Here is a 56,531-nt window from a genome sequence, read left to right as displayed (position 1 = left end):
TAGCCACCGGCTGCTGTGCATTTATGCACAGAATAAGCTATCTGCTCCCGTCCTCTGCTGATGAAATCGTGAGAGTCATTGCAGTCGTAGCCGGGCGGCTCAAACTTCCCGACCTCCTGGAGCGCCACGACCTGCGGAGCATTGGCCTCTCCCAGTAACCCCTGAATCCTCTCCCAATAGTTGGGCGAGTTCTGCATGTTGAACGTCGTGGTGCGCAGACCGGTCACCGCTGCCTGCGCAGCAGGGGCGCCGGCACCCACCACCCCGAGCAGTCCCGCCATCAGCGCGGCGACGAGGGCGGCGGACACCAGCCGCGCTCTCGGCCGTATTCGGGCCCTTCTTGTTTTCATCCACACCCCTAGACCGGCCACTACTTGACCCGCCTACCTCAGCGCATGCCAATCAACAGCCGATAATCACTTGCTCATCTCTCTCACGAGGTGTCGATCGGAAGGCTGTTCAGCACGTCCCAGGCATGTTCGACGAGTTGCTCCCCGTCTCGGTCAGCGGGCCCAGCTTCGTCGGTCGCGGCGGGCGAACCGCCTGGTAGGGCTCATGGTTGACCCTGGTCGCCTGGGGTGGGGCCTGCGAGTGGGGGTGAAAGATCGCCACCGTCGCCCTGTCGCAACAGGGCGGCGCAGCGGCGCACGGAGACCAGGGTGTGTGCTGAGCTCCTGGCGCACGTCCAGGCGGCGCAGCCGGACACCGGGCTGCCCGGGTCCCGTGTCGTACGGTCTGATGTCGCGGCCGCCCACCGTCCGCAACGGATCTCATCGAATCCGTCGGTGCCGCCGGTACGGCCGAAAGATCTGAACCAATACCGGGAATCAGGCCGCGACGAGCTCCTGCTCGCGGTCCGGCGTCTTGACCTTGGGCTTCTTGTTCGGCAGCGAGAGCCGGAAGACCTTGTGCCACGCGGAGAACACTTGCTTGGGCAGCGGCCCGGTGACGTACTCCAGCTCGTACTTCTCGAACAGCGCGCGCACCTTCACCGCGACCTCGGCGTACCGGTTGCTCGGCAGGTCCGGGAACAGGTGGTGCTCGATCTGGTGCGAGAGGTTGCCGGTCATGAAGTGCATGGCCTTGCTGCCGCTGATGTTCGCCGAGCCCATCATCTGGCGCAGGTACCACTGGCCGCGCGTTTCGCCCTTGATCGACCGGCGCTCGAAGACCTGCACGCCCTCGGGGAAGTGCCCGCACATGATCACCGAGTGGGACCAGATGTTGCGGACCAGGTTCGCGGTGAACGTGGCGGCGAGCGTGGGGAGGAACGACGGGCCCGACAGCAGCGGGTGGATCACGTAGTCCTTGAGCACCTGCTTGCGGATCTTGCGGCCCACGGCCTTGGCCCGGGCGCGGAACTCCGGGTTCTTGCGGCGGCGCTTGCTCAGGTTCCTGCCGAGCTCCAGGTCGTACGCTGCGATGCCGTATTCGAAGAAGCAGGCGTTGATGAAGTTCCACAGCGGCTGGCCGAGGTGGATCGGGTGCCACCGCTGGTCCTCGTCGACGCGCATGATGCCGTAGCCGAGGTCGTTGTCCTTGCCGATCACGTTGGTGTACGTGTGGTGCAGCTCGTTGTGCGAGTGCTTCCACTGCTCGGACGGCGAGACGTGATCCCACTCCCAGGTGGTGGAGTGGATCTTCGGGTCCCGCATCCAGTCCCACTGGCCGTGCAGGACGTTGTGGCCGATCTCCATGTTGTCCATGATCTTCGCCACGGACAGACCGGCGGTGCCGAGCAGCCACGCCGGCGGGAAGATCGAGAACAGCAGCACGCCCCTGCTGACCAGCTCGAGCTTGCGCTGCGCCGAGATGACCTTGCGGATGTAGGCAGCGTCCTTCTCGCCCCGGCTGGCGATCACCTCGTCGCGGATCGCGTCCAGCTCGCGGCCGAGCTCCTCGATCTGCTCCGCGGTCAGGTGGGCGGTGGGGTCGATGGCGGTCAAGGTGCTCCTACCGTTCGATGTCGCAGGGGCCCGCCGCGGCGGACACGCAGGTCTGGATGAGGACGCCCGGCTCGGCCTCGGTGATCTCGCCGGTGCGCAGGTCACGGACGGCGCCCGTCTTGAGCGGCGTGACGCAGCCGAAGCAGATGCCCATGCGGCACCCGGACGGCATGAGCACGCCGGCCTCCTCGCCGACGTCCAGCAACGGCGTGGCGCCGTCCGCGTCGACGGTCTTGCCGGTGGTGCTGAACGTGACCTCGCCGCCGTCACCGGCGACGACGATGCTTGGGCGGAAGCGTTCGGTGTGCAGCCGCTCTTGGACGCCGTGCTCGGTCCAGTGCTTTTCGGCGGCGTCGAGCAGGCCCGCGGGCCCGCAGGCCCAGGTCTCGCGCTCGGTCCAGTCGGGCACGAGCTCGTCGAGACTGGCGATGTCGAGGATGCCGTCAGTGTCCGTGTGCAGCTCGGTGAGACGCAGCTTCTTGTCCGCGACCAGGTCGTGCAGTTCGTTGCGGAAGATCACGTCCTGCGGCTGTGGCGCGGAGTGGACCATGACGACGTCGTCGAACTCGGTGTCGCGCAGCATGCCCATCACGGGTGTGATGCCGCTGCCGGCCGTCAGGTAGAGCACCTTGGCGGGCTTGGCCTGCGGCAGTACGAAGTCACCGGTCGCCTGGTCGAGCTGGATCAGCGTGCCGGGTTTCGTCCTGCGGACCAGGTGGTTGCTGACCTTGCCGTCCGGGATCGCCTTCACGGTGATTGTGACGCGGCCGTCCTGGCGGTCTGTCGGCGAGGTGACCGAGTAGGCACGCCACAGGCGCACCCCGTCGACGTCGACCCCGATCCGCACGTACTGACCGGCCGTGTGGCCGCGCCAGCCCCGTCCCGGCCTGATCACGATGGTCGCGGCGTCACCCGTCTCGGGGTGCACGGACTCGATGCGCCCACGCAGGTCAGCGCCCGCACGCAGCGGGCTGACCAGGTCGAGGTAGTCCGACGGCAGCAGCGGTGTCGTGACCATCTCCAGCAGTTTCCACGCCCTACTGCGGAGGGCTGCACTCGTCATGACTCCAGCTTGATGCGCCTCAAGGCGTAAAGTCCTGACCGCAGGACGTAAATCTGGTCGGCTGAATTGTTCGTAGGGAATAAAACGTGAGCCACCCAATCCGGAGAGTCACCGATCTGGCCCTGGACGAGACGACGGCCACCGCACTCCGGGCCGCGCTGAAGACCACCGCCGACGAGGTCGTCCAGGCGATCATCGACGAGGTCCCTCCCTACGCCAACGCCCTTTCGGGCCGCATGGGCGGCACCATCCGCCGAGCCGTCCGCACCGCCCTGGGGCACTACCTGGACCTCGCGAGCGGGAAGGCCACGGGCGGCGACGGCGGCGACGCAGCCTACGAGCTGGGCCGCGGCGAGGTCCGCGACGGCCGTTCGATGGACGCCCTGCTCAGCGCCTACCGCGTCGGCGCCCGCGTGGCCTGGCGATGCCTGGCAGCGGGTGCCGTACCCGCAGGTCTGCCCGCCGCCGAGGTCGCCAAGTTCGCGGAGCTGACCTTCGCCCACATCGACGAGCTCTCCGCCGCGAGCGCCGCGGGCCACGCCGACGAACTGGCCGCCCGGGGCAGGGCCCACGAGCTCCACCTGGAACACCTGGCCCGCGACCTCCTCGCCGGCGCGAGCCCGGACGTGCTGCTGGTCTCTGCTCAACGGGCCGGGTGGCAGCCTCCGGTTTCGCTCACCGCGGTCCTGCTGCCCGCTGCCCAGGCCCGGCCTGCCTACCGCGTGCTCGACCCGAGCACCCTCGTTCTCGACGATCTGCCGGACGCCACCGGTGTGCTGCTCGTCCCCGATGCCGACCGATCGCATCTCTTGCGGCAGCTGACCGACCGCACCGCCGTGGTCGGCCCGGCCCGGCCATGGACTCGTGCGTCCGCCTCGTACGCACGAGCCGCACGCGCGCGCTCCCTCTCCTCCGATATCCGCGACACCGAGGAACACCTGCCCGAGCTGGTGCTGAGCGCCGACGTGGACGCGTTCGCAGACCTGCGTGCCCGAGCCCTCGCACCGTTGCGGACCTTGCCTGTCGCGACCGCACGGCGGCTGGAGGAGACGTTGCGGGCGTGGCTGCTGCACCAGGGCAGGCGGGACGAGGTGGCGGCGACGTTGTTCGTCCATCCCCAGACCGTCCGGTACCGGATGTCGCAGCTGCGGGAGCTGTTTCCGGATCTCGCATCGCCACACCGGGTCCTTGAACTGACGCTGGCGGTCGGTCTTCGGGTCAGCTGACGCGTACTTCGACCGTCCACGGCGGCGTCCGCGAGCGGTCCAGGAATCGTGCCTCGTTCTTGGTGCCATCGGCTGGCGGCGGCCAGGCCGGGTCACCAGGGGCGGGGGGGGCGGGCCGCTCGCGCCGGGGACCACCGTGGTTCTGCGACGGCCCCGTGCCTGCCTTCCGACAGGCCAACCGGACGACCGACCGGGCCGGCCTGGCACACCGCGCGAGGGATGATGGGGAGGGAATGACGGAACGCGAGGTCAGGAGCTTGCATGGCAAACCGGGTTCACCGACCCCGTGAGGACGCGGAGTTCAATTTCATCCTCGGGATGAGCGGAGTTCCGGTCCTCGCATACTTCACCGGGACATGGCCCAAGGCCATCGAGCCCTGCCGGGTGATGGACCTCGCCGTGGGTGGCATCGCCGACGACTACACGGGCCGCCTGACGGCCGTCCGCGTCGACATCACGCGTTGTCCGGCCGCAACCGAGCGATACGGGATCACCGGAGCCCCGTCCTGCGTCCTGCTCAAGGAGGGAGAGGCGGTGGCGCACGGCACGGGGCCTATGACCATCGCCGAGGTACATAAGTTCCTGGACGGCCACCTCTGAGCGGCCGCTGCGGCACGTGGCCGCGACGCCCGTCAGGTCTCGTCTCGTCTATGGGAGCTGCACCGCCCGAGACGCCTTGGGCTGAGACACCCCCACAGGTCACATGACGCCGTCCAGCACCGGGCTGGGCGGCCACTGCTGCGCTGCGCGGCCATGTCATCCTCGATGCCGTCACCGTCGCCGCGCCGGTCATCTGAATCCGCTGACTCCGCTCATGATCGCCCAGACAGGCTCTCGTGACTGCTGATTGTGGGCATCGCCGTCGGGGACAGCGCGGGGTCGAAGGAGAAGCTCTGTCCTGGATCGGAGTCGGTGCAGGGAAGTTGGAGGATGGGGATCCACTCTCGCGTCGAGCGGCCGGGGACCGAGACACAGGCCCCGGTGTGGACAGGGATGATGCGGTATCCCTGGCGCGGCGCGGTGCTGGCCAGACGGAGGCGAAAGCGTTCTGCGGTGCCGCGGTGGCCGCAATAGTCGTCCATCAGCTGAGCGCCGCCGCGGGTGCTTCCGTTGGCGACGCCCAGACAGCCGTAGCCAAAGACGGGGTGGAGAGAACGAATCCGGTACGAGCCGCCTTCCGCCTGCTCCAGGGCATAGACGGGGATGCCGGTGGCGCACTCGGACTGGTAGACGTTGCCGCCGCTCTCTCCCTCCCGTTCGGACAGGCAGAGGGAGGAGACAGCCGAGCGGATGCGGTAGACGCCCGGCGTCGGGCTTGGCTGTGCGGGGGACGAATGCCGGGCGGTCGGCGCTGTGGCACGGACCGTGCCCGCGGGATCGTCCTCGCCGCTGTTTCGAGGGGTGAGGAGGTAGCTGCCGGCTACCAGGATGAACAGGGCCGGCACAGCCACAAGCAGGCCCAATAATCGGCGACGAGGGGCGGCACCCAGCCGCCCGTGGTTGCCCTCCACAGGACCGACCCGGTCGGGTCCCGGTGAGTCCTCCGCCATAGGATCGCCCGTCACGCCACCTTCTGAGGCAGGGACGTTCGTATGGCCGTCCGCTACGGCACGGAGGACACGAAGCCACTCCTCGACATCGGCGCGGCCGCCTCCGCATGCCCGCACGAATGCGGCCACGACCTCCGGACGAGGCAGTGACCGGCGGCCCAGGGTACTGGCCAAAGTGCTCGCGGGCAGGACATCGCCCCGCTCCTCGGCACGGGCAGCCAACTGACGGTAGGTGAAGCCGGACCAATCCTTCATGGCCTGCATATGGAGCACGAACTCAGTCGGCGTACCCGCTCCCCGCGGATCCGGCGCCCTCACATCAGCCATCCCTGCCGACCCTCCCCCCTGCCCGTACTGTTCGAAACACAGGACAAGCTGGCAACGCTGCGGAGGGCCGACAAGGAAGAATCCAGCTGTTCCGGACCCCTCTGCGCTGCTGCGCCGGACGGTTGACCGTCCAGCCGGTCGTTCCGAACTGTTCGGGACAACCAGAACCGGGTTGACCTGCGCAAACACTTCCCCGAAAACTCGAAGTCGGCCGAACGGCCCGCTTTCCGACACGAGGAAGTGAGCAGCGTGTGGCATCACGATTCGTTCCAGGAAGGCCGTCGCCGCGTCCGGTGCGCTTCTACGGGTTGCCTTGCGGCGGTTCCTGCGTTCGATGCCACAGACGCACCACCTCTCACACCCCGCACACCTCTCACCCCGGGCAAAGGAGCCCTTGATGAATCTTCGTCGCGCGACGGCAGTCCTCGCCTCAAGCATTGCTCTCGGACTCGGCATCGCCGTGCCCTCCGCAACGGCCTCGCCCACCCCGTATTCGGGCGACACAACGTGTGATGGCAGCTACGGCTCAGTCACGTACGACTACGGTCAGATCAGGAACACGGGCCTGTACTGGGTCAAGCTCACCAGCCCCTTCGCCAGGGACTACAACCTGGACGGCTCCCCGAACTACGGCACCGAGGTCTGGGCGATCTACACCGACTCCTACGGCCACGACCACGCCCAGTCACTGGTGAAGGTCGGCCCCGGCGGGTCCGGTTATGGCGACATCTGGTCTACCAGCTACGTCAAAGACCTGCATCTGTACGTCTCCGATACTGACGGCAGCCAGGATCTGTGCACCACACGGATGACCAAGCAGTGGTGAGAGTCAGCCCTGTGACGGTTTGACTCTGCCATCGGACACCCATCATGCGTGGACGCTTACGAGGGTCGTGACTCCAGGATCACGACCCTCTTCCGTACGTCACGGTCCCCGACGGTCGCAAGGGATTCCGGATCGCTGACGGCTCATGGGTCGTCGAGGCCGGAGGAGGCCCCCACACGAAGATCCTTTTCCGGATAGGCGTGGCCGAACTCGTGCATGAGCGGAAGTACGTGATGGCCCCGTGCGAGCCGAGCCGATGGATACCATCGCAAGCTCGGCCAAGAGGCGGCTGTGGCGCCGGAACTGACGGCCCAGCAGGACAGCCCGTCGGCGCCCACGGGGCAGGCAGAAGGAGCATGCGCTCCGGGCGGACCTCAACGGCTCGCATGAGCCCACCTGCTGAGCGGAGCCTGCCGCCCCGGGGGCCAACATCCCGGGTGTTTCCCTGGGGGCCCGGGCCCGGCTCCCTGTTGAACGGCGCTCGCGGGCCGTGCGGGCGCCGGATCGCACCACCGAGCGTCGTTGCGCACGCCTCATCTTTTCAGCCAAACCGTGCGCACACTTCAAGCGTCGGTGGTGGTGGCGCCCCGAGCGTGGACGGCGCCTTCCCCCGCTCTCACGCCATCCGGCGGACCCTCGCACTCGACTTGGTCCCGCGCGGTTGCCCCGTATATCGGTGACCGGGCGGAGAGGAGCCTCTGATGTATGCGATTCCCCTGCGTCGTGGCATGGCCTGGGTGGCCGCCGTGGCGTTCATGTCCATCGGGGTGGTCGGGCTTTCGGCCACGACCGCTTCCGCCCTGCCCGCGCAATGTACGGGTGCGGAGACCAACGGCAACGACACCATCAACTGCCTGTTCCTGCTGCCCGGCCAGACAATCAACAGTCTCGGCGGCAACGACACGATCACCATTGTGGCGAACGCCAGTGGCAACGTGAACTCCGGCGCCGGGAACGACTTCATCTCGGCGGGCAGCGCGGACGGCTCGGCGTTCGACACCGGGATCGGTGACGACACGGTCCAAGTCCTCGGCAACTCCTTCGGGACGATCAGTACTGGCGGCGGCGATGACCGCGTCACCGTGACAGGCAACGACTCCGGCAACATCGACACCGCGGGCGGCGTCGACCGTGTCACCGTTCTCGGCACGGTGCTCGCGGACGATATGCACCTCGGCTCCGGAGCGGACTTCGCCAACCTCAGCACCGTCACCCTCAGCGACGCCGCCAGCATCCACGGCGACGACGGTGACGACACCTTCACCGTCGGCGTCTGCACCCTCAGCACACTTGCGGGCGAGGGCGGCGGCGACACCATCGACGTCGTCGACTCCAACGACTGCACGGTCGCGGGCGGGGCGGGCAACGACAACCTCCACGTAGGCGCGGAGGCTACCGGCACCGTGGACGGCGGTGGCGGCACGGACACCTGCTCCGAGGACCTGCCCTTCTTCGGGACCGAGAGCAGCTGCGAGATCTGATCCCGAGCCCCGAGCCCGGTGGCCTCTCCCCCGCCCCGCGGGGTGACGGAGGGGCCCACCGGTCCCGGGTTTTTGCCGAGGTCGAGCTCAGGGTCAGGGCTGCGGGCTGCGGACGCCGAGCGCTCTCTGTAGGGGTTGGTTGGGTTGGTACAACCCAACCAACCCCTGTGCGTTTGCCACCAGCGGTCCGCCTCTGCGTACATACGGTCCGCGGCCGCCCTCACCGACCACGCCCTCGACCACATCCTCGCCATTGACCCACAGGAGGAGGCTGGGGCGGATCCTCTGTTCGGCTCACCCAGGGAGCGAACCAGACCTCCAGGGTGTCCAGTAATCCGCAGTGTCCCTACCAGGTCATCACAGCTCAGGAAGGTGTTGTCCGTGCATCTGCTTCCCCGTCACAGCCATCCGTTGTTGCCCCTGGTCCTCCTCGCGACAGCCGGATTGATCGCGGCGACGCCGGGCGCCGCTGCCGCCGCGCACACGGCCCCTACTGCTGTCGCAGTGGCCGCGCAGGACCCCCCACCGAGTACGAATCCCCTTTGCCAGAACACCCCGCTAGCTGGCACCCCGCTGTGCCCTGCCGCACCGCAGCCACCGGCAACCCCGACCACGACGCCACCGCCGACGACGCCCCTCCCCCCGAGCGCAAACCCCCTCTGCCAGAACACCCCACTAACCGGCACCCCGCTGTGCCCTGCCACGCCGCAGCCACCAGGAACCCCGGCGACGCCCCTTCCGCCGACGGCAGCCCTGCTGACGACGGGCCAGCCACTGGGTGGCTGATGCCGAACGTCCATCACAGCCGCGCCGGCAGGCTGCGACCCCGGCGAGCGCGTCCAGCTCGTCGACCGAGGGGTGCCTGTGGGCACCTGATCGGCGACCGTCTGGACATGACCGGCGCCCGCTGGGGCTTCGTCGGCGCCGAAGCGTCCCCGGACCGCGACGGGCCCGGTGCCGAGGAGGGCCCGAGGCATACCCGAGGCACACCTGAATCTCTTGGACTACGCCGCAGCTTGGGCTTTGATGGTGATACGCGAAGAATTCAGCGACGCCAGCAGGATCCGGGATATCCACCACCCATCCATTACCACCTGTCAACGAATTGGGCGGGCCACGGTATCCCCTTCCTCAAACCCCGTGGAGATGACACACCCCCACCCCTTTGCCGATTTCCTTTTTCCGGCCACCTTTTTTGTTCTCCAAGCGAGCGGTGGCAGGAATGTCCACACGGCGATTCCGGCACGTCAGGGCTGCCCGCTCCACCGGGCGGGTCGTGGGCCCAGCGGTGAGACGCCATGACAGGAGCAGGGCGGACACCGTCGGCAGCCGCGACCACTGTCACTCCCTCGCCACAGATGTCTTCCCGGAAAAGGAGACAGACCATGCGCTCGATCATTCGCCCCGTCTGTCGGCACATTCTGAGGTCCTCACCCATCCATTGCCTTCCCCTGGACCCCGGCTCCGCCGGTGCGGCCCGCAGATACGTGCACGCCTTCCTCGGCGCCGCACGACACGGCGCCCTCGAAGAAGACAGCCTCCTGATCGTTTCCGAACTGGTGACCAATGCCGTCCGCCACGGCGCTGGTCCGGTCTGGTTCTGTCTGCGGCACGTCACCCAGAGCGACGGCGTCGAAGCGCTTCATCTCCTCGTCGGCGACCACGGACCGGGCTGCGATCTCGACGCCGAGCCGACCGGTGAGGCAGCTGACTCCACCTCGGGACGAGGGCTGGGCATCGTCGATGCGCTGGCCAGTAGCTGGGGATCCACTCAGGCACGGGGCCACCACATCATGTGGGCCAGCCTGCAGATCATGCCCTCCTCAGACCCTGCCTCGCAGCACCCGCAGCCGAGCGCCCCGGTGCCCACAGCGCTCGCCGCCGCATGAGACGCTCCCCATGAACCCGCAGCGCCTCCGCGCGGAGCCAGCGTGCCGATGCCGCAAAAACCACCGCGGTCGCGGCGAGGCGACTGCCTCCGGCAGCACCCCACCAGCCCCCTCCCCCTCGCCCGTGCCGAAGATTCCGCCGCCCATCCGGGTGCACTCCGTGCCGTTCAGCTCCACGGCTCGTCCACGCACCCACCCGTACCGGCCATGGTGGTGGCTATACCCATGACAGGTGTGGTGGGGGACGAGGAGTGTCGTATGCGATCGGCAGCACGCACGTCGGGGCTTGGCGCAGCGGTGATGGTGATCGCTCTCGTTCTGGCCGCCTGCAGCGGTACCGGCGACGATTCCGGCAAAGACCGCATCGTGAGTGCCTCTTGGGGCGATCCGCAAAAGCCCCTGGAGCCGGCCAATACGTATGAGACACGAGGCGGCGCGGCTCTGGACATGATCTTCCGTGGGCTGAAGAAGTACGACCCGAAGACCGGTGAGGCACGCAACTGCCTCGCTGACTCGATCACCACCACCGACCAGCGGCGTTACACCATCCGGCTGCGCCAGGGCTGGACCTTCTCCAATGGCGAACCGGTAACGGCACACTCCTTCGTCGACGCCTGGAACTTCGGCGCGTTGGGGACGAATCAGCAGGTCGCCGCATCCTTCTTCTCCTACATCGACGGTTACGACAAGGTGCACCCCGCTACCGGGGCTCCCCTCGCCCGGACGATGTCAGGTCTGGCCGTGCAGGATGACCGCACTTTCACCGTGCGCCTCTCCCAGAAGTTCTCCCTGTGGCCCGACACACTCGGGTCCTGGGCCTACTTTCCGTTGCCCCGGCTCTTCTTCACCCAGCACGAGCAGTGGCTCAAGAAGCCCGTCGGCAACGGTCCCTACCAGGTCGCCTCGTACAGCCGGGGTGAACGGATGCGGCTGCGGGCCTGGGACGGCTACATGGGGCCCGACAAGGCCCGCAACGACGGCGTCGACCTGCGGGTCTACACCGATACCCACACCGCTTACACCGATCTGCTGGCCGGCAACGTGGACGTGGTCCATGACATCCCGGCGGTCGATCTGAAGAACGCCAAGCAGGACCTGGGGCCGCGGTTCGTCAACCAGCCTGCCGGAGTGCTGGTCACCCTGGGGTTCCCGATGTACGACCCGCAGTGGTCGGGGCCCGACGCCGTGGATCTTCGCCGTGGCCTCTCGATGGCCGTCAACCGCGCCATGATCACCGAGCGGATCTTCCATCAGACCCGCGTCCCGGCCTCCGACTGGACCACGCCCGTGCTCGGCAGCCACGGCGGCCATCAGCCGGGCTTGTGCGGCGCGGCCTGTACGTACGACCCGGCAGAAGCCCGCAAGCTGATCGCCGCCGGCGGAGGCCTGCCCGGCGGGCAGATGAAAATCACCTACAACGCCGACGTCAGCACCAACAGGGAGTGGGTGGACGCGGTGTGCCACAGCATCAACAACACACTCGGCGACAGCCACGCCTGCGTCGGCCAGCCGGTCCCCACCTTCGCGCAGTACCGCGACCGGATCACGAACAGGTCCGTGTCCCAGCCGTTCTCGTACGCCGGGCAGATGGACTACCCGCTGATCCAGGACTTCTTGCAGCCGAACTACTACACCGGCGGCGCTGCCAACGACACCGGATTCCACCGACCTCGATTCGATGAACTGATCGACCAGGCCAACGCAGCGGCCACCCCCGCCGAGGCGGTCAGCAGATTCCAGGAGGCGGAGCGGGACCTCTCGCAGCAGATGCCGTCCATGCCCCTGTGGTATCAGAACGGCACCGCGGGGTATTCCTCCCGCTTGTCAAACGTCTCTCTCACCCCGTTCGGCGTCCCTGACTACAGTCAGGTCAGCGTCAACTGACGACACGTGAGGCCACTGCCGGGGGTCGGCCTCGGGAGGTTGGCGAGCAGCGGGAGCTGGTCCTTGCCGGCCCGTGGACGGCCATTACGCCGCCGCAGGGCGTGGTATCCGGTGACGTTGGCTCTGGAGGAAGTCGCGGACCACCGGTGTCGGGCCGTCGGCGTCCAGTTTTGCCAGCAGGTGCTGGAAGTGGGACTCCACGCAGAACGAGGGAGACCGTTCCAGTGACTCCGGAATGTTCACGGCCCACTGGACAGCCGTGTCGCCGTCGCCGGCACTGGCGTGCGCCAAGGCGATGTGCACCTGTCCGAGGGCACCGTCCCGGTCCGGTATGGCTGTGGCCGCCGCCGCGTGGTCGCACAGGGGCAGCAGGTAGTCGAGCGCCAATTGCGTGCCGCCGAGGTAGGCATGGGCGAAGCCCGCCTGGAGCCGGATGGCCTCCGGAGTCACCCAGTCCGTGCAGTCAAGGTCGTCTTCGTGCCGCTCGGCGGCGTACACGTCGAATGTCGCGTCGAGGTGCCGTGCCACGGCGTCCGCGTCGCCCTCCATCGCCGCGACCAGCGCGTGCGTGCTGGCCAAGGAGGCCAGCATGCGGGGGCTCGGACGAGAGGACGCGCACAGGCGACGGGCCGCGTCCAACAGCGCGGACGTACCGGCGAGATCCCACAGGTCGATCTTCTGCTTGGCGGCCACCAGCATCGCGTACGCCCCGCGCCGGGTGTCGCCCGCGGCGGCGGCGCAGCGCATGCTGGTGAGGAAGGCCGACTGGGCTCGCGTCTGGTCACCCGACTCCACCGCCAGCCACCCCGCGAACGTCGCGGCGTCCGCTGCCAGGCCCAGCAGTCGGGCTCCGGTGGGCTGATCGCAGGAGGCGTTGCGTATCAGGTCCGAGACCATCCGCAGTTCCGAGTCCGCCAGGGGCTGGACCGGGCGCCCGCCGATGGCCGCGTAGAGGTGGTGCAACTGCTTCTGGCGGTCTTCCAGGACGGCTACGGTTGAGCCGGCGATGCGCTGGCCGCGTTCCGCCGGCAGCCACTCGGCCCCCGCGGCCCCGTCGAGCCAAGCGGCACACAGATCCGCGATGCCGTCCGCGCAGGACAGGACCCCGTAACGGTGTTCCGTCGCTCTGGGCGAAGCGTGGGCGATGCGGTTCATGGCTTCGACGGCGGAGCCGTAGGTCCACGGCGCGCTCAGCACCTCGGAGTGACCGGTGGCGGTGTAGAGCCAGTCCGGCCAGCCAAGTCGCTCCACCTCCGTACGCGGCACACCGTGCAGGTGAGCCATGGCGAGCTGCGCGCTGACCTCGGGGGTGATCCGACCGGATTCCCAGCGTGCGACCTTCTCCCGGCGGCCAGCCATCGATCCGAAGCCGAGTTCGGCGTGTGTCTGGGCGACGAGCAGCGCGTACGCGCCGTGGGTCATGCCCTTTTGCTCGCGCAGCAGGGCCAGCGGATGCCGGATTTTCTGCACGTTCATGAAGGGCCCCCTGCTGGAGGAGTGGGCACGCTTGGTGTTCCGGCGGTCGCACCACGGCCACCACGGTCTGTCGCAAACCCTGCCCCCGCGATGCGGCCTCTCGCTCAAGAAAGGACTTTCCGGCCTTTCACTGCTCTTTTCATGATATGCAGAACACAACTCGCACTCAACGCGTCATGGGTCATGACGTCGGTGCGGCCGCCTGCCTGCAGCAAGCACGCGCCCCAGAGCGCAGACGCGACATGGATGAGGGTGACGGCATGCGGGGCGACGTCCGCATGCCGCCGACCCTGCGGTCCGCAGGCTCTCGGAAGACCCTCACCCTCAGGCTGACCCTGCGTCAGCGCTCCTACGCGACGCCCCCAAGGCCTGTGCCGGAACTGAGCTGTCACAGCATGGCTACGGCCATGGTCGCGCTCACGTGCTGGTGTCGGCGTCGCCGTCGCCGAGCACGGTATGGACGGCGCCCAGCAGCCGTGCGCAGCGCCGGGTCATGGCCTCGGGCGACTCGTCGGGGTGGTTGATCCACCAGCGGACCAGTGCGGTGCACATGCCGCGCCATGCGTATGTGAGTGCGTCGGCGTCGAGCGGGTCGTCGGCTCCGGCGGTGTGCAGGAGGTCAGCGGTGCCGACCGCGGCGAGGTCGTCGATCGCGTCGCGGTAGGAGGCCGCACGGTGTGCGGCGTCGCTGTCGGGCGGCAGCGTCGGGTCGTAGAGGACGAACCATGCCTCGCGCTGTCCGTCCAGGGCCGTGAACAGGGCTCCCAGCACGCGAAGGGGCGTGGGCGGCGCACTGGTGCCGTGACGGGCCATCGCGGCCTGGATGGCGCTGAGCAAGCGATCGCCGACGGGGTTGAGGCAGGCGAGGTAGAGGTCCTGTTTGCCGCCGAAGTACTGGTGCAGGAGCGGCTTGGTGACGCCGACGCGGGTGGCGATGGCGGCCACGGTGGTGGCTTCGTAGCCGTGGCGGCCGAACTCCTCGGTGGCCGCGGCCAGGACCTGTCGTTCGCGCGTGGCCCTCGGCACGCCCTTGGTACCGGCCCTGGAGGAGAGCGTTGTCATGGAGCCAGATCTTACCCTAGGGTAATTTACCGAAGGGTAAATTCCTCGGAACCCGCTGGAGCGCATCCATGCCTGCCGCCGCGACCGACCCCCGTACCTCCCGCAGCCGCTCCTGGTGGGGCTGGGGATACGTCGACGCCCACCCCGACGAGGCCGAATGCGCCGCGCTCGGCGCCCTGTTGCCGGGCACCCTGGCCCGACCGCTGCCCATACCCCGCATCACCGACCTGCCCATCGGCCGCCCCACCGTGACTCCCCATGGCTCGACCGACCCGCCGCAGCGCCGTCGCCGCCCTCGCCGCGGCCGCCGCCTCCGCCGCCATCGCGCCCGCCGCCGGCGCGGCCGAGCGCCCCTGCGCCCGCCCCGCCGGGCCCAGACCGCTGCGCCGGACCCACGCGCACAACGACTTCGCGCACCCGCACCCGCTCTTCGACGCCCTCGGGCACGGGTTCACCAGTGTCGAGGCCGACATCTTCCTGGTCGACGGGCAGCTCCTGGTGGCCCACGACCCGTCCGACCTCGACCCGGCCTGCACGCTCGAAAAGCTCTACCTCGACCCGCTGATGGCCCGCGTCCGCGCCAACCACGGCTCGGTGTACCGGGGTTACCACCGCCCCGTACAGCTCCTCGTCGACATCAAGACCGACGGCGCCGCCGCCTACCTCGAACTCGACCGGCGGCTGCGGCCGTACCGCCGGATGCTGAGCAGCTACGCGCACGGCCGCGTCACGACCGGCGCCGTCACCCCCGTCATCTCCGGCGACCGCGCCGCCCGGGTGCCCATGGAGGCGCAGAAGGTGCGGCACGCCTTCTACGACGGCCGCCTGGAGGACCTCGGCACGGCCGCCACCGCCGCTTTCATCCCGCTGATCAGCAGCAACTGGACGCAGAGCTTCAGCTGGCTCGGCGCCGGGCCGTTCCCGGCCGCCGAGCGCCAGAAGCTGCGCGCGATCGTGGCCCAGGCCCACGCCCACCGCCAGCGCGTACGGTTCTGGGCCACCCCGGACCTGGCCGGGCCCGAGCGGGACGCCCTGTGGCGCGAACTGCTCGCCGCCGACGTCGACCACATCAACACCGACGACCTCGCGGGCCTGGAGAGCTTCCTGCGCGCACACGGGGAGTAGTCCGGGCGCACGCACCCACGCCGCACCCCTTCCGGGCCGTCACCCGCAGTCAACACCCGTACGGCGGACACGCCATACGCCCGACCGGCCCGCCTCCTCCGCCACACTGGCCGCCGAATGCCGCAAATCCGGCGCGGCGGAGGAGGTTGGCCATGGCCGTTTCCATCTCGGTGGTGCTGTTGCTGGTGGTGCTGGCGGTGATCTTCCTCCGGAGCGGCGGACTCAAGGCCTCGCACGCGATGGTCTGTGTGCTGCTCGGCTTCTTCCTCGCCGGCACCAGCATGGCCCCCACCATCCAGGACGGCCTGAACGCCACCGCGAGCGTGGTCGGTAGCCTCAGGCCATGACCCCGGCCCGCCCGAAGATCACCGCCGAGGCGCGGCGCGCCCGCCTCGGTCCCCGCCACCTCCTCACCCCGGGCGGCCGCGCGGCCACCCCCGAGGAGGTCGCCCGGGCGCTGGTGGCCCTGCACGCCACCGACCCCGCCACGGTGTATCTGGCCGTCGCCGCGCGCACGGGCGAGGCATCGGTGGCGGAGCTCGAACGCGCCCTGTACGAGGACCACTCGCTCGTCCGGATGCTCTGTATGCGCCGCACCATGTTCGTCCTGCCCACGGCGTTCGCCCCGGTGGCCGACGCGGCGGCCGCGCGGGCCGTCGCCATCCGTGAACGCGCGGGTCTGGCGAAAGTGATCCAGGAGCAACTCGGCCTCGACGGCACATGGTTCGCCGCCACCCAGGAGGCGGTCCTCGCGGCCCTCGCGGCGCGCGGCGAGGCGACGGCGGCCCAACTCGCCGACGACGTGCCGGACCTGAAGTCGCAGATCGTCCAGGCCGCGGGCAAGCCGTACGAGGCGCGGCCCCGCATCACCAGCCGCTTCCTCGGCGTCCTGGCCGCCGAGGGCCGGATCCGGCGCGGGCGCCCGCTCGGCAGCTGGGCGTCCAGCCAGTTCCGCTGGACGGTCGCCGAGCCGCACCCCGAACTCGCGGCCGACGAGGCCAGGGCCGAGCTCGCCGCCCGCTACCTCGACGCGTTCGGCCCGGCCACCACCGAGGACGTGAAGTGGTGGACGGGCTGGACCCTTACCGACACCCGCAAGGCCCTGGCCAGGACCGAAGCCGTCGATGTCGACCTGGACGAGGGGGCGGGACACGCCCTGCCCCACCAGCTGGACGACCCGCCCGCGCCCGGGCCCTGGGCCGCGCTGCTCCCGGCCCTGGACCCGACCCCGATGGGCTGGCGCCACCGCGACTGGTACCTGGACGCCGACCACAGGGCCGAACTCTTCGACAAGACCGGCAACATCGGGCCCTCGGTGTGGTGGAACGGCCGGATCGTGGGTGGCTGGGCGCAGCGCCCGGACGGGGAGATCGTCACGCAGGTCTTCGGGGACGTGGGCGCCGCCGCACGCCGGGCCGTCGAGGCCGAGGCGGCGCGGCTGGCGGAGTTCTTCGGGGACGTCCGCATCCGGCCGAGCTTCCGGACCCCGCTGGAGCGCCGGCTCTCGGCCTAGGCCCCCTGGGGGGCGCACGTCGCACGATCATTAAGTCCCCGTGAAGCGCTCTCGGATGCCATGGACACTTCAAGATCACGGCTCTAGCGTCGGCCGCCGGCGCGACAACCGACGTACGTACGCAGGCGCATGGGCGCAGGCACCTACGTACGCGGGCAACCCGAGGAGCCGTATGTCCCGCAGAGCGCTCGCCCGCGCACTGGCCCTGGTCCTGGCGCTGGCCGCCCCGGCCGCCACCGCGCGGGCCGCCGAGATACCCAAGGCGCCCGGCCACCGCCTGGTCAGCCAGTACGAGGGCGCCCCGGCCACCGCACAGCCGGTCCCGGGACCGGCCCCGGCCCGGCATCCGTTCATGGCACCCAACGGGCGCAGCGGGATGCACGGCGACGCCTGGGGCAGCGGCACCCACCCGTACGCGGGTCCGCTGGGCCGGGATCCGCAGGTGACCAGCGAGCAGATCGCGGCCCTCGGCGGTGAGTGCGCGACGGCGACCTTCGACGCGGCCGGGCGGCTGATCACCGTCTGCGGCACCTTCCAGGGCTTCAAGCTGAAGCTCCTGGAGCCGCGCACGCTCGCCACGCTCGCGGAGTACCAACTGCCCCAGCGCTCCTCCACCGTGGAGGCCGTCACCCGCCTCGACTTCTCGAAGCTCTTCAAGGACACCTCGGGCGGCGCCTACTTCTACCTCGACAACGAGGACCGCGTGGTCCTCGCGGACTCCCGCCACCACATCCTGCGCCTCGCCCACGAGCAGACGGCGGACGGCGCCTGGCGCTTCGCCGTCGTGGACGACTGGGACCTGGCCGGGGTGGTCCCGCACGACTGCGTCAGCTGGACCAACCTCTTCCCCAGCGGCGTCTGCGACCCGGTCACCTCCGTGATGCCGGACTGGCAGGGCCGCATCTGGTGGGTGACCCGGCTGGGCCGGGTGGGCACGGTCGACCCCGGCACCGGCCGGATCCGTTCGGTCGAGCTGGCGGGGGAGGAGATCCAGAACTCCTTCTCGGTGGCCGAGGACGGCGTCTCCATCGTCTCCGACCACGCCCTGTACAGCTTCGGCGCGAGCGCCGACGGCACACCGGTGGTGCGGTGGCGCCAGACGTACGACCGGGGCACGGGCACCAAGCCCGGCTCGGTGAACCAGGGGTCGGGCACCACCCCGGACCTCTTCGGCGACGGCTATGCGGCCATCACCGACAACGCGGACGACCGGATGAACGTGCTGGTGTACCGGCGCGGCGCGGACGTCCCCGACGACCGGCGGCTGGTCTGCCGGGTCCCGGTCTTCGGCGCCGGGCGCTCCACGACCGACAACTCCCTGATCACCTGGGGCAACAGCATCGTCGTCGAGAACAACTACGGCTACGAGAACGTGACCTCGCTGACCTTCGGCAGAAGCGTCACCGGCGGGGCGACCCGCATCGACGTCCGCCCGGACGGCAGCGGCTGCGACACGGTGTGGGAGAGCGCGGTCCGCTCCCCCTCGACCGTTCCGAAGCTCTCGACGGCGAACGGGCTGCTCTACTTCTACGAGAAGGAGCCCAACGCCCTGGGCATCGACGCCTGGTATCTGACCGCCGTCGACTTCCGCACGGGCGCGGTGCGCTGGAAGCGGCTCACAGGGACCGGCCCCGCGTACGACAACAACTGGGCGCCGGTGACGATCGGCCCGGACGGTACGGCGTACGTGGGCGTGTTCAACGGGATCGTGGCGGTGCGCGACCGGGACTGACCGTCGGCGAAGCCCTCAGATCAGCCGGGAGCGGATGAGGAAGCGCACCCCCTCCGGGGCCTCCAGTGAGAAGCCGCTGCCGCGTCCCTCGACGACGTCGACGATCAGCCGGGTGTGCCGCCACACCTCGTGCTGGCTGACCGACATCCAGAACGGTACGGGCTCCTCGACCCCGTCGACGGCGAGGCTTTCGAGCAGGACGTCGGAGCCTCCCGTACGGAACTCGCCGTCCGGGTAGCACATGGGCGCGCTGCCGTCGCAGCAGCCGCCCGACTGATGGAACATCAGGGGTCCGTGGGCCGCCCGCAGCCGCCGCAGCAATTCGGCGGCCGCGGGTGTCAGCTCCACGCGCGCGTGGCCGCCGCCCTCGGTGGCCGGTGCGGCGGCCCGGTGGGTCTCGCGCTCTGCCATGACGATCACGGCCCTTCGGTCTGCGTGTCGTGCCGACCCCGCCAACCAAGCACGGGCAAGGTTGCGGCCACGTTGCGGACCTCTACGGCCGCCGCGCCGACTCCGGGGCTTCGCGCGGGTGCGGGACCGGGGCCGACACCGGCGACGAGGCGGTCCGCTCGTCGCGGTGGAGCGAGACCGTCCGGGCGGGGGCCGGGATCGAGATGCCCTCGGCACGGTAGCGCTGGTGCAGGCGCTTGATGAACTCGTGCTTGATCCGGTACTGGTCGCTGAACTCGCCCACACCGAGGATCACGGTGAAGTTGATCCGGGAGTCGGCGAAGGTGTGGAACCGGACGGCCGCCTCGTGGTGGGGGAGCGCGCCCGTGATGTCGACCATCACGCTGTTGATGACGTCGAGGGTCACCCGCTCGACGTGTTCAAGGTCGCTGTCGTAACCGACCCCCACCTGCACGAGGATCGACAGTTCCTGCTCCGGGCGGCTGAAGTTGGTCATGTTCGTCCGCGCGAGACGGGCGTTGGGGATGATGACCAGGTTGTTCGACAGGTTGCGCACCACGGTGTTGCGCCAGTTGATGTCGACGACGTACCCCTCCTCGCCGCTGCTCAGCCGCATGTAGTCACCGGGCTGCACCGTCTTGGAGGCGAGGATGTGGACGCCCGCGAAGAGGTTGGCGAGGGTGTCCTGGAGCGCCAGCGCGACCGCGAGGCCGCCCACCCCGAGGGCCGTGAGCAGCGGGGCGATGGAGATGCCCAGGGTGTCCAGGGCGACCAGCGAGCCCATCGCCACCACCACGACCCGGGTGATGTTGACGAAGATGGTGGCGGATCCGGCCACACCGGTCCGCGACTGCGCCACGGACTGCACCAGACCGGCGATCACCCGGGCTGTGGTGAGCGTGGTGATCAGGATGAGCAGGGCGGTCAGCGAGTGGTTGACGATCGCCGCGATACGGGTGGTGAGCGGCAGCGCCGAGGCCGCCACCGCGGTGCCGGCGATGACCGCGGCCCAGGGTGCGACGGTGCGCAGCGCGTCGACGATGACGTCGTCCCCGCTCCACTTCGTCCGGAGCGCGTGCTTGCCCAGCCACCGCAGCAGTGCGCGCAGGAGCACCGCGGCGACGAGCCCGGCGGCCAGCGCGATACCGGCGACCACCCAGTCGTGCAGGACCAGGCCCCGGGTCAACGGACACCCTCCGAGCCGCGTCGGGCCGGGGCGGAAGCCGGGGCGGGGGCCGTCACCGGCCGCCATATGTGAAGTATCGCCATCTTGTCACCTGTCAGTTCGTTGTGCGCGAAGCCTCGTTCGGGGGTGCGGGGGACGCGCGCCGAACGGGCTGCCATCCTGCCCCATGGGCGCGGCGACGTCGCAGGTGGGCCGGGGTGACACCGGGCTCCTGCCGGTTCACCCGCGCGGGGTCTCGTCCCGGTCCGGGCCCTGTTCCCGGGCCACCGGCTCCTCGGGCGCGGTGAGTCCGGCGCGTTCGGCCAGTACACCGCCCTGGAAGCGGCTTTCGGCGCTCAGCTCCTCCAGCAGCTCCGCGATGTGGCGGCGGCAGGTGCGCAGGGACATGCCCATGCGCCGGGCGATCACCTCGTCCTTGGCGCCCTCGGCGAGCAGCCCCACCAGCGCCCGCCGCAGACTGGGCCCGACCTCCTTGTACGCGGCCTCGCTGGTGCCCAGGAACGGGGTGGCGCCGGACCAGTGCTGCTCGAACACCCGGCAGAGGTAGGCGACCACGTCGGGGTCCCGGACGAGCACCGCGCCCTCGCCCGAGCCGCCGTCCGCGCGCCGGGGAAGGAAGGCCACCGCCCGGTCGAACACCACGGCCCGGTCGGGCAGTTCGGCGGCGGTGCGGTATTCGGCACCGGCCTCGGCGAGCGTCTCCACATATCCCTGGGTGGAGAGGCTGGAGCGCGCCGAGTGCTGGTAGAGCGTACGCATCCGGATGCCGCGGCTGAGCATCGCCAGATCCCGGTCGATGGCGTCCCCGAGGCGGTGGGCCGCGCGGCCGCCGCCGGGCTGGATGCTGAACACCTCCTCCTGGCAGTCCGCCGCGGCCTCGGTGAGCATCGCGGACGCGGCCGACAGGTCGGGCAGCAGGTCGATGCCCTCCCGGTGGCCGCGCCGGCGCCGGGCGGCGCGGTAGTTCGGCATCAGGGAGTGCAGATCGTCGCGTACGGACTGGGCGTGCGCCGCGTCCCGGGCGAGCCGCGCCTCCAGCGGGCCCACCACTTCCGCCGCGGCGGCGTCGGGGCTGACGGGTATGAGCTCCTCGGGCCGGCCCGGAGCGGGGCGCAGCAGCCGGAGCAGCAGCAGGGTCCGGCAGGCCGCCTCCACCTCCTCCTGGGTCAGGCCGAGTTCCGGGGGCGCGTCGGGCGGCCACCGCTTGAGGCTGCCCCGCGACAGCACGTACTCGAAGACGGCGATGGCCCTCGCGTCCAGCTGCGGCAGCCCGTCCAAGTTTGCCCCGATAGTCATGACTTTCCCCCGCAATGCGGCCGTGCTACTTCCGTGCCATGCAGGGTATTGCCAGGTCAAAGCGCTGGACCAACAGGGCTCGCCGGGATGGACTTTGCGTGTCGGGCCGGGCAAACCCCGCCAGGCCGACATTCCGGACCTCATGCCTTTGTGAGCTCCCGGCCCCGTGACTCCACGGGGTCGCGGAGTCACCCGTTCATGACCTCCCGACCCAGGAGCCGTGCCATGCCCAGAGCACTCCGCTGTCTTCTCGTCCTCACGGCCCTCGTGGTCGGTGGCGCGTGCGTCACCTCGGCGGGCGGAGGACCGGGGCCGGCCGGAGTGCGCGGCGGTGCCACCGCGACGACCAGGACGGTCGCGGCGGAGATCCTCGACACCAGCTGGGGCGACGACTACGTCCGGCCCCAGCAGTAGGTCTGCCGCCTCCGGTCCCGGAACCAGGTCTGCCGCGGCCTGTCCCGCAAGAGGCCCGCGTCCGGTCCCGGAGGTGGCTCCGCTCCGGAGGATCCGTCCACCCCCCACCCGTGAACTGCGAGGTCGAACAGCGTGTCATCCCTGCCCGCGGCCCCGCCGCCCGCCGCTCATGTCACCGAGGGTAGCGGGACGTTTCGCCACTCCGCTGGCGAAAGCGGAAATTCTGTCAGAGGGCGGCGACGGGTGCGGAGTGCTCGAAGTCCGCGACGACGACGCCGCCCTCCTTGGTGTCGTCGTTGATGAAGACGATCGATTCGATGGGTACGTTCCGTTCGTCGCTCAGCGCCGCCACCAGCTCCTGCGTCACCACCGTCTCCAGGACGACCCGGGCGCCGGGCGCGGTGTCGGGCAGCCGGACGACGGCGAGGTTCTCGGACGCCTTGACCCGTGCGGTGGTCACCAGCAGGGTCAGATGGCCCGCGGCCGACAGGGAGCGGGCGAGCGCGATCTCGCGGCCGCAGCCGAAGACGAGGTGCAGGGTGTTGCCCGCCGACTCCATCTCGCCGTGCAGGTAGTTGCGGGTGACCGAGGCCGCGGCCGGCATCCGGGGCACCTCGCGCAGCAGCAGCGCCGCCTCCTCCGCGGTGACCCGGGAGGCGCCCGAGCCCACGCAGTCCACGGCGACGCACCGAGCGGCGCGGGCCCGCAGCGCGGCGATGGTGTGGGCCGCCCTCGTCCGTACGGCGTGGGCCTGGTCGGGGACGCCGTCCCAGGCGTCCCCCTCGCGGCCCGCGATCAGCCCCGCGATCAGGTCGAGGGCGATGACCGTACCGGTGAAGCCGACCGTCGAGGCACAGGAGTCGGGCTCGTTGCCGAGGTCGACGGTGAGTCCGGCGAGGGCGCCGAGGGAGGAGGGGGTGACGTTGAGGACCGCGAGGGTCGGCACACCGCGCGCCGCCCGGAACGCGGCGATCGTCTCCGAGCTGCGGCCGCTCTGCGACACGCCGATGAGCAGATCGGTGTCGAAGCCGCCGAGCCCCGCCTCGATCTCGCTGGCGAGCACCCGCTGGGCGGGCACGCCGTGCCGGCGCAGCACCTCGACCGGCAGCGCGAGCGCCGCGTACGAGGCGCCGATGCCGGCGAGGAGCGGGCGCCGGACGTGGCGGAGCCGGTCGCCGACCGGCCCGTCCAACTGCCGCCGCACATGGGCGATCACGCGCTCCAGCGCCTGCGGCTGGCCGGCCTGGCCGTCGAGGAAGGTGATTCGCGTTCCGGGCATGAGGAGTCCTTTCGTGCGCCTCCGGCGTGAGCGGGCGGGGCGCGGAGCGGGGGACAGAAGGCGGACCGACCGGACAGCCAGGACGTTGAAGGCAGGATCATCCTGCGAAGTGCCGACCGGGGGAATGGCGCCCGGGGAGCGCACGGTGGCGGACGAGTCCGCCGTGACCGCAGGTGCCTCATCCGCAACGTCGGCGCGCCGGGGTCCACGGCGCTCGGCGCCGTGTGTCCGCCGTCCCCTCGCGCGCCGACGGATACGCGGGCGGGCCCTGGGTATCCGCGTACATACGCGGGCCGTCCCCCGCTCCGAAGAGGCGGGGGACGGCCTGGAAGGTCGGACGGGAACGGCCGGTGTCAGATGAGGTCCATCGCGGCCACCTCGTCGGGGCTGCCGTAGCTGACCGGGCCCTGGAAGCGCCGGCGGGCGGTGGCGAACCACCACAGGGTGGCGATGAAGAGCACCGCACCCAGCGCGATCGGCGCGTAGTTGAACGAGTCGGTGGTGATCGGCGAGGTCTGCGGCAGCATGAACAGCACACTGCTGAGCGCGATCCAGGTCACGGCGACCGCGGCGACGGGCTTGCCCCACCGGCCCAGGTTCCACGGGCCGGGCTCGAAGTCGTCCAGCCGCAGCCGCAGGAAGATGGGCACGCCGTAGGCGAGGTAGAGCCCGACGACGTTGACGCTGACGATGGCGGTGAAGGCGGTGTGCGACCACCAGCCGGGGATGATCAGCACCAGTGAGCAGGCCGCGGCGAGCCATACCGCCTTGACCGGGGTGCGGGTGCGCAGTGACACCGAATGCCACAGGCGCGAGCCCGGCATCGCCCCGTCGCGCGAGAAGGCGAAGATCTGGCGGGTGTTGCTGGTCATGTTGGCGAGGCCGCAGAACAGCATGGCGCCGATCACGATCAGCAGGAGCAGCTTGGCGGTGCCCATACCGAGGGCGTCGATGAGGATCTGCACCGGCGGCGCCGCCGAGCCCGCCTCGCCCGCGTAGTCGCGGATCGCGTAGACGAGGGCGAGCATCAGGACCAGTCCGGCGAGCGCCGAGTAGATGATCGCGCGCATGATGCCCTTGGGCGTGTTGACCGTGGCCTTCACGGTCTCCTCCGACATGTGGAAGCTGCCGTCGAAGCCGGTGAAGGTCCAACTGGTCACCAGGAGGCCGAGCATCGCGGCGTAGAAGCCGTTGCTGAAGCCGGTGGTGTTGACGAAGTGGTTGGCGAACGAGGCCGACTGGTGGTGGGAGGGTTTGAAGGTGAGGGCGGCGACGATCACCACCATGCCGACGAGCAGCCACCACACGGAGATCCGGTTCACCACGGCCACCAGCTGCACGGTGTACGTGTTGGCCAGTGCCTGCACCACCAGGATCACCGCGGCGATGCCGACGGTCTGCTGCGGAGTGGGGTCGTAGGACGGCCACTGCATCGAGACGAACGCCTGGATGAAGGTCGCGGCCGCGTAGTTGGTGGCGGCGGTGCCGCCCACCTGGCCGACGAAGTTGAGCCACCCGGTGTACCAGGACCAGGCACCGCGGTGCCGCTTGGCGAGCTTGCCCGCGGAGAAGTACAGGGCGCCGCTGGTCGGGTAGGCGGAGGCGATCTCGCCCATCGCCGCGCCGACGAACAGCACCATCACCGACACACCGATCCAGCCGAAGATGAGGATGCGCGGTCCGCCGGCGCCCATTCCGAATCCGAAGGCGGAAAATATGCCGGAGATGATGTTGATGATCGTAAAAGATATCGCGAAATTGTCGAACGCGTGGAATCTGCGGGTGAGTTTCCGCGGGTAGCCCATCGCGTGCAGCGTCGCGTCGTCGTCGAGGGCGACGGGCGCTTCACGGCGGGGGGCTTTCGAGCGGAGCGGGGACGTGCGCTCGGACACTGGTGGCAGCCTTTCCTGGTGGGGGTGGACAGGACGCGTCTGGTACGGGTGCCGCTGAGCGGTGCGGTCGTGCGGGTCGGATCAGGCCGGGCCGGGAGTCGGGAGTCCGCAGGACCGCCTGGCCCTGGTCAGCCGTTCCTCGGGGTCGCCGAAAGCGCTCCAGGGCATCCGGGAGGCGTAGGGCCCCATGGCCGTGAGCACTTCCCGGGCCTCGAACTCGCGCTTGGCCATGTACAGCGCGTGCGCCAGATACGCCAGGTCGAGGACCGGGGTGAAGCGGTAACTCGCCGTGTGGGGAAACCAGTTCTGGTAAATGCCCAGGGCCGTCGCCGTCCACTGGGGCTGCAGCCAGGTGCTGTCCGCGAGCAGGGCGGCCGGGTCGTAGTCCTCGACCAGCGCGACCAGGGGCAGCAGCCGCAGCGACGAGTTGAGCGGTGCGCGGTGGCTGAGGAAGGAGGCGACGTCCCAGCGGGCGCTCGCCGAGCCGCCGTGGCGGGTGAAGAAGAAGGCCAGGAACCGGTGGTGGGCCTCGCGGTTCCAGGGGTCGAGCCGCAGGATGTGGGAGAAGAGCAGCCAGGGTCCCGGCGGCGCGGTCAACAGCCCTTTGGGGGCCGGGTCGTGGGAGCGCTCGTAGCGGGCGAGGGCGAGCTGGGCGACCCACGGGGTGGGGTCCTGCGGGAGCAGCTTCGCGGCCCGTCCGCAGGCGGCCGTCGCGATGCGCACCAGCGCACCGGCCCGGCCGTCCTGGGCGTCGGCCATACGTAACGCCCTTACCATCGCGACACGCGCCGCCAACAGCGCGGCCTCCGCGCTCGGTTCCTCGGCCAGCCAGCGCTCGGCGAGGTCGGAGTCGGCGGCCTCGGAGGCGAGCACCAGCGAGCGGTGCGCCCGCACCTCGAAGTCCGTGCGCGCGTCCTTGAGGACGTTGTGCGCGCTCAGATACCGGCCCGCCCTCACGTCCGTGCAGGCTTGCGCCAACTCGCGGTCGTCGGCCGCTGGATGCCACACGTACTGTCCCTCGAACGAGCCCGCAGTCACGATCCCCTCTCCATCCCGAAGACGACGCCACCCGCATGCGCATTCCGGCCATGGCGAATTCGGCCAGGGGACGTAACCCCTACGCAGGCTCACTGACAGCGAGCCACACCTTACTCATCATTAAGTCGTATCGAAACTCGTCGCCCGGAATATCTGGTTCCTTGTCATTTATGGGCGGGGTAAATGGGGTTGGCCCCGCCGGTGCCGCCGTCCGGTTTTCGGTACGAGGTCGGCCGGAGGGTATGTGCGCGGCATATTCCCCAACCGGTGACGCCTTTTCAGCCGTGGCCGGATTGCGTTGACGGTGCTCTAGCGGGACAGGGCGGCCGGCTCCGTACCGGCCAGCAGGAAGGCGCCGACGCTGAAGTCCGCCGTGGTGTCGGCGGTGACGGGCCGGCTGGAGTCGGGGCGGTCACCGACGCCCTGGACGTGGCCGAGGAAGCCGTCGGGGTGCACGGCGGTGGAGACCAGGCCGCGCCAGGCACGGGTGGCGACGGGAAGGAAGGCCGCCCGGGAGACGAGCCCGGCCCGTACCGCGTACGCGGCGCCGTAAGTGAGGAAGGACGTGCCGCTGGTCTCCGGGCCGGGGAAGTGGTCCGGGTCGGCGAGGTTCACGCTCCAGAAGCCGTCGGCGCGCTGGACCCGGCGGGCGGCGTCGAGGGGGCGTCGTCCGAGAAGGCCCGCCGGGTGGCGCGCGTGACGTGGGCGTGTGGCCCGTGCCACTCTTGCCGTCTGCGGAGGCCCTGGTCACGGGGCCGGGAGTCCGGTGCCGGCCGGCTCCGAGGAAACCGATGCCTGGAGTAGGGCTGTTGCTGCATTTGCGTCTGAACGTGCCCGCCGACCTGACCGACGAGGTGGTGCGGACCCTGGAGGCCACGGTGGGCACCGCCCATCTGGCCGTCGTCCCCGGAGCCTCACGCAACCCCGCGGGCGATCTGGTGCTCTGCGACGTCGCCCGCGAGGCCGGGGACGAACTCCTCGGCAGTCTGCGCGCCCTCGGCCTCGACCGGTCCGGGTCGATCGCCGTGGAGAACATCGACCTGTCGCTGTCCAAACGCGCCGAGAAGGCCGAGGCGGAGGCCCCGGGCGAGGGCGTGGACGCGGTGCTGTGGGAGCAGCTGACGGACGCGACCCACGAGGAGTCGACGCTCACGGTCACCTATGTGGCGTTCCTGGCGATCGCCACGATGCTCGCGGCCTGCGGTGTCATGCTCGACAACGCGATCCTGATCGTGGGCGCGATGGCGGTCGGTCCCGAGTTCGGGCCGCTGGCCGGGATCTCCACGGCGCTGGTCCAACGGGCGCCCGCGCTGGCGTGGCGCTCGCTCACCGCGCTGGTGGTCGGCTTCGCCGCGGCGATGCTGCTGACGGCCGGGTTCGGCTGGCTCCTGGACCAGCTGGGGCTCTTCGACAAGGACATGCTGGAGGCGGGCCGCCCCAACACCGCCTTCATCTGGAAGCCCGACTGGATGTCGTTCGTCGTCGCCTTCCTGGCGGGCGTCGCCGGAACCCTCTCGCTCACCTCGGCCAAGTCCGGCGCGCTGATCGGGGTGGCCATCTCGGTGACCACGGTCCCGGCGGCGGCCAACGCCGCCATGGCGTTCAGCTACAAGGAGTACGCGCAGACCTGGGGCTCGACCGGCCAGCTCCTCGCCAATCTGGGCGGGATCGTCCTCGCGGGCGTCCTCACCCTGCTCACCCAGAAGTCACTGCTGGCGGGCGTGCGGCGGCGCCGTCCGCCCGCGCGCTGAGGGTGGACGCCGTGTGGCGCGGGGCGAGGACTGGCCGTCGCTCCCGCGCCACACGCGACCGGAACGGTCAGTACTTGTTGTTGTAGTGGTCCGCGCTGGACCAGGCGCCCCAGTCGCAGTCGGACGAGTAGAACGTGCCCCTGTTGGCGTTGGTGCCCATCGCGCTGTGGCAGCTGCCCTTCTTGCCCTTCTCGCTGCTGTGGCCGCTGCCGTGCTCACGGTCGTCGTCGCGGGCGTAGCCGTGGTGACGGTTGTCGTCACGGGTGTACCCGTGGTGACGGTTGTCGTCGCGGCCGTGGCCGTAGTCATGGCGGCGGTCGTCGTCGCGGCCGTGGCCGTAGTCGTGACGGCGGTCGTCGTCGCGGCCGTAGCCGTAGCCGTGGTGGCGGCCGTGGTCGTCGTCGTGGGCCAGCGCGGTCGCCGCGCCGCTGAAGACGATGCCGACGGCGAGGACGCTCGCGGTGAGCGTGGAACGCAAACGCATGGGTGCTCCTGTGGGGGTCGGAAGCAGATGGTGACGTCCTGAGCGATCACCGATACGGAGGGTGGCGAAACCTGCCTTCACCCGACTGCCGGGCGTGTGACGTCCTTCACGCCGATGTGGCGGTACGTGATGAATTCCTTACAGGGGCACTCCGTACAGGTGTGCACAAGGATCGGCGTGACGCTGCTGCGGGAGGTTCCTCATGAGGCCGTTCACACTGCACTACACGGTGCCCCACGAGCCGGAGGACCGGACGGTCGCCTACCGCTTCGACGCGTCACGGCAACTGAACGTGCTGCCCGACGGGCGCCCCGCCGTCGCCGACCGCGCGGTGCTCAGGGCGAGCGGCACCACCACGTCCACCGCCGGTTCCCAGACGCACTTCGACGACTGACGGCCCGGCAGTCGGATGACGGTTCTCGTCCTCACCTGTGAACAGGACGTCACCACCGACATGGTGGTGACCCATCTGCACGAGCGGGGCGTCCCGCTGGTGCGCCTGGACCCCGCCGATCTGCCCGGCCGAGCGGTGCTCTCCGCCGAGTACGCCCACGGGGACTTCGCCGGGCATCTGTCGGTCGACGGGTTCCTGGTGAGCATGTCGGGGCTGCGCTCGGTCTGGGTGCGCAGGCCCGGGCAGCCCGCCGCCCACGCGCCGGAACCCTCCCAGTGGCTCACCGCCGAGACCCGGCAGGCGCTGTTCGGCATGCTGTACTCGGCGCCGGCGCGCTGGATGAACCATCCGCGCGAGGCCGAACAGGCCCGCCACAAGCCCTGGCAGTTGCGGATCGCGCACGCCAGTGCGTTCGCCGTGCCGCCCACCGTGGTCACCACGGTGCCCAATGTGGCCCGGCAGTTCGTGCGGGAGTACCGGGACGTGGTGGTCAAGAGCGCCGCCGGGCCGCCGCCGGACGAGCCCCTGATGGCGTTGCCGACGACGCTGATCGGGCCCGACGCGGACTTCTCCAGCGTCCGGGCGGGCCCCGTGCTGCTCCAGCGTTTCGTCCCCAAGAAGGCGGACATCCGGCTCACCTCGGTGGGCGCACGGCTGTTCGCCGCCCGCAAGGTCTGCGACCCCGGGCAGGTGGACGGGCGCTACGACGACAGCGGCCGCACCTGGGAACCCACCGGGGTGCCCGACCGCATCGCCGAGTCGGTGCACGCGTACACCCACCGCGCCGGGCTCGCCTACGCGGCGTTCGACTTCGCCGAGGACACCGACGGGGTCTGGTGGTTCCTGGAGTGCAACCAGGGCGGGCAGTTCGGTTTCGTCGAACTCGACACCGGTCAGCCGATAGCGGCGGCGGTCGCCGACTGGCTGGCTCAGTGAACGGGGGCGGGGGCGCGGCCGCGTACGGTCGCCATGAGCGGTACGGAGGGCTGGAGCAGCAGCGCGGCGCGGGGCGCCACCTCGGCGGCGGGCAGGTCGAGGCGGCAGCGCTGGGCGAGGGTGGCAAGCACCAGGGCGGCCTCGACCTGGGCGAAGCGCGCGCCGAGACAGGTACGCGGGCCGCCGCCGAACGGGAACCAGGCGTGGTCCGGCACCGCCTGCGGCGCGTCGGCGTCCCAGCGCTCGGGGCGGAACTCGTCGGGGCGCGGGAACCAGCGCGGATCGCGGTGCGTGGTCCACTGGCTGCACCACACGATGGTCCCGGCCGGAACGCGGGTGCCGCCGAGCGTGGCGCCCGGGCGGGCGACCGCGGGGACGAGCCAGACCGGCGGGTACAGGCGCAGCGCCTCCTTGACGATCTGCTGGGTCCAGACGAGCCGCTCGTAGTCGTCGATGGTGGGCGGGCGCCCCGCCAGTACGGCGTCCAGCTCGGCTTCGAGCCGGGCGCGGGCTGTCGGGGTGCGGGAGAGCAGGTGCACGGCCCACGTCAGCGCCGTGGAGGTGGTCTCGTGACCGGCGGCCCAGAGGGTCACGGCCTCGTCGCGCACCTCCTTGGGCGACAGCGGCCGGTCCTCCTCGTCCCGGGCCGCGAGCAGCCTGCTGAGCAGGTCGTCGCTCGTTTCCGTGTCGCCGGGCGCGCTCAGGCGTGCCTCGATGAGCCGGTGCACCTCGGTGTCCATGGTGGCCACGGCCCTCAGCAGGGCCCGCCGGGACGGGGTGCGCACCCAGGCGGGCAGGAACAGGCCGATGCCGCGCAGCTCGGCGCCGACCGCCTGCCCCGCCACGTCCATCGCGGCGCCCAGCGCCCCGGTCTGCTCCCCGAGGTCGTTGCCGAACAGGGTGCGCAGTACGACCCGCTGGGTGATCAGCGCCATCTGCTCGCGCACGTCGATCCGCTCGCCCTCGCGCCAGGCGTCGGCCGCCGCGCCCGCGCAGTCGACCATCGTCGCGGCGTACGCGCGGACCTGGCGCGGCCGTACGGTCGGCTGCACCAGCGAGCGCTTGCGCCGCCAGTCCTCGCCCTTGCTGAGGATGACGCTCCGCCCGGTGATCTGTTTGAACGCCCAGCCGATCTCAAGGATGTCGAAGGTGTGCTCGCGGCCCGCCAGCATCTCCATGATGTGCTCGGGATGCGAGAGGAAGAGGCTGCGCCTGGGGCCGAGGGACCAGGTCACCGCGTCCCCGAACTCGTCGCGCAGCCGCGTCAGGAAGCCCAGCGGATCCTTCCCGAAGGCGAAGAGGTTGCCCAGCGGCCGGGTCAGGCCCCGGGGGCCGCGGACGGGACGGAGCGGGGGTGCGGAGAGGGACACGGAGACTCCCGGGGTGCGCCGGTGAGGGCTCAACATAAAGCTTTTCTGCCCATGTGCCGGATGCGACAAGCCGTCGGCGCGGACCCCGTGTCCTGACGCTCAGGCTTCGGAGGCCTGAAGCTCCTGCCGCTCGCACTGCGGATGCAGCTCGGGGTGGGTGTCCCACCAGGCCCGGTGGAACGCGTTGTTGTCGACGTTGGCCAGATACGCGCGGAGCGCCGCGCGGTAGAGCAGTTCCGCCTGCCGGGCCGGGACGGTCGAGCGGTTCCAGGCCAGCCGGATGCGGCCGGTGAGCGGGGCGCCGACGAGGGGGCGCATCACGGTGCCCTCCGCCCGCGGCCCGGTCGGCTGGCTCAGGGCGACGGCGCCGCGGGCGATCAGGGCGTACTGCATCGTGCGGTCCGTGATCCGGTGCCGCAGCCTGGGCGCGAACCCGGCCCGCGCACACGCCTCGGCGAACGCCTCCGGCCCGCCGTCGTCGTCCTCCACCAGCGTCATCCACGACTCGGCGGCCAGGTCGGCCAGCTCGATGTGCTCCCGGTGGGCCAGCGGGTGGCGGGCCGACATCCGGATGGAGAAGGGTTCCTCGGGGATGAGCGTCCTCGCCAGGACCCCTTCGGGGAGCGGGACTTCGTGGTCGTTCACCTCCCCGTACACGATCGCGTCATAGCGTCCGGCGCCCAGCATCCGGGTCAGCGCCGTCACCGAGTGCTCCAGGTCCAGGGTGATCTCCTGGCCGGCGAGCGCGCGGTCGGTCTGATCGAGGAGGCCGTCGAGCAGGACGAGCAGGATGCAGCCGAGCCGCAGCGGGGCGTCGGTGGCGACCGTGCGCGCCCGGGTGCCGAGCGCGTCCATCTCGCTGAGCACCCGGCGCGCCCTGGCCAGGACGAACCGGCCCAGCGGGGTGGGCTCGGTGCCGTGCCGGGTGCGGATGAAGAGATCGCCTCCGGTCACCCGCTCGATGCGGCGCAGCTGTGCGGAGAGCGAGGGCTGGGACACACCCAGCCGACGCGCGGCGCGGCCCAGACTGCCCGCTTCCGCGATCTGGCAGACGGCCTGTAAGTGCCTCAACTCCAGCTGCATCTTCCGAGCGTACGCAGCGGCCCCGCGACGCACCATAACTCGCGTCGTATGCCCGACTGGTATGTACCTGGTTTGCCATGTCCACGCCCATACTGCGCCGAGAAGAGACCCCCCACGATCGGAGTGGACGTTGCGCCCCTTCAGATTGACGGCCGCTGTGGCAGCACTGGCGCTGACCACTGGCCTGACCGGCACGTTGGCCGGCACGGCATCGGCCGCACCTCATACGCAGTCAGGGTCGGACCAGCGGCCCACCCCCCTCTCGCGCGCCGTCGCCGCCGCCGACCAGGCGGTCCGCAGCGGGCTCGACACCTTGGTCAACTCCCCGCAGGAACAGTACGAACGGCGCCTGGTCACCCCCTGGGTGAAGAACCTCTACTCGATCGCCTACGAGCGCAGCTACCGCGGACTGCCGGTCGTCGGCGGCGACGCGGTGGTGCTCGCGGACGGCGACGGCGACATCCGCGCGGTGCAGTCCGCCTCGGCCGTACGGATCGATGTGGCGACCACCCCGTCGGTCACCGCGAAGACGGCCGAATCCACCTCGCGCACCAAGCTGGCCAAGGTCGACAAGGTGGTCGACAGCCGGCTCGTCGTCCGGCTCGCGGACGGCAAGCCCGCCCTCGCCTGGGAGACCGTGCTCGCCGGACGCACCAGGACCGCGCCCAGCAGACTCCATGTGTTCGTCGACGCGCGGACCGGGAAGGTCCTCGGCAGCCACGACGACGTGGAGGCGGGCACCGCCAACAGCAAGTGGAACGGCCCCAGTCCGCTCACCATCGACACCACCAACTCAAGCGGCAGCTACTCGCTGCGCGACCCCAACCGGCCCGGCCTGAGCTGCGCCGACTACAGCACCGGCTCCGTGTTCACCAAGTCCTCGGACTCCTGGGGCACGGGCAACCCCACCAGCAAGGAGACCGGCTGCGCGGACCTCATGTTCGCCGCGCAGAAGCAGTGGGACATGCTGGCCCAGTGGCTCGGCCGCAACGGCGTCAGCGGCAACGGCCGCAGCTTCCCCGGCAAGGTCGGCCTGAACGACCTCAACGCGTACTGGGACGGCAGCTCGGTCACCATCGGCCACAACAGCGCCAACGAGTGGATCGCCGGGATCGACGTGGTGGGCCACGAGTACGGCCACGCCATCGACAGCAACACCCCCGGCGGCACCAGCGGCCAGGAATCCGGCCTCGGCGAGGGCACCGGTGACATCTTCGGAGCCCTGACCGAGGCGTACGCCGCCGAGCCCTCCCCGTACGACACCCCGGACTACACCGTCGGCGAGATGATCAACCTCCAGGGCCGGGGCCCGATCCGGAACATGTACAACCCCTCGGCCGTCAACAACGACCCGAACTGCTACAGCTCCGCGATACCCGGCACCGAGGTGCACGCGGCCGCGGGCCCGCTCAACCACTGGTTCTATCTGCTGGCCGAGGGCAGCAGCCCCGGCGGCGGCAAGCCCAACAGCCCCACCTGCAACCAGAGCACCGTGGTCGGTGTCGGCGTCCAGAACGCGGGCAAGATCTTCTACGGCGGCATGCTCCTCAAGACCAGCAGCATGTCGTACAAGAAGTACCGTACGGCGACGCTGACTTCGGCCAAGTCGCTCGACGCGACCTGCAACCTCTTCAACCGGACCAAGGCCGCCTGGGACGCCATCAGCGTGCCCGCGCAGACTGCTGACCCGACCTGCCAGCCGAGCGGCCAGAGCGACTTCTCGCTCGCCCTGAACCCGGCGTCCGGCACCGTCCAGCAGGGCGGTTCGGTCACCACCACCGTGGCCACCAGCATCACCACGGGCTCGGCCCAGTCGGTGGCGCTCACCGCCTCCGGTCTGCCGTCCGGCGTGACCGCCTCCTTCAACCCGGCCACCGTGCAGTCCGGCCAGTCCTCGGTGCTCACGCTCTCCGCGACCACCAACGCGGCGCCCGGACCCTCCACCGTCACGGTCAAGGGCCAGGGAACCACGCTCTCCCACACCGTCGACTACGCGCTCAACGTCGGCGGCACCCCGCCCGGCACCGACCCGCCCAACATCGACGTGGCCAACGTCCAGGCGCATCTGTCGCAGCTGGGCACCATCGCCACCCAGAACGGCGGCAACCGCCGGGCGGGCAGCGGCGGTTACACCCAGTCGCTGGCCTACATCAAGGGCAAGCTGCAGGCCGCCGGATACACCGTGGCCGAGCAGAACTGCACCACCTGCACCTATCCGTCGAACAACCTGATCGCCGACTGGCCCGGCGGCCCCGCCGACCAGATCGTCATGCTCGGGGCGCACCTCGACAGTGTGTCGGCCGGTCCCGGCATCAACGACAACGGCTCGGGCTCCGCGACCCTGCTGGAGAACGCGCTGGTCCTGGCGCAGAAGAACCCCACCATGACCAAGCACGTGCGGTTCGCCTGGTGGACCGACGAGGAGCAGGGCCTCAACGGCTCCGAGTTCTACGTCAACCGCCTCAGCAGCACCGACCGCGCGGCGATCAAGGCGTACTACAACTTCGACATGGTCGGCTCGCCCAACGGCGGCTACTTCATCAACAACGTCAACTCCACCCAGGCGGCCCCGCTCAAGGCCTACTGGGCCTCGCTCAACCTCGCACCCGAGGAGAACGTCGAGGGTCAGGGCCGCAGTGACGACGCGTCCTTCCAGGCGGCCGGCATCGCCACCTCCGGTTACGCGGCCGGAGCGAGCGACCGCAAGACCTCGGCGCAGGCGGCCAAGTGGGGCGGCACGGCCAACGCCGCCTACGACTCCTGCTACCACAGCGCCTGCGACACCCCGAGCAACATCAGCGCCACGGTCCTGGACCGCAGCGCCGACGGTGTGGCGTACGCGATCTGGAAGCAGGCCGTCGGCGGGACCACCCCGGCGCGGGACTTCTCCCTCGCCACCAACCCGGCCTCCGGCAGCGCCGACCCCGGCGGCAGTGTCACCTCCACGGTGAACACCACCACCGTCAGCGGTGACCCGCAGACCGTGGCCCTGTCGGTCTCGGGCGCGCCCACCGGTGTGACCGCGACCCTCAACCCGACGTCGGTGCAGTCCGGCAACTCCTCGACGCTGACCGTGCAGGTCGGCGCGAGCACCGCACCGGGCACGTACACCCTGACGGTCACGGGCGCCGGCACGGTCAGCCACAGCACCACCTACACACTGACCGTCGGCGGCGGCACCTGCACCCCGCGCCAGCTCGTCGTCAACGGCGGGTTCGAGAACGGCTCCAGCCCGTGGACGGCCACCTCGGGCGTCATCACCAACCAGGCCGGCGAGACGCCGCACAGCGGCTCCTACCTGGCATGGCTGAACGGCTGGGGCACCTCCCGCACGGACAGCGCCTCCCAGTCGCTGAGCATTCCGTCCGGCTGCTCCCGCTACCAGCTCTCGTTCTTCCAGCACATCGACACGGACGAGGACGAGAACGTCGTGTACGACGTCTTCACCGTCTCGGTCGGCGGCCAGACCCTGGCCACCTTCTCCAACCTCGACGCGAACTCCGGCTACGTCCAGAAGTCCTACGACCTCTCGGCGTTCGCCGGACAGACCGTCACCCTGAAGTTCAACGGCGTGGAGGACCAGTCCCTGCAGACCTCCTACGTGGTGGACGACGTCACCCTCCAGGTGAGCTGACAGCCACCTGAGGACGTCCGGAACGGCGTCGGCCCCCGCCTCTCCCGGCGGGGGCCGACCCATGCTGTCGAGGCTCTGTGACTACGCGCCGCTGGCCCTGAGCATGTCCTCACGCTCGACGATCTTGACGCGCTCGCGGCCCTGCGGCTCGCCCAGCGCCTTCTCGGCCTCGTCCAGGCGGTGCCAGCCCTCCCACGTCGTCCAGCGCACACCGCGCTCGGCGAGGAAGGCGTCGACCGCCTCCGGCTCCGGCGCGGACGGGGTGCGCAGCCGGCCCTGGGCGTGGTCGTCCAGGAGGTTGGCGACGGTCTCGTTGGCGTCGCCCTTGGTGTGGCCGATCAGACCGACCGGGCCGCGCCGGATCCAGCCGGTGACATACGTCGAGGACAGGTGCTGCCCGGCCTCGACGACACGGCCGCCCTCGTTGGGGACCGTGCCCGACTCGACGTCCCAGGGCAGCTTGGGCAGCTCGTCCGAGAGGTAGCCCACGGCCCGGTAGACGCCCTGGACGTCCCAGTCGTGGAACTCGCCGGTGCCCGCCACGTTGCCGGAGCCGTCGAGGCGGGTGCGCTCGGTGCGCAGGCCGACGACCGTGCCGTCCTCGCCGAGGATCTCGGTGGGCGACTCGAAGAAGTGCAGGAAGAGCTTGTGCGGGCGCTCGCCCACATCGCGGATCGCCCAGTTTTCCAGGGTCTTGGCGACCATGTCCGCCTGCTTGTTGGAGCGGCGGGTGGCGATGGAGCCCTCGTCGTAGTCGATGTCCTCGGGGTCGACGATGACCTCGATGGTGGGGGAGTGGTCCAGCTCGCGCAGCTCCATCGGGCTGAACTTCGCCTGGGCGGGGCCGCGACGGCCGAAGACGTGGATCTCGCGCGCCCGGTTGGCCTTGAGGCCGTCGTAGACGTTCTGCGGGATCTCGGTGGGCAGCAGCTCGTCGGCGGTCTTGGCGAGGATGCGGGCCACGTCCAGGGCGACGTTGCCGACGCCGAGCACAGCGACCTTGTCCGCGTGCAGCGGCCAGGTGCGCGGCACGTCCGGGTGGCCGTCGTACCAGGACACGAAGTCGGCGGCGCCGTACGAGCCGTCGAGCTCGATGCCGGGGATGTCGAGCGCCCGGTCGGCGTCGGCGCCCGTCGAGAAGATCACCGCGTCGTAGAACTCGTGGAGCTCGTCGAGGCTGATGTCGCCGGGGTAGTCCACATTGCCGAAGAGCCGGATCTGCGGCTTGTCCAGCACCTGGTGCAGGGCGGTGACGATGCCCTTGATGCGGGGGTGGTCGGGAGCGACGCCGTAGCGGATCAGTCCGAAGGGCGCGGGCATCTTCTCGAAGAGGTCGATGGAGACACCGGGGTCGCCGGCGGCCGCGGACTTCAGCAGCGCGTCGGCGGCGTAGATCCCGGCGGGACCTGCGCCCACGATGGCTGTCCGCAGGGGGCGGGGCATGAGTGTTTCCCTTCGACCGACAACGAAATGGCTCGTCAGACACCCTAAGCTTAGGCAAACCTAAGTGACTACCCGCCCCCTCTTTATGACCTCATAAGCCAACCTTATGACATCCCAAAGTGATGGTGATGGGCGGGGGTGAACGGCGCGAAACGGTCCTCGCGGCGGGGTGTCCGGGAGCCGCTCGCGGGCAAGGGAGAATACAAAGCCTCAGCAGGAGTGGGAGGTTGCCCCTTGACCGTCTACGTGGACGACGTGAAGGACTACGGCGCTCTCGCGCGACGACGAGGTCTGCCGTCCGCGCACTGGTGCCATATGACGGCCGACACCGAGGACGAACTGCACGCCTTCGCGGCCGCCCTCGGTATGCGCCGCGCCTGGTACCAGCGCAAGGGCCCGCAGGACCACCGCTGGCACTACGACATCACCCCGCCGACCCGCGACCGGGCCGTACGGCTGGGTGCCCGGGAGGTGGACCGGCGGTTCATGGGCAACCTGATGATCAGCCGCAGCGACGACGTCCGGGTCTGACCGGGCGCGCCGCGTCAGACCGTCGCGCTTCTCTCCGGCTCGACCGCGAGCGGGAGGGAAGCGGCCGCGCCGCGCCGCTCCCGGCGCGCGAACCCGTGCCGGACCAGGGCCGCCGCGGTCAGCAGCGCCACCAGGGCGCACACACCCGGCCAGCCGACGGCGGCGTACGCCCGCGCCCCCGTCCAGGACCCCAGGCTTCCGCCGACGTAGCCGCAGGTCATATAGGCGGTGTTGAGCCGGCTGCGGGCCTCGGGGCGCAGCGCGTAGAACCGCACCTGGTTGGCCACCATGCCGGACTGCATACCGATGTCGAGCAGCAGGGTGCCCACCACCAGGGCGGCCATCCCGAGCGAGCCGCCCAGACCGCCGAACGCCAGGACGGCGGCCGCCGCCAGGACACCGAGCATGCTGACGAGGTTGACCGCGTCGGGGCCCCGGCGGTCCGTCTGGCGTCCGGCCAGCGGGGTGCAGAGCATGGTCGCCACGTTGACCAGGGCGAGCGCCCCGACCGCCCGGGCGCCCATGCCGTACGCGGAACTCGTCAGCAGCAGGGCGACACCCGTCCAGACCGCCGAGAAGCCGCCGAACAGCATGGCCTGGTAGAAGCAGGACCGCCGCAGCTCGGGCTCGGTGCGCAGCAGCCGCAGCGGCTCGGCGAGCAGCGACGGATACCGCTGCCGAGACGGCGGGACCGTCCTCGGCAGCACCCGGCTCAGGAGTACCGCGGTGACCAGGGTGAGCGTGGCGGCGAGCAGATACGGGGCACGCCACCCCAGCCACTCCCCGAGGGTCCCGCCGAGCGTGCGGGAGAGCAGCATGCCCCCGATGGACCCGCTCAGCAGGGTCCCGCTGACCGCCCCGCGCCGGTCCTCGGCCACCAGGCCGACCGCCAGCGGCCCCGCGATCGGGGCGATCACCGTGGTCACCCCGATCAGCGCGCTCGCGCCGACCAGCGGCCCGAGCGACGGCGCGGCGCTCGCGGCGAGCAGCCCGAAGCCGGTGAGGCCGAGGAGCGTGACGATCAGCCGCCGGTGCGGGATCCGGTCGCCGAGCGGTACGAGCAGGAAGATCCCCGCCGCGTACCCGAACTGCGCCGCGGTCACCGTGAGGGCGGCCGCGTCCGGGGAGACGCCCAGCGCGGCGGCGACCGTGGGGCTGATCGCCTGCGGGAAGTAGACGTTGCCCACGGCCACCCCGCAGGTGACCGCCAGGAGCAGGATCACCCGGCGGCTCACCTGGGCCCCGTCCCGTACGGCGTCCACGGGGCGGGCTTCGCTGAGATCACTCATGGGCGCAAGTCCACGGCGTCGGCGTGCGGATGCCAAGTGAATTAGCGCCCCGCGTCAATCGGCGCCCGCCACAAGGGCCGGGCGCCCTGCCCGCCGTGCCGGTCGTACGCCAGGGCGTCCGCCGGGGGCCGGTCAGCGGCGCGAGAGGATGCCCCGGACGAACGCGGCCTGGCCGGCGTGCTGGAGGTTGTCCGAGACCACGCTGATCAGCCGGACCCCCAGAGTGACCGGCGGGTCCCACGAGGTGTCGACGACCCGGGTGAGCGCCTTGCCGTCGAGCCCCGCCAGATAGCCGACGGTCTGCGCGTGGACGGCGTCGTGATACCCGGCCAGCTGCTCGGCGGTGGCGCTGACCGAGGCGACCTGGGCGGAGGTGTGGCCGTAACCGGTGTCCGACCCGGCCAGCGGCAGCCCGAACCGCTCGGCCCAGCCCTGACCGGTCCACACCTGCTCCAGTCCGGCGGCATCCGCGATGTGGTCGTCCTGAATCCTGGTCAGATGCCAGACCAGCCAGGCGAGGGAGTTGGCCGAGTCGTCGACGCGGAACGCCAACTCCTCGCCGCTCAGGCCTTCGACGGCGTCCGCGACGCTCTCGCGGATCCTGCCGAACGCGTCGACGAGGAGATCGGAACTGGTGAGGGTGGTCACGGGTACCACGCTAGGGCCTGGCGGCGGCCCTCGCACGGGGAATCGCGCCCTGCGCCTGTGGTCCTAGGACCAAAAGGTGACCCCGGCACCGCCCTTGAGCAGAGGTTTTCTCGTATCGCGCGGGCATAGGGTCGACATCACAGCGGTTGATGGTGAAGCAGACGCGGTGTGACCCGACGGCGTACGGATACACCGGCGCGGGGTCCGGAAGAGGATGAGCCATGGCAGAGGCAGCGAATGGACGCGGGTGGTCCGGCGACCAGTTGGACCTGGACGCCTATCTGGCCCGTATCGGGTACGAGGGGGAGCGCACCCCGACACTGGAGGTGCTGCGCGCCCTGCAGCGGGCCCATGTGACCTCGATTCCGTTCGAGAACGTCAACCCGGTGCTGGGCAAGCCGGTCGCGCTGGAGCTGGAGACGGTTCAGGAGAGACTCGTACGGGGCGGCCGGGGCGGTTACTGCTACGAGCACGTCGTGCTGTTCGCCGGCGTGCTGGAACACCTGGGCTTCGAGTTCACCGCGGTCATCGGGCGTGTCACGCTCGGCAGCGAGAAGATCCTCCCCGCCACCCACGCCCTGCTCGCGGTGCGGCCGGACGACGACGACCGGCTGTGGCTGTGCGACGTGGGCTTCGGCAGCGGGCCGCTCGCGCCCATCGAGATCGCCGACGGGGTCGAGGCGGACCTCGAAGGCTGGAAGTTCCGGATGGTCCGGGGGGAGAGCTCGCTCGGCGTCGACCAGTGGTGGCTCTACCAGTACGGCCAGGACGGCTGGGCCCACCGGCACACCTTCACCCTCACCCCGCAGTACCGCATCGACTACGCGGTGGGCAGCCACTTCGTGAGCACCCACAGCCGCTCGCCCTTCACCGGCCGGCTGTTCACCCAGAAGTTCACCGCCACCCACCACCACCAGCTGGACGGGACCACCTGGCGGTCGTTCCGCCCGGACGGCTCCGCCACCGAGCGCAAGATCGAACCGGCCGAGCTGGGCCGGGTCCTCGCGGAGGAGTTCGGGATCACCGTGGAGGCGGAGGAACTGGCACAGCTGGAGCAGGGCCTCGCCTCGGCCTGACGCCTCGCGAACCGCCCCCGGACACGGCGAAGCCGGTGACCCTCGCCGTGGCGAAGATCACCGGCAGCTCACCGGCGGCGTCCACGGCCCGGGGCGCGGGTCGGGACGGCGAAGCCCGTGAGGGAGGTCAGGAACGCTTGTCCTTGGACTCCTCGGCGCGCTGCGCGTTCTTCTCCTTGATGCGCACCGCCTCCTTGCGCACATCGGCCTGGGTGGCGCGCTCCTTCTGCAGCCACTCCGGGTTCTCCTGCTTCAGGGCGTCGATCTGCTCGGTGGTCAGCGCCTCCGTGACGCCGCCCCGGGCGAGGCCCGCGATGGAGATGCCCAGCTTGGCCGCGACCACCGGCCGGGGGTGCGGGCCGTTGCGGCGCAGCTCCTGGAGCCACTCGGGCGGGTCGGCCTGGAGCGTGTTCAGCTCGGTGCGCGAGACGACACCCTCCTGGAACTCTGCGGGGGTGGCCTCGAGGTACACACCCAGCTTCTTCGCCGCGGTCGCGGGCTTCATGGTCTGGGCGGTCTGGTGCGACGTCATGGTGTCAAGAGTATCGAGCGTGTGCGCCACCTCCGACCATCACCGGTAACCTGGCGGAGTGACAGGCTCGGAAGCAACCCCCTCGTTCCGGCTCGCCTACGTCCCGGGCGTGACACCCACCAAGTGGGTGCGGATCTGGAACGAGCGGCTGCCCGACATCCCCCTGACCCTGGTCGCGGTATCGACCGCCGAGGTGTTCGACGTGCTGCGCGGCGGCGACGCCGACGCCGGTTTCGTCCGGCTGCCGGTGGACCGGACGGACCTCAGCGCCATCCCGCTGTACACGGAGACGACCGTGGTCGTGGTCCCGAAGGACCATGTGATCGCGGCCGTCGAAGAGGTGTCCGCCGAGGACCTCGCCGACGAGATCGTGCTGCATCCCCTGGATGACACCCTCGGCTGGGAGCGCCCGCCGGGACAGCCCGCCTTCGAGCGCCCCGCCACCACGGCGGACGCCGTCGAGCTGGTGGCGGCGGGCATCGGCCTGCTGGTCGTCCCGCAGTCGCTGGCCCGGCTGCACCACCGCAAGGACCTCACCTACCGGACGCTCACGGGCACCCCGGAGTCGCGAGTCGCCCTGTCGTGGCCGGAGGACAAGACCACCGACCTGGTCGAGGACTTCATCGGGATCGTCCGCGGCCGGACCGTCAACAGCTCCCGGGGCCGTGCCCAGACCCCGACCAAGACCAAGTCCGAGCCGAAGGCCAAGCGGCCCGACGCCTCGGGCGCCCGCCGCAAGCCCGCCGCGGGTAAGCCGGCGGCCAAGAACCCGAGGGCGGGTTCCGGCTCGGGTGGTTCCAAGGGCGGCTCGAAGGGCGGCGCCAAGCGCGGCAAGCCCCGCGGCCGTTCCTAGCGCGCGACCGCCGGTCACGGCGTCAGCAGTTCCCGCACCGCCTGCTCGGACCAGTGGAGACGCGCTCCCGGCCGGGACGCCACATACGCGGCCACCGCGTCGGCGTCCCACGCCCCCGCCTCCAGCAGACCCGAGGCCAGATGGCGTACGTACGCGGCGGAAGGCGTCGTCGGGGGAACCTCGTCCACCTTCCAGGGAGCGGTGAACGTGAGCAGGGGAAGGCCGTCGACCCACCCCGCGCAGACGAGGGTCTCGTAGCGGCCGTCGCCGAGCGCCGTCCGCCCCCGTGCCAGCACCTCGGTCAGATCGAGGTCGGTGCCCGGCTCCCGGTACATCTCCTGCGCGGCGATGTCGGCGAACTGGGAGGCCGACACCAGATGGGCCCGCGCCAGCACGCGCCCTTCGGCGTCGGGGTCGTAGAAGGCCCGCCCGCCGCCCCAGACCGGTGACCGGGTGGCGAAGTACATGACGCCGGGCAGCTCCACGGGGATCGACGCGGTCGGCAGACTGCGGTCGCGGCAGCCCGGGTAGACGCGGGTCCCGCCGCCCGGGCCACCCCGCCCACCAGCCACCTCGGCGCGCTCCTGCGGCGCCTGCACAGCCTCCCGTACCCCCCGTTGGCACTGCCCGAGTACCAACCACTCACCTCTCTCACCCGCCTGCTGGAAACCAGCCACACCCTCGACCCCGACCGGCATGACTGGCTGCACGGGCGAGTCCAGGAAGTCCTTGACGCGTACAGCGCCCTGGACTTTCCCCTGGGATACGGCCTTATCCACGGAGACGCCTACCCCGGCAACACTCTCTGGGATGGGGCAAACGTTCGTATCGGCGACTGGGATGAAGCCGCCACCGGCCCCCGCGAAATCGACCTCGCCAACACCTTCCAAGGCGTCCGCTTCGGCCGCACCGAAAAGGAGCTCGATACCTTCAGCGACCACTACGGCTACGACATCCGACACTGGCCCGGCCTTACGGTCCTGCGCCACATCCGCGACCTGCACACCCTCAGCTCCTACATCCGGCGCGCAGACCGCGGCGACAAACAGGCCGAAGAACAGCTCGCGCACCGCATCAACACACTGCAGCACCACGACGACACCGCCCAGTGGAAGGCGGTCTGATACCGCATACGAACCCTCATCCCAGAGGGTCCTGGCCGGGGGTGTCACCAGTTCGGCGGGCGCCCCCGGGCGTTGCTGTTTACGGGGTGATGGTTGGGTCCGTGGAAGAGGAGTGTGGCCTCGCGGATCGAGTCCAGGCCGAGCACCACCATCAGCACTCGGCCAGCCCCGCCCGCCCACCGCGTCCGTCTTCACGGGGGCGAAGCTCCGGCGGGAGACTGCCTGACGTGATCTTCCGGGCGGCGACCAAGGAGCGCAGTCTCCTGAGGGAGGGCATTGCCAGCGGGCTGGAGCCCGACCCGTTGCTGATCACTCCTTGCCCTCGACTGCGGCCCGCCGGGGCGGCCATACGCCGTCTTGGCGGTGTCCCTCCCACAACCGGCCGCCGACTGGTGCCAGTACCTCATCAACCAGGGTGGTGAGTTCACCGCTGCTGCCTGCCAGCGCGACGCGCACCGCGGCATCCAACCGTTCCATAAAACCGGGCCGTGTGGCTGACACCCTGCATGCCAGCCACTTCCCGCCACCCAGCCACGCCCCGTCCAGCAACAGGACGAGCTCCCCCGTCCGCTGCGCAACCTCGGTGACCAGGCAGAGCCGTTCACCGGCCTGAGCGCATCCCGCGAGATCATCGAGGAGATCGGTCAGGGCGTAGCGCCGACCGTTCAGCTCGTCGGCGGGCAGGGCTGGGGGGCCGGCATCCACGAGGATCTTGGCCTGCGCCTGGAGCTGGGCGCCGAGCCCGTCATGGTCGAAGAGCAGCATCCCTGTTGCGCACATGAACAGCAGCGGCGACCGCCGCATGGCGATCTCCCGCTCCACGTATCCGCTCCAACTCGCCTCCGTATGCACGAACAGCTCCACCGGCCAGCCGGCACACCGAAGGCCCTCCCGGTAGGGGGCCGCGCCTTCCTCCGGCAGCACCACAATGTCGAGGTCCGAGAACGCCGTACGGTGCGCGGTCAAAACACTGCCGCCCAGGAACGCGGCTCGCGCCTCCGGATGGCGCTCGGCCACTACTGCGTGCGCCGCCTCCACTGGATCCATGATGTCCATGGCAACCACTCTCCCCACTGCCCCGGTGCAGCGCACCCGGATCTACCCGGTCCCTCACGCACCGAGCACGCGGGGGATCGCGGCTCTTGGACGCGAGCGACTGGCCCACCCTGCCGACTCTTCGGACAGACCCGTCAGCGGAAGTACGGCTTCGGAGCGTTACAACAAGTCGCCTTCGATCTCCATGTACTCCTTGCGGAGCGTGTCGATGATCGCGTGGGATTCAGGCAGCGGGGTTCCGTCGATGGCGCTGATCGAGCGGACACCGACCGCCGCGTTGGTGGCGAAGGCGGCCCGCATGTCCGGCAGGTCGGTCAGCCGGACGGTCCGCGTGTCGTGGTCGTGGGCTCGCTTCACGAGCTCCATCGTCACGCCGACGAGGCAGTCGGCGTTCGGCCAGATCACCCGGCTGCCGTCGAAGAAGCCGATGTTCCAGGTGCCTCCCTCCGAGATCACCTGCTCCTGGTCGGCGAAGAGGGCGTCGTCGAACCCGTGCAGCTGTGTCTGGCGCCGGTGGTGGAGGCTCGCGAAGAGGCCGACGCTCTTGACGCTGGGCAGGTCGCGTACGTAGGTCGTGGACTTCACCTTGATCGGCGGGAGCGGGAGGTTGCCCGCCGGGCGGGAGGTCATCAGGACGTGCGGGTCGTTGGCCTCGCTCGGATGCCCGAGGTCGAGGCGGGGGTCGAAGACGGTGACGCGGACCGTGGTGGATCCGGTGGCGGGAGCCGCCCGGCGGGCCAGCTCGCGCACGCGCTGCGGGTCCAAGTCGGCGCCGAAGAGCTTTCGGCAGTCGCGCCGCAGCCGCTCCAAGTGCAGGGACAGACCGCGTACGCGCCCCGCCTCGACCCGCATGGACGTGAAGTGACCGTAGTTGGTCAGGGCCAGGTTCTGGAGCTGGGCCGGCTCGACCGGCACTCCGTTCAGTTCTGCCATGCAGTCAGCGTGCCACCTCCATCGCGCCCCTCATCCGTGAACGGCCTGGTAGGGCGCTTAAGTTCGGTGAAAGTTCGGTCTGGGGGCGGTGAGAGGACGTTCCGGCGGGCCGGTGCCTGTCAGCAATCTGGTGATGCAAGCGCGAACGGAGATATCCCGGTGACCGGCCCCCCTTCTGGGGCCCGGGAGAGCATGTCCAGCTGCGGTCGGCGTGCCCGTACGAACCTCCGTAGAAGCACCCTGACCGCCGTACCTGCAGAGGACCGGAACTCCCCAGAACTTGCCTGTACACGAACGGGACGGTGCCGCACAGGCCTACGGAAAAGCGGGTCTCCCTGCGCATCGCAGAGGCAGGACACACACCTGCTCGGGGACCGGGCAGCGGAGCCGGTGTTCCGTCATCCCATCCGACTTGAACGCGTTCAGTTGAACGTGTTCAATTGGTGCTGTCGGTATGTGGGCCCAAGGGGGGACGGATGTGGCGGAGAAGCGGCTCGGCGGGCGTGGCGCCGGTTCGGGGCGGTCGGAGTCCATGTTCGTGCGGCGGGGATGCCGTGGTCTTCGGCCTGGGTGTCCTGCGGGCGGTCCTCGGCGTGGGCGCCGCCGCGCTCGCGGTGTTCGCGGCACTCATGCTGCTGCTCGCCGGTCGGTCGCTGGTCCCGCCTCCCGAACCGGACGGCGAACCGCTCTCCCTGACCACGTCCCAGGCTACCGGCGTGTGGCAGGACGAGAGCGGGGGCAGCCTGGAGCTCGCCGCGGACGGGACGTTCGTCAGCCGGAACGCCTGCGGGGATTTCTCTGCCCCGGCCGACGATGCGCGCAGCCGCTGGACCGACATCACGCGGCAGTCCGGAGCCGGGACCTGGAGTCGGCGAGCGGGCCGGGACGGTGGACGGGACCGGGCGGAGACGCGCATCGAGCTCCGCTTCACCCGTGACGGCACATCGGCCGGCTACCGTGCCCGGGGTACTCCCGAGGCCCCGTTGCTGTGGACCTCCGTAGGCGACCCGAACGACGGAGAGCTCTGCGTCCTGCGCAAGACGGGTCGGTCCTCGGGTTGGGCCTCGTGATGGATTTCCTCCCGTGGCTGCAGCCGCCGCCCACACAAGGCGGTGCGTGGACACGATGGTGGTAGCCGTGGATTCCCCCACCGTCTTGGTGTGGGGCTGGTGGAAGTGCAGCTGTGGCGGCCCGAGCTGGGGCTTACGCCCACCGTCCGGGTGTGGCGCCGGGGAACTGGTTCAGAAAGTGTGGCCTGTACCAGTGCCGTGCAGTACGGCTGGTGGACAGTCCGGGTGCGGGCCGGTGAGGGAGGCCTCGGCGTCCTTGCAGCTGTTGGGGACGGACCGACGATGACCGGCCAAGGTTCAGCGCAGGGACGGTGGTATTCGCGGGACGTGGGCCAAGGCCGCGCCACCGCGCGAGGTGGCGATGTTCGCGGTGGTCCCACGCTGCTGGGTGAATTGAGCGGAGTTTCGTCTGGCTGGGCCGCTATCGCAGGATCTCCAAGGACTACGAGTATCTGGCGGTCAGCCAGGAGAACGCGATCTACCTGGCCACCGTCATGCTCTTGTTGCACCGCACCGCGAGAGGCGCCTGAACGAGGCTTCTCAGACACCCACTAGTTGATCCCGGCCGAGAGTATCGCCACCGAGCTGACCGACTGGATCGCCCGGACCTGTGGCGCGGCCGTGGCCCTGCTCCGGCACGAAGGCCGCAACGGAGGCACCAACACGAAGATCAAGATCATCACGCGGTTGCTCTACAGCCGGGCCGGCGGCACCGCCTCCTGCGCCAGCCCATCCTGCTCAACTGACACCGGCACGATCAACGCCTACGAAATCATTGAAGAACCAACTTCAGGACAGTCCCGCCTGCTTGGACCAGGGAGGTGATGGTCCTGGGCTGCTGGTCCGCGCTCCTGCGGCAGAGATCTGACTTGGCCCAGTTACGCGCGCACCGTCAGATTTCGAACTCCAGCCGGCTGTCGACCACCGGTCGCACCGGGTTGGTGTCCCTGCTAACCAGGAAGTCGGGCCGAGTTGTGCTCGGGGCCGTGTTGTCGACCCTGTTGTATGTGATGAGCAGAAGGGCGCGACGGTTTGCCGACAGGTTGTTCGAGGACGAGTGCACGATGCTCGGATGGAAGACGTGCCCGGAGCCCGCAGGCCCAGTGGTCGGCCTCTCTCTGCGAGCAGCTGGCCCACCTGCGAGCAATGCTCAGGACCTGTGGATCGGCCTCGGGGAGGGCGCCTCGCGGGACGCGAAGGGCGTACCTTCCCGAGTGATCGATTGTTGGTCACCGAGTAGGCCCGCGTTGCAGCGTGGGCCGGGAAGGCGTGCCCGTGCTCAGCGTAGTCAACGCCGATGGAACCACCGAGAGCGGCTCCTTTATGGACGAGATCGTCCGCGAGGGCGCGAGGCGGATGCTCGCCGCCGCCCTGGAGGCTGAAGTCAACCAGGACATAGCCGAGTTGGCCGACCATCGCGACGAGTCCGGTCGTCGCCTCGTGGTCGGCAACGGCCACCACCGCGAGCGCACCGTCGCGACGGCCGCCGGGCCGATCCCGGTGAAAGCGCCGCGGGTGAACGACAAGCGCGTCGACACCGAGACGGGCGAGCGCAGGCGGTTCTCGTCGCGGATCCTCGCTCCTTGGTGCCGGAAGTCCCCGAAGATCAGCGAGGTCCTGCCCCTGCTCTCTCTGCACGGACTGTCCTGCGGTGACTTCGTGCCCGCGATGGAACAGTTCCTCGGCTCCTCGGCCGGACTTTCTCCAGCCACCGTGACGCGGCTGACCAAGCAGTGGCAGGACGACCACGCCGCCTTCCAGGACCGCGCACTGTCCGGCAGCGACTACGTCTCCGTGTGGGCCGACGGTGTCCACCCCAAGGTCCGCCTCGGCCAGGCCCACTCCTGCGTCCTGGTCCTCATGGGCGTGCGCACGGACGGCCGCGAGGAACTCATCGCGCTCGCCGAGGGCCTGCGCGAGTCGACCGAGTCCTGGGCCGACTTGCTGCGGGACTGCCGCCGGCGCGGCATGACGGATCCCGAGCTGGTCGTCGGCGATGGCGCCATGGGGCTCTGGAAGGCCCTGGCCGAGGTGTTTCCGCAGGCCAGGCACCAGAGGTGCTGGGTTCACAAGGTCCGCAATGTCATGAACGCGCTACCGAAGTCCGCGCAGCCCGGCGCGAAGAAGGCCCTCCAGGAAATCTACAACGCCGAGGATCGCGACCACGCCGAGAAGGCGGTGAAGGACTTCGGGCGCGCCTACGGCGCGAAGTGGCCCAAGGCCGTCACGAAGATCACCAACGACGTCGATGAACTCCTGGCGTTCTACGGCTTCCCGGCCGAGCACTGGGTCCACCTGCGCACGACAAATCCGATCGAGTCGACCTTCAGCACGGTAAAGCTGCGGACCAAGGTCACCCGCGGCGCCGGCAGCCCAGCCGCGGCCCTGGCGATGGTGTTTAAGCTCGTCGAGTCCGCCCAGGCCCGCTGGCGCGCGATCACCGCACCCCACCTCGTCGCCCTCGTCCGCAACGGCGCCCGCTTCGAACGCGGCCAGCTGGTCGAGCGGCCGAAGGCGGCGGCAGCGTGATGAGCCACCACAGCCGACGAGGGTGGTCAGGGCCGCGGCGCCACCGCGGCTACACCCTGCTCAAGGTCGACACGGTCGAGGACAACGCCTGGATGTCCCAGCCGGATGCCGCCCGCCGACTGGGCGTCTCGCTGGCCCGCCTCGGGATGCTGATCGCCAACGGCCGCATGACACCGGTGCACAACCCGGCCGGCCGGGCCGGGGTCACCATCGCCAGCGTTCAAACCGAAGAAGCCTGGCGGGCGAACGCGACAATCCGCGCGAAGATCGCCCGTCTCCTGAAGGACACGATCAACTGGTTCTGATCGGTGATCCACAGGTCTTGACGATAGCTCCGTGGAGTGCACGGGCAGGTGGACGTGTTACTTCCAGCCGGAACAGGCGATGATCCGGTGCGGTGTGTATCGCCACTGCTCTGTGCACACTTGGACCCGGATGTTCTCCCAACGGCCCGTCACCGTCTTGGGGCCCCAGTTCGCCGAGGAGGAAACCCCGTTGGGGGTGGCCGAGGTGATCTGCACATCGGCCTTCTCGCGGGTGCCGTCTTCCCACCCGCAGATCGGCGGATCAGTGTTGGGAAGGCAGTGGTACTCGTGGGGGACGTTCTCCCAGTGCACGTAGGCCACAGCCCGGTAGTCGTCGGGCGCAGTGTCCGACACCACCGCGTTGAAGACCTTCGCGGTCGTCTGCGGCGGCGAGTAACTGCTGACGGCCCAGGCGATAGCGCCCTTGTAGCGGGCTCCACTCACGGAGATGTCGAAGGTGCGCATCCCGTCGTAGGGGTCGCTGGCGTGCGCAGCTGGCCCGCCTGCGACAAGCGCGGTGTAGGCAAGACCAACAGCCACGGCAGTCTGGCCGAATACACGGATCGAGCGTTGTGCCATACCGGACTCCCCTGCTCGTTCACCCGGCCTCCCACAGGAGGTAGCGGCAGTATCCGCGCCCGCGAGCTCCGACGTCATGCAGGAGGACAAGCTTGGCCTGGAACCGCCCCTGAACCACCGGCACCCCTGCAGGAGTGCCAAAACGCTCGTTTTCACATGGGTCGGCGGCCCTGCTCGTACTCCTCGCGGATGGAGGCGGGGATGCGGCCGCGGTCGTTGACGAGGTAGCCCTGGGTGCCGGCCCACGCGCGTATTGCCATGCTGGCGGGGTCCTGGTGGATGGGGACGACGGGGGTGTCGGTCGGGTCCGGGCTCTGATCGGGGGAGTGGTCCGGTGTGGGTGGCTGCTGCTGAGTCATGGGGTTCACCGTAGGAGGGGCCACTGACACTGCCCGCTGGCGACGTTCGGGGGAGAGACGCGCATGCTCTTGCGGGGAGCGTTGCGAAAACGTCCGTTTCAGCAACGGGACCCCCACCTCTCTGGAGTCGCGAAGGAGCGGGTCTTCCACGTGCGAAAACGGACGTTCTTGCGTCGGCTCTCTCTCCGTGGTGCCCCAGGGGGCTGGGCCCGTCACGGCCGTGGCCCTCCGCACGCGTCTTCCCATTTTTTGGTTACAGCATAAAGCGCTCCCCGCACCCAGGCTCCCGTCCGTCTGCCGCACCGTGGGGGTCCGTGTCGGACCGATCCGGTCCGGCCTGCTCCGACACGGGGACCACCCCCGCGGGTGCGGGGAGCAGGGCTGGCTCAAGAACCTCAACGACAACATCGGGGGGCCATCCCCGCATGGGTGATGGGGTGGGTAGTCGCGCGCGAGGTGGGTGCCCGGCGTGTCTGCTGAGGCGCCGACTCGTATGACCTGCCTGCCGCTGATCAGGGGGGCGTTGCGGCCTACGGCGGATGGATTCGCTGACGGCAGACGCGGAAGGCCCCCAAGGGACTGGAGCCTCTTCGAGGACCATGTCAACGTACAACCTGCCGGAAGAAGACCAGGTCAGCTGCAGAGAGGCGGGTGGTGGGGCAGTGCTTGCTTCGGTGGCTCTACGGCAGTCTCTGGTCCGGCTGCCAGGTCTCGCCACGAGCCCCCCGGAGGAAGCCCACCTAGCGAACGGAGCTGCCAATTCACCCGTCGTATTGGCCGGCCTTGCGGATCTTGGCGTGTGGACGCTTCGGCTCTGCAGGGTGGGACAGGCCGGGCGGTGACGATCTGCCGCAATGCGGTTGCCGCCGCGACCATGCGCTCCTCGGAGGAGGCGCTGGCAGGGCCGTACTGAGGGGGATCGCGACGGCTCTGCATTCGCGGTGCAGGGCGATATATAGCAGACGATCCCCGGTTTCCGAAACCGGGGATCGTGCAGAGCATTGAGGGTGTTCGCGTGGACGGGTCGCGTCCTGCCGATACGCGTTTTCCCGTCTTTCCGCATAAACCATCTCCAGTGTGAAGGTGACATCGCATGGCTCGTCCTCCGGCGCTCAAGCTCGCCGAGGTTCTGTCGGAAATCCGTATGAGCCCCTCGGCGTTCTACCGCATGCGTGCTCGCGGACAAGCCCCCCGCATGATCAAGTTGCCCAATGGTGAACTCCGTTGTCGACGTACCGACCTGGATGCCTGGTGGGACATGTGCGAGAGAGATTCTGATAGTTGGCGATGAGTTACAACGTCCGCTTCTGGGACATACGCGAGCGCCTCGACCGGCGCAAGCCGTATATGGTCCGGTGGACGGTCAACGGGCGTGAAAAATCAGAGTCATTCATGACTGCCGGGCTCGCCGACAGCAGGCGTTCAAAGCTGGTGACGGCTGCGCGCGGCGGTGAGCCTTTCGATGAACACACGGGCCTGCCGGCGTCCGAGCTGCGAGCCATCAAGCAGCGGACGACGTGGTACGACCTTGCCCACGAATACCTCGACCAGCGGTGGGACCGCACGCCGGGCAACACCCGCCGCACGCTGGCCGACGCATTCGCCACGATCACGCCTGCCCTCGTGCACCCTGGCGCGGCCCATCCGGAGCCACGGGTGCTGCGACGTGCCTTGTACTCGTGGGCCTTCAACAGGAACGCGTGGGCCCAAGAGCCGACCGAGGAGTGGCGCAAGGCTCTGGACTGGATGAAGCAGAACTCCCTGCCTGTCAGCGCTCTCGCAGAGGCCGATGTGCTGCGACGGGCGCTGGATGCCCTGTGTCGCAAGCTGGACGGCAAGGCGGCTGCGGCCAAGACGGCGCGGCGCAAGCGGGCCGCGTTCAACGAAGTGCTCAACACTGCAGTGGAGAAAGGTTACTTCGCGGAGAACCCTCTCAACGGTCTGCGGTGGAAGGCTGCGGCGGTCAACGAGGAAGTGGATCCGGCCGCTGTGCCGAACCCCGCCCAGGTCGCTCGGCTGCTCACGGCCCTTGCCCAGCAGCGGGGGCGCGGACCGCATCTGGAGGCGTTCTTCGGCTGTATGTACTACGCGGCGATGCGGCCGGCGGAGGTCATCCACCTCCGCCTCGACCAGTGCCACCTGCCCGAGACCGGATGGGGGATGCTCAACCTGTCGGGCGGCGTCGTCACCGCAGGCAAGGAATGGACGGACGACGGAGCCGTGCACGAGGTGCACTCGCTCAAGCGCCGCGCGGAGACCGCAACCCGGCCCGTGCCCATCCCGCCGCAGTTCGTGCGCATGCTCCGGGCGCACGTCGAACGGTTCGGCGTGATGCCGGACGGTCGGCTGTTCCGCAACCAGAAGGGCAACTACGTGGACGCTTCCGCCTACGGCCTGACGTGGGCGCGGGCACGGAAGGACGTGCTGACCCGGACGGAACTGGCTTCCAAGCTGGCCAAGCGGCCGTACGACCTGCGGCACGCCGGGATCTCGTTCTGGCTGTACTCCGGTGTGGACCCGGCCGAATGCGCTCGCCGCGCGGGCCAGAGCATCGAGGTCCTCTTCCGTCACTACGCCAAGTTCCTGGACGGCGTCCGGGAGCAGGCCAACCGCCTGATTGAGCAGTCCATGCAGGAGTGGGACCGCGTCAGCCAGGGGTCGCAGCCGGCTGGGTGAGCCGGGGTTTTGGTCCGTGACTGGTCCGGAAGTACTGGTCGCGACTGGGATAGCAGTGGGAGGAATGGGGAGTTACGCCATAAACCCGGCCCTGCTCTGAGTGGGCTGAGCGAGAGGCGCCTGACCGGTAAAAGACCAGGTCAGGCGCCTCTTTTCGTGCCCCTAGAAGAAGCCGAGCTTCTTCGCCGAGTACGACACGAGTATGTTCTTCGTCTGCTGATAGTGATCCAGCATCATCTTGTGGTTCTCCCGCCCGATCCCCGACTGCTTGTAGCCGCCGAAGGCGGCATGTGCCGGGTAGGCGTGGTAGCAGTTGGTCCAGACGCGGCCCGCCTGGATCGCGCGGCCCGCGCGGTAGGCCTGGCTGCCGTCGCGGGTCCAGACGCCGGCGCCGAGGCCGTAGAGGGTGTCGTTCGCCGTGCGGATCGCGTCGTCGAAGTCCGTGAAGGACGTCACCGCGACGACCGGGCCGAAGATCTCCTCCTGGAAGATCCGCATACGGTTGTCGCCCTCGAAGATCGTGGGCTGGACGTAGTAGCCGCCCGCAAGCTCGCCGTCGTACTCGATGCGCTGACCACCCGTCAGGATCTTCGCGCCCTCCTGCTGGCCGATGTCCAGGTAGGACAGGATCTTCTGCAGCTGGTCGTTGGAGGCCTGGGCGCCGATCATCGTGTCGGTGTCCAGGGGGTGGCCCGCCACGATGGCCTCGGTGCGGGCGATGCCCGCGTCCAGGAACTCGCCGTAGTGGCCGCGCTGGATCAGTGCCCGGGACGGGCACGTGCAGACCTCGCCCTGGTTGAGGGCGAACATCGTGAAGCCCTCCAGCGCCTTGTCGCGGAAGTCGTCGTCCGCCGACCACACGTCGTCGAAGAAGATGTTCGGGGACTTGCCGCCGAGTTCCAGCGTCACCGGGCGGATGTTCTCGGAGGCGTACTGCATGATCAGGCGACCCGTGGTCGTCTCGCCGGTGAAGGCGATCTTCGCCACCCGCGGGCTCGACGCCAGCGGCTTGCCCGCCTCCACGCCGAAGCCGTTGACTATGTTGACCACGCCCGGGGGGATCAGGTCGGCGACCAGGGACAGCCATACGTGCACCGACGCCGGGGTCTGCTCGGCCGGCTTGAGCACCACCGCGTTGCCCGCCGCGAGCGCCGGTGCCAGTTTCCACACGGCCATCAGGATCGGGAAGTTCCACGGGATGATCTGGCCGACGACCCCGAGCGGCTCGTGGAAGTGGTACGCGACCGTGTCCTCGTCGACCTGGCTCAGCGAGCCCTCCTGCGCCCGCAGCGCCCCCGCGAAGTAGCGGAAGTGGTCGATCGCCAGCGGGATGTCGGCCGCCAGCGTCTCGCGTACCGGCTTGCCGTTCTCCCAGCTCTCCGCGACCGCCAGCTCCTCCAGATGCGCCTCCATCCGGTCGGCGATCCTGTTGAGGATGTTGGCGCGCTCGGTCGGGGCGGTCCGGCCCCACGCGGGCGCCGCCGCGTGGGCCGCGTCCAGGGCGCGCTCGACGTCCTCCGCCGTGCCTCGGGCGATCTCGGTGAAGGCGCGGCCGTTCACGGGGCTCGGGTTCTCGAAGTACCGGCCGCCGGCCGGGGGTACGTACTCGCCGCCGATGAAGTGGTCGTAGCGGGACTCGTACGAGACGATCGCGCCCTCGGTGCCGGGCGCTGCGTAACGGGTCATCTCCGTGGCCTCCCTCCGGCGCCGCCCGCCCTTGGGCGGCACTCGCAGCGGAGGCTAGGGGCGGCGACGTTGCGCCCCCGTTGCGAGGCGCCCCCGTCGCGAGGCACCCGCGGAGGAACGGCCCGTGCGGCTCACGGGCCGCCCCGCGCTCCTTGCGGTACGGCCACCACCGGCCGTCCCGCCCGAGCCGCAGTTGCGCGCCGCCCCCGACCACCGTCCAGCGGTCGGCCCCGGAGGCGCGCAGCACCGGCCGGTCCTCGTCCTGCCAGGCCCGTGCGAGCGCGTCCCGGGCACGGGCGAGCGCCTCCGGCCCGGGGGTCCACCCCTCCTCCAGTACGGAGAGGGCGGCGGCGCCCCCGTACCGCCACGCCTGTACGGCGAGGTCCAGCTCGCCCGGCCGCCGCCCGGAACCGGCCGCGAGACGGTCCGCGATCCGCCGGTCCGCACAGTCCGCGGCCAGCCGGACCGCGTCCTGATGTGATGTCAGATCGCTGGTCATCGGCTGGAGCTCGTGGCCCGGAGTCAGTGCCTCCGTGAGCAGCTCCCGCGCCCGCCGCGCCGCGTCCGCCGCCAGGAACTCCAGCGCCGTGGGATCCACACCCGGCTCGGGAGCCGTCTCCGTGTCGAGGTGCGGGGGCGCCCCGGCCTCGGCCGGCACCTCGGGCGCGCCGGGCAGAGGCGGCACGATGTCCCGCGCCGCGAAGACCTCGGCGGCCGGCACCCCGGCCGCAACCTCCGGTTCCGCGGACCGGGGCGCCGCACTGCGCTCCTCCAGTTCGGCAAGGAGCGCCCGCTCGCCCCGGCCGCGCATGAGCAGCAGGACGAACGGGTCCTGGTCGAGGAGCCGCGCCACCTGGTAGCAGAGCGCCGATGTGTGCGGGCAGTGGTCCCACGCCCCACAGGTGCACTCGGGTTCCAAGTCACCTATGCCCGGCAGGAGTTCGACCCCGGCCGACGCCGCTTCCTCCACCAGGTGCGGAGGCATGTCGCGGTCGAGGAGTGCGGCGATGTGCCCCGCCCGCTCCACCGCCATGCCGAGGAAACGGTCCCAGCCCTCGTCGGAGAGCCGCTGCCACAGCACGTCGCTGCGATGCGTCGTGCCGTCCCGGTCGCGCACCACCGCGGTGATCCGCCCGGGCCGTACCGACACCGCCCCGACCGCGCCCTCGCGCGCGTAGCGGCGGCCCGTCTTCAGCTGCTGGCCGTCCAGGGCCGTGTCCTCAAGGGCCTTGAGCCACGCCTGGCCCCACCAGGTGCTCGCGAAAGCGCGCCCCTGCGCGGGCGGCAGCGCCGCGAAGGTGCGCTCCTCGGGCGCCCCGCCGCCGTCGGCGTGCTCCTCCCCGTACATCCGCTCCTCCGAAGGATCCCCGTACCCGCTCATCGCCCGCTCCCTCGCAGTGCCACCAGATCCGCCAGCTCGGCGTCGGACAGTTCCGTCAGCGCGGTCTCGGCCGACTCGCCCGTGCCGAGGACCGCGTCCGCGAGCTCCCGTTTGCGCGTCAGCATCTCGGCGATGCGGTCCTCGATCGTCCCCTCCGCGATCAGCCGGTGGACCTGCACCGGCTGGGTCTGGC

Annotated in this window: 51 protein-coding genes and 2 pseudogenes (2 of these 53 cut by a window edge); 25 read left to right on the top strand and 28 right to left on the bottom strand. The window is 70.0% G+C overall.

From position 1 onward, the window contains the following. From A8W25_RS00505 to A8W25_RS00495, 3 genes are all read right to left on the bottom strand, one after another. Positions 1-308: the start of a glycosyl hydrolase family 18 protein gene (locus A8W25_RS00505; RefSeq protein ID WP_158942334.1), read on the bottom strand. Its footprint begins 5,656 nt before the window's first position; only the first 308 of its 5,964 coding nucleotides appear in the window; its start codon is at positions 306-308; its stop codon lies beyond the left edge, outside the window. A 519-nt stretch (positions 309-827) separates the two neighbouring features. Further along, complete coding sequence (locus tag A8W25_RS00500; protein WP_067153960.1) at positions 828-1,946, bottom strand: fatty acid desaturase family protein; 1,119 nt, start codon at positions 1,944-1,946, stop codon at positions 828-830. A gap of 7 nt (positions 1,947-1,953) precedes the next feature. Further along, positions 1,954-3,009: a ferredoxin reductase gene (locus tag A8W25_RS00495; RefSeq protein WP_067153956.1), complete on the bottom strand. Its 1,056-nt coding sequence runs from the start codon at positions 3,007-3,009 to the stop codon at positions 1,954-1,956. An 86-nt stretch (positions 3,010-3,095) separates the two neighbouring features. On the opposite strand from A8W25_RS00495, the gene A8W25_RS00490 reads away from it, so the two are divergent. Both A8W25_RS00490 and A8W25_RS00485 read left to right on the top strand, forming a co-directional pair. Then, positions 3,096-4,235 (top strand): helix-turn-helix domain-containing protein, encoded by a 1,140-nt coding sequence (locus A8W25_RS00490; protein WP_067153953.1) that lies wholly within the window; start codon positions 3,096-3,098, stop codon positions 4,233-4,235. Positions 4,236-4,496: 261 nt separating this feature from the next. Next, the gene (locus A8W25_RS00485; protein ID WP_067153951.1) at positions 4,497-4,835 is read left to right on the top strand and encodes a thioredoxin family protein; all 339 of its coding nucleotides are present in this window, start codon (positions 4,497-4,499) and stop codon (positions 4,833-4,835) included. A 212-nt stretch (positions 4,836-5,047) separates the two neighbouring features. Here A8W25_RS00485 and A8W25_RS33770 read toward each other — a convergent pair whose 3' ends face one another. Then, positions 5,048-6,112, bottom strand: a complete 1,065-nt coding sequence (locus A8W25_RS33770; RefSeq protein WP_158942332.1) for an XRE family transcriptional regulator — start codon at positions 6,110-6,112, stop codon at positions 5,048-5,050. Positions 6,113-6,509: 397 nt separating this feature from the next. Here A8W25_RS33770 and A8W25_RS00475 point away from each other — a divergent pair, with 397 nt between their 5' ends. The 4 genes from A8W25_RS00475 to A8W25_RS00460 all read left to right on the top strand — a co-directional run bounded on the left by A8W25_RS00475 (position 6,510) and on the right by A8W25_RS00460 (position 12,192). Next, positions 6,510-6,938: a hypothetical protein gene (locus tag A8W25_RS00475; RefSeq protein ID WP_067153946.1), complete on the top strand. Its 429-nt coding sequence runs from the start codon at positions 6,510-6,512 to the stop codon at positions 6,936-6,938. Positions 6,939-7,639: 701 nt separating this feature from the next. After that, complete coding sequence (locus A8W25_RS00470) at positions 7,640-8,419, top strand: hypothetical protein (RefSeq protein ID WP_158942330.1); 780 nt, start codon at positions 7,640-7,642, stop codon at positions 8,417-8,419. Between the two features lie 1,385 nt (positions 8,420-9,804). Beyond that, complete coding sequence (locus A8W25_RS00465) at positions 9,805-10,308, top strand: ATP-binding protein (protein ID WP_067153940.1); 504 nt, start codon at positions 9,805-9,807, stop codon at positions 10,306-10,308. A 258-nt stretch (positions 10,309-10,566) separates the two neighbouring features. Continuing rightward, positions 10,567-12,192: a peptide ABC transporter substrate-binding protein gene (locus tag A8W25_RS00460; RefSeq protein WP_067153937.1), complete on the top strand. Its 1,626-nt coding sequence runs from the start codon at positions 10,567-10,569 to the stop codon at positions 12,190-12,192. A gap of 84 nt (positions 12,193-12,276) precedes the next feature. Here A8W25_RS00460 and A8W25_RS00455 read toward each other — a convergent pair whose 3' ends face one another. Together A8W25_RS00455 and A8W25_RS00450 are read right to left on the bottom strand one after the other, a co-directional pair. Beyond that, positions 12,277-13,668 (bottom strand): helix-turn-helix domain-containing protein, encoded by a 1,392-nt coding sequence (locus A8W25_RS00455; protein WP_067153935.1) that lies wholly within the window; start codon positions 13,666-13,668, stop codon positions 12,277-12,279. Between the two features lie 417 nt (positions 13,669-14,085). After that, on the bottom strand, positions 14,086-14,730 hold the full coding sequence (locus A8W25_RS00450; RefSeq protein ID WP_067153932.1) for a TetR/AcrR family transcriptional regulator: 645 nt from the start codon (positions 14,728-14,730) through the stop codon (positions 14,086-14,088). A 258-nt stretch (positions 14,731-14,988) separates the two neighbouring features. Between A8W25_RS00450 and A8W25_RS00445 the strand changes: the two genes are divergently transcribed. From A8W25_RS00445 to A8W25_RS00430, 4 genes are all read left to right on the top strand, one after another. Beyond that, positions 14,989-15,855 carry a phosphatidylinositol-specific phospholipase C/glycerophosphodiester phosphodiesterase family protein gene (locus A8W25_RS00445; RefSeq protein ID WP_067153929.1) on the top strand — a complete coding sequence of 289 codons (867 nt, stop codon included), beginning with the start codon at positions 14,989-14,991 and terminating at the stop codon, positions 15,853-15,855. 152 nt (positions 15,856-16,007) lie between these two features. Beyond that, positions 16,008-16,202 (top strand): hypothetical protein, encoded by a 195-nt coding sequence (locus A8W25_RS00440; RefSeq protein ID WP_067153923.1) that lies wholly within the window; start codon positions 16,008-16,010, stop codon positions 16,200-16,202. Further along, positions 16,199-17,368, top strand: coding sequence for a winged helix DNA-binding domain-containing protein (locus A8W25_RS00435; protein WP_067153920.1), 1,170 nt, complete (start codon positions 16,199-16,201; stop codon positions 17,366-17,368). Before A8W25_RS00440 ends, A8W25_RS00435 begins: the two co-directional genes overlap by 4 nt. Before the next feature lie 172 nt (positions 17,369-17,540). After that, positions 17,541-19,100, top strand: a complete 1,560-nt coding sequence (locus A8W25_RS00430; RefSeq protein WP_067153918.1) for a hypothetical protein — start codon at positions 17,541-17,543, stop codon at positions 19,098-19,100. A 15-nt stretch (positions 19,101-19,115) separates the two neighbouring features. Here the strand turns inward: A8W25_RS00430 and A8W25_RS00425 are convergent, their stop codons facing one another. From A8W25_RS00425 to A8W25_RS00415, 3 genes are all read right to left on the bottom strand, one after another. Continuing rightward, the gene (locus A8W25_RS00425) at positions 19,116-19,511 is read right to left on the bottom strand and encodes a DUF779 domain-containing protein (RefSeq protein WP_067156493.1); all 396 of its coding nucleotides are present in this window, start codon (positions 19,509-19,511) and stop codon (positions 19,116-19,118) included. An 82-nt stretch (positions 19,512-19,593) separates the two neighbouring features. Continuing rightward, positions 19,594-20,697, bottom strand: a complete 1,104-nt coding sequence (locus A8W25_RS00420; RefSeq protein ID WP_067156489.1) for a mechanosensitive ion channel family protein — start codon at positions 20,695-20,697, stop codon at positions 19,594-19,596. A gap of 219 nt (positions 20,698-20,916) precedes the next feature. Continuing rightward, positions 20,917-21,993: a hypothetical protein gene (locus A8W25_RS00415; protein ID WP_067153914.1), complete on the bottom strand. Its 1,077-nt coding sequence runs from the start codon at positions 21,991-21,993 to the stop codon at positions 20,917-20,919. 225 nt (positions 21,994-22,218) lie between these two features. On the opposite strand from A8W25_RS00415, the gene A8W25_RS00410 reads away from it, so the two are divergent. Beyond that, positions 22,219-22,407, top strand: coding sequence for a hypothetical protein (locus A8W25_RS00410; protein ID WP_067153910.1), 189 nt, complete (start codon positions 22,219-22,221; stop codon positions 22,405-22,407). A 226-nt stretch (positions 22,408-22,633) separates the two neighbouring features. Here the strand turns inward: A8W25_RS00410 and A8W25_RS00405 are convergent, their stop codons facing one another. The 4 genes from A8W25_RS00405 to A8W25_RS00390 all read right to left on the bottom strand — a co-directional run bounded on the left by A8W25_RS00405 (position 22,634) and on the right by A8W25_RS00390 (position 27,339). Continuing rightward, positions 22,634-23,686: an SIS domain-containing protein gene (locus A8W25_RS00405; RefSeq protein ID WP_067153907.1), complete on the bottom strand. Its 1,053-nt coding sequence runs from the start codon at positions 23,684-23,686 to the stop codon at positions 22,634-22,636. Positions 23,687-24,039: 353 nt separating this feature from the next. After that, on the bottom strand, positions 24,040-25,491 hold the full coding sequence (locus tag A8W25_RS00400; RefSeq protein WP_067156486.1) for an amino acid permease: 1,452 nt from the start codon (positions 25,489-25,491) through the stop codon (positions 24,040-24,042). A 168-nt stretch (positions 25,492-25,659) separates the two neighbouring features. Then, positions 25,660-26,616, bottom strand: a complete 957-nt coding sequence (locus A8W25_RS00395; RefSeq protein ID WP_199831642.1) for a hypothetical protein — start codon at positions 26,614-26,616, stop codon at positions 25,660-25,662. A gap of 309 nt (positions 26,617-26,925) precedes the next feature. Beyond that, positions 26,926-27,339 carry a glycoside hydrolase family 88 protein gene (locus A8W25_RS00390; protein ID WP_079125712.1) on the bottom strand — a complete coding sequence of 138 codons (414 nt, stop codon included), beginning with the start codon at positions 27,337-27,339 and terminating at the stop codon, positions 26,926-26,928. Positions 27,340-27,425: 86 nt separating this feature from the next. Between A8W25_RS00390 and A8W25_RS00385 the strand changes: the two genes are divergently transcribed. Further along, positions 27,426-28,367 (top strand): DUF389 domain-containing protein, encoded by a 942-nt coding sequence (locus A8W25_RS00385; protein ID WP_067153905.1) that lies wholly within the window; start codon positions 27,426-27,428, stop codon positions 28,365-28,367. Positions 28,368-28,434: 67 nt separating this feature from the next. On the opposite strand, the gene A8W25_RS33185 is transcribed toward A8W25_RS00385, so the two are convergent. After that, positions 28,435-28,851, bottom strand: coding sequence for a hypothetical protein (locus A8W25_RS33185; protein ID WP_158942328.1), 417 nt, complete (start codon positions 28,849-28,851; stop codon positions 28,435-28,437). A 202-nt stretch (positions 28,852-29,053) separates the two neighbouring features. Here A8W25_RS33185 and tgmA point away from each other — a divergent pair, with 202 nt between their 5' ends. Beyond that, complete coding sequence (gene tgmA / locus A8W25_RS00375; RefSeq protein WP_067153899.1) at positions 29,054-29,245, top strand: putative ATP-grasp-modified RiPP; 192 nt, start codon at positions 29,054-29,056, stop codon at positions 29,243-29,245. Between the two features lie 15 nt (positions 29,246-29,260). After that, on the top strand, positions 29,261-30,181 hold the full coding sequence (gene tgmB, locus A8W25_RS00370) for an ATP-grasp ribosomal peptide maturase (RefSeq protein WP_067153895.1): 921 nt from the start codon (positions 29,261-29,263) through the stop codon (positions 30,179-30,181). On the opposite strand, the gene A8W25_RS00365 is transcribed toward tgmB, so the two are convergent. Further along, complete coding sequence (locus A8W25_RS00365; protein WP_234386031.1) at positions 30,175-31,551, bottom strand: cytochrome P450; 1,377 nt, start codon at positions 31,549-31,551, stop codon at positions 30,175-30,177. The two genes, tgmB and A8W25_RS00365, sit on opposite strands and share 7 nt — an antisense overlap. Positions 31,552-31,650: 99 nt before the next feature. Further along, positions 31,651-32,634, bottom strand: a complete 984-nt coding sequence (locus A8W25_RS00360) for a LysR family transcriptional regulator (RefSeq protein WP_067153891.1) — start codon at positions 32,632-32,634, stop codon at positions 31,651-31,653. Between the two features lie 172 nt (positions 32,635-32,806). Between A8W25_RS00360 and A8W25_RS00355 the strand changes: the two genes are divergently transcribed. Further along, positions 32,807-36,268: a M28 family peptidase gene (locus A8W25_RS00355; protein WP_420708401.1), complete on the top strand. Its 3,462-nt coding sequence runs from the start codon at positions 32,807-32,809 to the stop codon at positions 36,266-36,268. Between the two features lie 81 nt (positions 36,269-36,349). Here A8W25_RS00355 and A8W25_RS00350 read toward each other — a convergent pair whose 3' ends face one another. Beyond that, the gene (locus tag A8W25_RS00350) at positions 36,350-37,711 is read right to left on the bottom strand and encodes an FAD-dependent oxidoreductase (RefSeq protein WP_067153889.1); all 1,362 of its coding nucleotides are present in this window, start codon (positions 37,709-37,711) and stop codon (positions 36,350-36,352) included. A gap of 234 nt (positions 37,712-37,945) precedes the next feature. Here A8W25_RS00350 and A8W25_RS00345 point away from each other — a divergent pair, with 234 nt between their 5' ends. Then, the gene (locus tag A8W25_RS00345) at positions 37,946-38,242 is read left to right on the top strand and encodes a DUF4031 domain-containing protein (RefSeq protein WP_067153888.1); all 297 of its coding nucleotides are present in this window, start codon (positions 37,946-37,948) and stop codon (positions 38,240-38,242) included. Between the two features lie 14 nt (positions 38,243-38,256). Here A8W25_RS00345 and A8W25_RS00340 read toward each other — a convergent pair whose 3' ends face one another. Together A8W25_RS00340 and A8W25_RS00335 are read right to left on the bottom strand one after the other, a co-directional pair. After that, positions 38,257-39,531 carry an MFS transporter gene (locus A8W25_RS00340; protein WP_079125711.1) on the bottom strand — a complete coding sequence of 425 codons (1,275 nt, stop codon included), beginning with the start codon at positions 39,529-39,531 and terminating at the stop codon, positions 38,257-38,259. A 132-nt stretch (positions 39,532-39,663) separates the two neighbouring features. Continuing rightward, positions 39,664-40,179 (bottom strand): mycothiol transferase, encoded by a 516-nt coding sequence (locus A8W25_RS00335; protein ID WP_067153886.1) that lies wholly within the window; start codon positions 40,177-40,179, stop codon positions 39,664-39,666. Between the two features lie 221 nt (positions 40,180-40,400). Between A8W25_RS00335 and A8W25_RS00330 the strand changes: the two genes are divergently transcribed. After that, on the top strand, positions 40,401-41,255 hold the full coding sequence (locus A8W25_RS00330; protein ID WP_067153883.1) for an arylamine N-acetyltransferase family protein: 855 nt from the start codon (positions 40,401-40,403) through the stop codon (positions 41,253-41,255). A 127-nt stretch (positions 41,256-41,382) separates the two neighbouring features. On the opposite strand, the gene A8W25_RS00325 is transcribed toward A8W25_RS00330, so the two are convergent. Next, positions 41,383-41,787 (bottom strand): DUF5997 family protein, encoded by a 405-nt coding sequence (locus A8W25_RS00325; RefSeq protein WP_067153881.1) that lies wholly within the window; start codon positions 41,785-41,787, stop codon positions 41,383-41,385. 58 nt (positions 41,788-41,845) lie between these two features. Here A8W25_RS00325 and A8W25_RS00320 point away from each other — a divergent pair, with 58 nt between their 5' ends. Beyond that, a complete protein-coding gene (locus A8W25_RS00320) occupies positions 41,846-42,640 on the top strand; it encodes a LysR family substrate-binding domain-containing protein (protein WP_067153878.1) in 795 nt (264 codons plus the stop codon). Between the two features lie 14 nt (positions 42,641-42,654). Here A8W25_RS00320 and A8W25_RS00315 read toward each other — a convergent pair whose 3' ends face one another. Beyond that, on the bottom strand, positions 42,655-43,212 hold the full coding sequence (locus A8W25_RS00315) for a histone deacetylase (RefSeq protein ID WP_234386030.1): 558 nt from the start codon (positions 43,210-43,212) through the stop codon (positions 42,655-42,657). A 45-nt stretch (positions 43,213-43,257) separates the two neighbouring features. Here A8W25_RS00315 and A8W25_RS00310 point away from each other — a divergent pair, with 45 nt between their 5' ends. Further along, positions 43,258-43,764, top strand: a complete 507-nt coding sequence (locus tag A8W25_RS00310; RefSeq protein WP_067153872.1) for a phosphotransferase family protein — start codon at positions 43,258-43,260, stop codon at positions 43,762-43,764. Between the two features lie 309 nt (positions 43,765-44,073). Here the strand turns inward: A8W25_RS00310 and A8W25_RS00305 are convergent, their stop codons facing one another. Both A8W25_RS00305 and A8W25_RS00300 read right to left on the bottom strand, forming a co-directional pair. After that, entirely contained in the window at positions 44,074-44,811 is a 738-nt protein-coding gene (locus A8W25_RS00305; protein WP_067156477.1) for a nucleotidyltransferase domain-containing protein, read from the bottom strand. A 168-nt stretch (positions 44,812-44,979) separates the two neighbouring features. Continuing rightward, positions 44,980-45,753 (bottom strand): aminotransferase class IV family protein, encoded by a 774-nt coding sequence (locus A8W25_RS00300; RefSeq protein WP_067153870.1) that lies wholly within the window; start codon positions 45,751-45,753, stop codon positions 44,980-44,982. Between the two features lie 554 nt (positions 45,754-46,307). Here A8W25_RS00300 and A8W25_RS00295 point away from each other — a divergent pair. From A8W25_RS00295 to A8W25_RS00285, 4 genes are all read left to right on the top strand, one after another. Next, positions 46,308-46,823 (top strand): hypothetical protein, encoded by a 516-nt coding sequence (locus A8W25_RS00295; RefSeq protein WP_079125708.1) that lies wholly within the window; start codon positions 46,308-46,310, stop codon positions 46,821-46,823. A gap of 555 nt (positions 46,824-47,378) precedes the next feature. Next, positions 47,379-47,648 carry a hypothetical protein gene (locus A8W25_RS33765; protein WP_158942325.1) on the top strand — a complete coding sequence of 90 codons (270 nt, stop codon included), beginning with the start codon at positions 47,379-47,381 and terminating at the stop codon, positions 47,646-47,648. A gap of 450 nt (positions 47,649-48,098) precedes the next feature. Continuing rightward, a complete protein-coding gene (locus A8W25_RS00290; protein ID WP_107470578.1) occupies positions 48,099-49,352 on the top strand; it encodes an IS256 family transposase in 1,254 nt (417 codons plus the stop codon). Further along, positions 49,352-49,657: a DNA-binding protein gene (locus A8W25_RS00285; RefSeq protein ID WP_067153868.1), complete on the top strand. Its 306-nt coding sequence runs from the start codon at positions 49,352-49,354 to the stop codon at positions 49,655-49,657. Before A8W25_RS00290 ends, A8W25_RS00285 begins: the two co-directional genes overlap by 1 nt. Before the next feature lie 57 nt (positions 49,658-49,714). Here A8W25_RS00285 and A8W25_RS00280 read toward each other — a convergent pair whose 3' ends face one another. Beyond that, entirely contained in the window at positions 49,715-50,236 is a 522-nt protein-coding gene (locus A8W25_RS00280; RefSeq protein WP_158942323.1) for a hypothetical protein, read from the bottom strand. Positions 50,237-50,388: 152 nt separating this feature from the next. Then, positions 50,389-50,514: pseudogene (locus tag A8W25_RS34615) on the bottom strand (Lsr2 family DNA-binding protein); the annotation flags it as partial. 1,174 nt (positions 50,515-51,688) lie between these two features. Here A8W25_RS34615 and A8W25_RS34610 point away from each other — a divergent pair. Both A8W25_RS34610 and A8W25_RS00270 read left to right on the top strand, forming a co-directional pair. Continuing rightward, the gene (locus tag A8W25_RS34610; protein WP_079125705.1) at positions 51,689-51,886 is read left to right on the top strand and encodes a helix-turn-helix transcriptional regulator; all 198 of its coding nucleotides are present in this window, start codon (positions 51,689-51,691) and stop codon (positions 51,884-51,886) included. After that, entirely contained in the window at positions 51,883-53,271 is a 1,389-nt protein-coding gene (locus tag A8W25_RS00270) for a tyrosine-type recombinase/integrase (RefSeq protein ID WP_067153852.1), read from the top strand. The genes A8W25_RS34610 and A8W25_RS00270 overlap by 4 nt, the downstream gene beginning before the upstream one ends. Before the next feature lie 162 nt (positions 53,272-53,433). Here A8W25_RS00270 and A8W25_RS00265 read toward each other — a convergent pair whose 3' ends face one another. The 3 genes and pseudogenes from A8W25_RS00265 to A8W25_RS00255 form a co-directional block, all read right to left on the bottom strand. Beyond that, positions 53,434-54,957: an aldehyde dehydrogenase family protein gene (locus A8W25_RS00265; protein ID WP_067153850.1), complete on the bottom strand. Its 1,524-nt coding sequence runs from the start codon at positions 54,955-54,957 to the stop codon at positions 53,434-53,436. Between the two features lie 142 nt (positions 54,958-55,099). Then, positions 55,100-56,305 (bottom strand): annotated as a pseudogene (locus A8W25_RS34605) (SWF or SNF family helicase); the annotation flags it as partial. A gap of 29 nt (positions 56,306-56,334) precedes the next feature. Next, on the bottom strand, positions 56,335-56,531 hold the 3' end of the coding sequence (locus A8W25_RS00255) for a DEAD/DEAH box helicase (RefSeq protein ID WP_107470576.1). 2,692 nt of this gene lie beyond the right edge of the window; 197 of the gene's 2,889 nt are visible here — the last part of the coding sequence; its start codon lies beyond the right edge, outside the window; the stop codon is at positions 56,335-56,337.

Source organism: Streptomyces sp. ERV7, from assembly GCF_001653515.1.
GTDB lineage: Bacteria > Actinomycetota > Actinomycetes > Streptomycetales > Streptomycetaceae > Streptomyces.
This window is presented reverse-complemented; position numbering and strand designations above follow the sequence as displayed.

What these genes read in the sequence shown, in the direction of transcription:
- A8W25_RS00495 (WP_067153956.1), bottom strand. Translation starts at nt 3,009, where the DNA reads ATGACGAGTGCAGCCCTCCGCAGTAGGGCGTGGAAACTGCTGGAGATG.
- A8W25_RS00485 (WP_067153951.1), top strand. Translation starts at nt 4,497, where the DNA reads ATGGCAAACCGGGTTCACCGACCCCGTGAGGACGCGGAGTTCAATTTC.
- A8W25_RS33770 (WP_158942332.1), bottom strand. Translation starts at nt 6,112, where the DNA reads ATGGCTGATGTGAGGGCGCCGGATCCGCGGGGAGCGGGTACGCCGACT.
- A8W25_RS00475 (WP_067153946.1), top strand. Translation starts at nt 6,510, where the DNA reads ATGAATCTTCGTCGCGCGACGGCAGTCCTCGCCTCAAGCATTGCTCTC.
- A8W25_RS00470 (WP_158942330.1), top strand. Translation starts at nt 7,640, where the DNA reads ATGTATGCGATTCCCCTGCGTCGTGGCATGGCCTGGGTGGCCGCCGTG.
- A8W25_RS00465 (WP_067153940.1), top strand. Translation starts at nt 9,805, where the DNA reads ATGCGCTCGATCATTCGCCCCGTCTGTCGGCACATTCTGAGGTCCTCA.
- A8W25_RS00460 (WP_067153937.1), top strand. Translation starts at nt 10,567, where the DNA reads ATGCGATCGGCAGCACGCACGTCGGGGCTTGGCGCAGCGGTGATGGTG.
- A8W25_RS00455 (WP_067153935.1), bottom strand. Translation starts at nt 13,668, where the DNA reads ATGAACGTGCAGAAAATCCGGCATCCGCTGGCCCTGCTGCGCGAGCAA.
- A8W25_RS00450 (WP_067153932.1), bottom strand. Translation starts at nt 14,730, where the DNA reads ATGACAACGCTCTCCTCCAGGGCCGGTACCAAGGGCGTGCCGAGGGCC.
- A8W25_RS00445 (WP_067153929.1), top strand. Translation starts at nt 14,989, where the DNA reads ATGGCTCGACCGACCCGCCGCAGCGCCGTCGCCGCCCTCGCCGCGGCC.
- A8W25_RS00440 (WP_067153923.1), top strand. Translation starts at nt 16,008, where the DNA reads ATGGCCGTTTCCATCTCGGTGGTGCTGTTGCTGGTGGTGCTGGCGGTG.
- A8W25_RS00435 (WP_067153920.1), top strand. Translation starts at nt 16,199, where the DNA reads ATGACCCCGGCCCGCCCGAAGATCACCGCCGAGGCGCGGCGCGCCCGC.
- A8W25_RS00430 (WP_067153918.1), top strand. Translation starts at nt 17,541, where the DNA reads ATGTCCCGCAGAGCGCTCGCCCGCGCACTGGCCCTGGTCCTGGCGCTG.
- A8W25_RS00425 (WP_067156493.1), bottom strand. Translation starts at nt 19,511, where the DNA reads ATGGCAGAGCGCGAGACCCACCGGGCCGCCGCACCGGCCACCGAGGGC.
- A8W25_RS00415 (WP_067153914.1), bottom strand. Translation starts at nt 21,993, where the DNA reads ATGACTATCGGGGCAAACTTGGACGGGCTGCCGCAGCTGGACGCGAGG.
- A8W25_RS00410 (WP_067153910.1), top strand. Translation starts at nt 22,219, where the DNA reads ATGCCCAGAGCACTCCGCTGTCTTCTCGTCCTCACGGCCCTCGTGGTC.
- A8W25_RS00405 (WP_067153907.1), bottom strand. Translation starts at nt 23,686, where the DNA reads ATGCCCGGAACGCGAATCACCTTCCTCGACGGCCAGGCCGGCCAGCCG.
- A8W25_RS00400 (WP_067156486.1), bottom strand. Translation starts at nt 25,491, where the DNA reads ATGGGCTACCCGCGGAAACTCACCCGCAGATTCCACGCGTTCGACAAT.
- A8W25_RS33185 (WP_158942328.1), bottom strand. Translation starts at nt 28,851, where the DNA reads ATGCGTTTGCGTTCCACGCTCACCGCGAGCGTCCTCGCCGTCGGCATC.
- tgmA (WP_067153899.1), top strand. Translation starts at nt 29,054, where the DNA reads ATGAGGCCGTTCACACTGCACTACACGGTGCCCCACGAGCCGGAGGAC.
- tgmB (WP_067153895.1), top strand. Translation starts at nt 29,261, where the DNA reads ATGACGGTTCTCGTCCTCACCTGTGAACAGGACGTCACCACCGACATG.
- A8W25_RS00360 (WP_067153891.1), bottom strand. Translation starts at nt 32,634, where the DNA reads ATGCAGCTGGAGTTGAGGCACTTACAGGCCGTCTGCCAGATCGCGGAA.
- A8W25_RS00350 (WP_067153889.1), bottom strand. Translation starts at nt 37,711, where the DNA reads ATGCCCCGCCCCCTGCGGACAGCCATCGTGGGCGCAGGTCCCGCCGGG.
- A8W25_RS00340 (WP_079125711.1), bottom strand. Translation starts at nt 39,531, where the DNA reads ATGAGTGATCTCAGCGAAGCCCGCCCCGTGGACGCCGTACGGGACGGG.
- A8W25_RS00330 (WP_067153883.1), top strand. Translation starts at nt 40,401, where the DNA reads ATGGCAGAGGCAGCGAATGGACGCGGGTGGTCCGGCGACCAGTTGGAC.
- A8W25_RS00325 (WP_067153881.1), bottom strand. Translation starts at nt 41,787, where the DNA reads ATGACGTCGCACCAGACCGCCCAGACCATGAAGCCCGCGACCGCGGCG.
- A8W25_RS00305 (WP_067156477.1), bottom strand. Translation starts at nt 44,811, where the DNA reads ATGGATCCAGTGGAGGCGGCGCACGCAGTAGTGGCCGAGCGCCATCCG.
- A8W25_RS00300 (WP_067153870.1), bottom strand. Translation starts at nt 45,753, where the DNA reads ATGGCAGAACTGAACGGAGTGCCGGTCGAGCCGGCCCAGCTCCAGAAC.
- A8W25_RS00285 (WP_067153868.1), top strand. Translation starts at nt 49,352, where the DNA reads ATGAGCCACCACAGCCGACGAGGGTGGTCAGGGCCGCGGCGCCACCGC.
- A8W25_RS00280 (WP_158942323.1), bottom strand. Translation starts at nt 50,236, where the DNA reads ATGGCACAACGCTCGATCCGTGTATTCGGCCAGACTGCCGTGGCTGTT.
- A8W25_RS34610 (WP_079125705.1), top strand. Translation starts at nt 51,689, where the DNA reads ATGGCTCGTCCTCCGGCGCTCAAGCTCGCCGAGGTTCTGTCGGAAATC.
- A8W25_RS00270 (WP_067153852.1), top strand. Translation starts at nt 51,883, where the DNA reads ATGAGTTACAACGTCCGCTTCTGGGACATACGCGAGCGCCTCGACCGG.
- A8W25_RS00265 (WP_067153850.1), bottom strand. Translation starts at nt 54,957, where the DNA reads ATGACCCGTTACGCAGCGCCCGGCACCGAGGGCGCGATCGTCTCGTAC.